General features: G+C 64.7%; 52 protein-coding genes and 8 pseudogenes (2 of these 60 cut by a window edge). 25 read left to right on the top strand and 35 right to left on the bottom strand.

Annotated elements, in window-relative coordinates; genetic code table 11:
• From D3879_RS24140 to prpR, 5 genes are all read left to right on the top strand, one after another.
• Positions 1–861: the 3' portion of an acetyl-CoA C-acyltransferase gene (locus tag D3879_RS24140; RefSeq protein WP_119956730.1), read on the top strand. Its footprint begins 324 nt before the window's first position; only the last 861 of its 1,185 coding nucleotides appear in the window; its start codon lies off the left edge, out of view; the stop codon is at positions 859–861.
• A gap of 17 nt (positions 862–878) precedes the next feature.
• Positions 879–1,652 (top strand): SDR family NAD(P)-dependent oxidoreductase, encoded by a 774-nt coding sequence (locus D3879_RS24135; RefSeq protein WP_119956729.1) that lies wholly within the window; start codon positions 879–881, stop codon positions 1,650–1,652.
• Positions 1,653–1,853: 201 nt separating this feature from the next.
• Entirely contained in the window at positions 1,854–3,509 is a 1,656-nt protein-coding gene (locus D3879_RS24130; protein ID WP_158592118.1) for a PHA/PHB synthase family protein, read from the top strand.
• A gap of 138 nt (positions 3,510–3,647) precedes the next feature.
• Complete coding sequence (locus D3879_RS26620) at positions 3,648–3,815, top strand: hypothetical protein (protein ID WP_158592117.1); 168 nt, start codon at positions 3,648–3,650, stop codon at positions 3,813–3,815.
• A gap of 93 nt (positions 3,816–3,908) precedes the next feature.
• The gene (gene prpR / locus D3879_RS24125) at positions 3,909–5,876 is read left to right on the top strand and encodes a propionate catabolism operon regulatory protein PrpR (protein ID WP_119956727.1); all 1,968 of its coding nucleotides are present in this window, start codon (positions 3,909–3,911) and stop codon (positions 5,874–5,876) included.
• Between the two features lie 349 nt (positions 5,877–6,225).
• Here the strand turns inward: prpR and D3879_RS24120 are convergent, their stop codons facing one another.
• A complete protein-coding gene (locus tag D3879_RS24120) occupies positions 6,226–7,239 on the bottom strand; it encodes a DNA-binding protein (protein ID WP_119956726.1) in 1,014 nt (337 codons plus the stop codon).
• A 181-nt stretch (positions 7,240–7,420) separates the two neighbouring features.
• Here D3879_RS24120 and D3879_RS24115 point away from each other — a divergent pair, with 181 nt between their 5' ends.
• From D3879_RS24115 to D3879_RS24100, 5 genes and pseudogenes are all read left to right on the top strand, one after another.
• The gene (locus D3879_RS24115; protein WP_119956725.1) at positions 7,421–8,398 is read left to right on the top strand and encodes a site-specific integrase; all 978 of its coding nucleotides are present in this window, start codon (positions 7,421–7,423) and stop codon (positions 8,396–8,398) included.
• 30 nt (positions 8,399–8,428) lie between these two features.
• Positions 8,429–8,566 (top strand): annotated as a pseudogene (locus D3879_RS27970) (DUF5131 family protein); the annotation flags it as partial.
• Between the two features lie 20 nt (positions 8,567–8,586).
• A pseudogene (locus D3879_RS24105) lies at positions 8,587–8,802 on the top strand (transposase); the annotation flags it as partial.
• Between the two features lie 20 nt (positions 8,803–8,822).
• Positions 8,823–8,945, top strand: a pseudogene (locus D3879_RS27325) (hypothetical protein); the annotation flags it as partial.
• Between the two features lie 65 nt (positions 8,946–9,010).
• Complete coding sequence (locus D3879_RS24100; RefSeq protein WP_119954164.1) at positions 9,011–9,289, top strand: DUF2790 domain-containing protein; 279 nt, start codon at positions 9,011–9,013, stop codon at positions 9,287–9,289.
• Here the strand turns inward: D3879_RS24100 and D3879_RS24095 are convergent.
• Positions 9,290–9,524: pseudogene (locus tag D3879_RS24095) on the bottom strand (peptidogalycan biosysnthesis protein); the annotation flags it as partial.
• Here D3879_RS24095 and D3879_RS26740 point away from each other — a divergent pair.
• Positions 9,435–9,653 (top strand): hypothetical protein, encoded by a 219-nt coding sequence (locus D3879_RS26740; RefSeq protein WP_177412478.1) that lies wholly within the window; start codon positions 9,435–9,437, stop codon positions 9,651–9,653. The pseudogene D3879_RS24095 and the gene D3879_RS26740 sit on opposite strands and share 90 nt — an antisense overlap.
• Here D3879_RS26740 and D3879_RS27320 read toward each other — a convergent pair.
• A complete protein-coding gene (locus D3879_RS27320) occupies positions 9,622–9,753 on the bottom strand; it encodes a hypothetical protein (RefSeq protein ID WP_420800951.1) in 132 nt (43 codons plus the stop codon). The genes D3879_RS26740 and D3879_RS27320 overlap by 32 nt on opposite strands.
• A gap of 127 nt (positions 9,754–9,880) precedes the next feature.
• Here D3879_RS27320 and D3879_RS24085 point away from each other — a divergent pair.
• Positions 9,881–10,027: pseudogene (locus D3879_RS24085) on the top strand (transposase); the annotation flags it as partial.
• 599 nt (positions 10,028–10,626) lie between these two features.
• Here the strand turns inward: D3879_RS24085 and hmpA are convergent.
• The 7 genes and pseudogenes from hmpA to D3879_RS24050 all read right to left on the bottom strand — a co-directional run bounded on the left by hmpA (position 10,627) and on the right by D3879_RS24050 (position 18,056).
• Positions 10,627–11,838 carry an NO-inducible flavohemoprotein gene (gene hmpA, locus D3879_RS24080; protein ID WP_119956724.1) on the bottom strand — a complete coding sequence of 404 codons (1,212 nt, stop codon included), beginning with the start codon at positions 11,836–11,838 and terminating at the stop codon, positions 10,627–10,629.
• Positions 11,839–12,114: 276 nt separating this feature from the next.
• Positions 12,115–12,915: pseudogene (gene istB, locus D3879_RS24075) on the bottom strand (IS21-like element helper ATPase IstB); the annotation flags it as partial.
• Positions 12,908–14,403 (bottom strand): annotated as a pseudogene (istA, locus tag D3879_RS24070) (IS21 family transposase). The pseudogenes istA and istB, both read right to left, overlap by 8 nt.
• An 84-nt stretch (positions 14,404–14,487) precedes the next feature.
• Positions 14,488–15,897, bottom strand: coding sequence for an oxygen-independent coproporphyrinogen III oxidase (gene hemN, locus D3879_RS24065; protein WP_119956722.1), 1,410 nt, complete (start codon positions 15,895–15,897; stop codon positions 14,488–14,490).
• Positions 15,898–15,974: 77 nt separating this feature from the next.
• Positions 15,975–16,100, bottom strand: a pseudogene (locus D3879_RS27705) (helix-turn-helix domain-containing protein); the annotation flags it as partial.
• 274 nt (positions 16,101–16,374) lie between these two features.
• Complete coding sequence (gene hemN, locus D3879_RS24055; RefSeq protein ID WP_119956721.1) at positions 16,375–17,763, bottom strand: oxygen-independent coproporphyrinogen III oxidase; 1,389 nt, start codon at positions 17,761–17,763, stop codon at positions 16,375–16,377.
• A gap of 68 nt (positions 17,764–17,831) precedes the next feature.
• Complete coding sequence (locus D3879_RS24050) at positions 17,832–18,056, bottom strand: hypothetical protein (RefSeq protein WP_119956720.1); 225 nt, start codon at positions 18,054–18,056, stop codon at positions 17,832–17,834.
• Positions 18,057–18,241: 185 nt separating this feature from the next.
• On the opposite strand from D3879_RS24050, the gene D3879_RS24045 reads away from it, so the two are divergent.
• Genes D3879_RS24045 through D3879_RS24030 form a run of 4 tightly spaced genes read left to right on the top strand, consistent with a single transcriptional unit; the run spans position 18,242 to position 21,383 of the window.
• Complete coding sequence (locus D3879_RS24045) at positions 18,242–18,775, top strand: iron transporter (RefSeq protein ID WP_119956719.1); 534 nt, start codon at positions 18,242–18,244, stop codon at positions 18,773–18,775.
• Positions 18,776–18,822: 47 nt separating this feature from the next.
• Positions 18,823–19,149 carry a cupredoxin domain-containing protein gene (locus D3879_RS24040; protein WP_119956718.1) on the top strand — a complete coding sequence of 109 codons (327 nt, stop codon included), beginning with the start codon at positions 18,823–18,825 and terminating at the stop codon, positions 19,147–19,149.
• A 24-nt stretch (positions 19,150–19,173) separates the two neighbouring features.
• A complete protein-coding gene (locus tag D3879_RS24035; RefSeq protein WP_119956717.1) occupies positions 19,174–20,019 on the top strand; it encodes an FTR1 family iron permease in 846 nt (281 codons plus the stop codon).
• Entirely contained in the window at positions 20,016–21,383 is a 1,368-nt protein-coding gene (locus tag D3879_RS24030; protein ID WP_119956716.1) for a 4Fe-4S binding protein, read from the top strand. Before D3879_RS24035 ends, D3879_RS24030 begins: the two co-directional genes overlap by 4 nt.
• Positions 21,384–21,439: 56 nt before the next feature.
• On the opposite strand, the gene D3879_RS24025 is transcribed toward D3879_RS24030, so the two are convergent.
• The 11 genes from D3879_RS24025 to D3879_RS23975 all read right to left on the bottom strand — a co-directional run bounded on the left by D3879_RS24025 (position 21,440) and on the right by D3879_RS23975 (position 36,552).
• Complete coding sequence (locus D3879_RS24025) at positions 21,440–22,138, bottom strand: anaerobic ribonucleoside-triphosphate reductase activating protein (protein WP_177412494.1); 699 nt, start codon at positions 22,136–22,138, stop codon at positions 21,440–21,442.
• A gap of 124 nt (positions 22,139–22,262) precedes the next feature.
• On the bottom strand, positions 22,263–22,412 hold the full coding sequence (gene nrdD / locus D3879_RS27570) for an anaerobic ribonucleoside-triphosphate reductase (protein WP_119956714.1): 150 nt from the start codon (positions 22,410–22,412) through the stop codon (positions 22,263–22,265).
• Positions 22,413–22,446: 34 nt separating this feature from the next.
• Positions 22,447–24,462 (bottom strand): ribonucleoside triphosphate reductase, encoded by a 2,016-nt coding sequence (locus tag D3879_RS24015; protein WP_119956713.1) that lies wholly within the window; start codon positions 24,460–24,462, stop codon positions 22,447–22,449.
• A 371-nt stretch (positions 24,463–24,833) separates the two neighbouring features.
• The gene (gene moaA, locus D3879_RS24010) at positions 24,834–25,826 is read right to left on the bottom strand and encodes a GTP 3',8-cyclase MoaA (RefSeq protein ID WP_119956712.1); all 993 of its coding nucleotides are present in this window, start codon (positions 25,824–25,826) and stop codon (positions 24,834–24,836) included.
• A 62-nt stretch (positions 25,827–25,888) separates the two neighbouring features.
• Complete coding sequence (locus D3879_RS24005; RefSeq protein ID WP_119956711.1) at positions 25,889–26,851, bottom strand: peptidylprolyl isomerase; 963 nt, start codon at positions 26,849–26,851, stop codon at positions 25,889–25,891.
• A gap of 59 nt (positions 26,852–26,910) precedes the next feature.
• Entirely contained in the window at positions 26,911–27,606 is a 696-nt protein-coding gene (gene narI, locus D3879_RS24000; protein WP_119956710.1) for a respiratory nitrate reductase subunit gamma, read from the bottom strand.
• A complete protein-coding gene (gene narJ / locus D3879_RS23995; RefSeq protein ID WP_119956709.1) occupies positions 27,599–28,354 on the bottom strand; it encodes a nitrate reductase molybdenum cofactor assembly chaperone in 756 nt (251 codons plus the stop codon). Before narJ ends, narI begins: the two co-directional genes overlap by 8 nt.
• Before the next feature lie 2 nt (positions 28,355–28,356).
• A complete protein-coding gene (narH, locus tag D3879_RS23990) occupies positions 28,357–29,895 on the bottom strand; it encodes a nitrate reductase subunit beta (protein ID WP_119956708.1) in 1,539 nt (512 codons plus the stop codon).
• 106 nt (positions 29,896–30,001) lie between these two features.
• Positions 30,002–33,787: a nitrate reductase subunit alpha gene (locus D3879_RS23985; RefSeq protein WP_119956707.1), complete on the bottom strand. Its 3,786-nt coding sequence runs from the start codon at positions 33,785–33,787 to the stop codon at positions 30,002–30,004.
• Positions 33,788–33,856: 69 nt separating this feature from the next.
• Positions 33,857–35,248 (bottom strand): NarK family nitrate/nitrite MFS transporter, encoded by a 1,392-nt coding sequence (locus D3879_RS23980; protein WP_238474336.1) that lies wholly within the window; start codon positions 35,246–35,248, stop codon positions 33,857–33,859.
• Between the two features lie 35 nt (positions 35,249–35,283).
• On the bottom strand, positions 35,284–36,552 hold the full coding sequence (locus D3879_RS23975; RefSeq protein WP_119956705.1) for an MFS transporter: 1,269 nt from the start codon (positions 36,550–36,552) through the stop codon (positions 35,284–35,286).
• A gap of 231 nt (positions 36,553–36,783) precedes the next feature.
• Between D3879_RS23975 and D3879_RS23970 the strand changes: the two genes are divergently transcribed.
• Both D3879_RS23970 and narL read left to right on the top strand, forming a co-directional pair.
• Positions 36,784–38,586: an ATP-binding protein gene (locus tag D3879_RS23970; RefSeq protein ID WP_119956704.1), complete on the top strand. Its 1,803-nt coding sequence runs from the start codon at positions 36,784–36,786 to the stop codon at positions 38,584–38,586.
• Positions 38,583–39,215 carry a two-component system response regulator NarL gene (gene narL, locus D3879_RS23965; protein ID WP_119956703.1) on the top strand — a complete coding sequence of 211 codons (633 nt, stop codon included), beginning with the start codon at positions 38,583–38,585 and terminating at the stop codon, positions 39,213–39,215. The genes D3879_RS23970 and narL overlap by 4 nt, the downstream gene beginning before the upstream one ends.
• Positions 39,216–39,275: 60 nt before the next feature.
• Here the strand turns inward: narL and can are convergent, their stop codons facing one another.
• Positions 39,276–39,902 (bottom strand): carbonate dehydratase, encoded by a 627-nt coding sequence (gene can, locus D3879_RS23960; protein ID WP_238474316.1) that lies wholly within the window; start codon positions 39,900–39,902, stop codon positions 39,276–39,278.
• A 302-nt stretch (positions 39,903–40,204) separates the two neighbouring features.
• Between can and D3879_RS23955 the strand changes: the two genes are divergently transcribed.
• A complete protein-coding gene (locus D3879_RS23955; RefSeq protein WP_119956701.1) occupies positions 40,205–40,885 on the top strand; it encodes a Crp/Fnr family transcriptional regulator in 681 nt (226 codons plus the stop codon).
• A 59-nt stretch (positions 40,886–40,944) separates the two neighbouring features.
• Complete coding sequence (locus D3879_RS23950) at positions 40,945–41,352, top strand: putative zinc-binding protein (protein ID WP_119956700.1); 408 nt, start codon at positions 40,945–40,947, stop codon at positions 41,350–41,352.
• 278 nt (positions 41,353–41,630) lie between these two features.
• Here D3879_RS23950 and ubiT read toward each other — a convergent pair whose 3' ends face one another.
• The 5 genes from ubiT to moaB form a co-directional block, all read right to left on the bottom strand.
• On the bottom strand, positions 41,631–42,140 hold the full coding sequence (gene ubiT, locus D3879_RS23945; protein WP_119956699.1) for a ubiquinone anaerobic biosynthesis accessory factor UbiT: 510 nt from the start codon (positions 42,138–42,140) through the stop codon (positions 41,631–41,633).
• Positions 42,134–43,024, bottom strand: coding sequence for a U32 family peptidase (locus D3879_RS23940; protein ID WP_119956698.1), 891 nt, complete (start codon positions 43,022–43,024; stop codon positions 42,134–42,136). Before D3879_RS23940 ends, ubiT begins: the two co-directional genes overlap by 7 nt.
• 7 nt (positions 43,025–43,031) lie before the next feature.
• Positions 43,032–44,027 carry a ubiquinone anaerobic biosynthesis protein UbiU gene (gene ubiU, locus D3879_RS23935; protein ID WP_119956697.1) on the bottom strand — a complete coding sequence of 332 codons (996 nt, stop codon included), beginning with the start codon at positions 44,025–44,027 and terminating at the stop codon, positions 43,032–43,034.
• A gap of 80 nt (positions 44,028–44,107) precedes the next feature.
• Complete coding sequence (locus D3879_RS23930; RefSeq protein WP_119956696.1) at positions 44,108–45,346, bottom strand: molybdopterin molybdotransferase MoeA; 1,239 nt, start codon at positions 45,344–45,346, stop codon at positions 44,108–44,110.
• Positions 45,343–45,897: a molybdenum cofactor biosynthesis protein B gene (gene moaB / locus D3879_RS23925; RefSeq protein WP_119956695.1), complete on the bottom strand. Its 555-nt coding sequence runs from the start codon at positions 45,895–45,897 to the stop codon at positions 45,343–45,345. The genes D3879_RS23930 and moaB overlap by 4 nt, the downstream gene beginning before the upstream one ends.
• Before the next feature lie 114 nt (positions 45,898–46,011).
• Between moaB and D3879_RS27565 the strand changes: the two genes are divergently transcribed.
• Positions 46,012–46,140 (top strand): hypothetical protein, encoded by a 129-nt coding sequence (locus D3879_RS27565; RefSeq protein ID WP_274381403.1) that lies wholly within the window; start codon positions 46,012–46,014, stop codon positions 46,138–46,140.
• A gap of 39 nt (positions 46,141–46,179) precedes the next feature.
• A complete protein-coding gene (locus D3879_RS23920; RefSeq protein WP_119956694.1) occupies positions 46,180–46,392 on the top strand; it encodes a DUF3079 domain-containing protein in 213 nt (70 codons plus the stop codon).
• Positions 46,393–46,409: 17 nt separating this feature from the next.
• Here the strand turns inward: D3879_RS23920 and moaE are convergent, their stop codons facing one another.
• The 5 genes from moaE to norR form a co-directional block, all read right to left on the bottom strand.
• The gene (moaE, locus tag D3879_RS23915; protein ID WP_119956693.1) at positions 46,410–46,862 is read right to left on the bottom strand and encodes a molybdopterin synthase catalytic subunit MoaE; all 453 of its coding nucleotides are present in this window, start codon (positions 46,860–46,862) and stop codon (positions 46,410–46,412) included.
• A 1-nt stretch (position 46,863) separates the two neighbouring features.
• The gene (moaD, locus tag D3879_RS23910; protein ID WP_119956692.1) at positions 46,864–47,112 is read right to left on the bottom strand and encodes a molybdopterin converting factor subunit 1; all 249 of its coding nucleotides are present in this window, start codon (positions 47,110–47,112) and stop codon (positions 46,864–46,866) included.
• Positions 47,113–47,130: 18 nt separating this feature from the next.
• The gene (pdxH, locus tag D3879_RS23905) at positions 47,131–47,778 is read right to left on the bottom strand and encodes a pyridoxamine 5'-phosphate oxidase (protein ID WP_119956691.1); all 648 of its coding nucleotides are present in this window, start codon (positions 47,776–47,778) and stop codon (positions 47,131–47,133) included.
• A gap of 67 nt (positions 47,779–47,845) precedes the next feature.
• Positions 47,846–48,313, bottom strand: a complete 468-nt coding sequence (gene moaC, locus D3879_RS23900) for a cyclic pyranopterin monophosphate synthase MoaC (protein WP_119956690.1) — start codon at positions 48,311–48,313, stop codon at positions 47,846–47,848.
• Between the two features lie 17 nt (positions 48,314–48,330).
• Entirely contained in the window at positions 48,331–49,860 is a 1,530-nt protein-coding gene (gene norR / locus D3879_RS23895) for a nitric oxide reductase transcriptional regulator NorR (protein WP_119956689.1), read from the bottom strand.
• Positions 49,861–49,997: 137 nt separating this feature from the next.
• Here norR and ytfE point away from each other — a divergent pair, with 137 nt between their 5' ends.
• The 3 genes from ytfE to D3879_RS23880 all read left to right on the top strand — a co-directional run bounded on the left by ytfE (position 49,998) and on the right by D3879_RS23880 (position 53,445).
• Positions 49,998–50,681, top strand: coding sequence for an iron-sulfur cluster repair protein YtfE (gene ytfE, locus D3879_RS23890; RefSeq protein ID WP_119956688.1), 684 nt, complete (start codon positions 49,998–50,000; stop codon positions 50,679–50,681).
• On the top strand, positions 50,674–52,953 hold the full coding sequence (locus tag D3879_RS23885) for a nitric-oxide reductase large subunit (RefSeq protein WP_119956687.1): 2,280 nt from the start codon (positions 50,674–50,676) through the stop codon (positions 52,951–52,953). The genes ytfE and D3879_RS23885 overlap by 8 nt, the downstream gene beginning before the upstream one ends.
• Positions 52,954–53,097: 144 nt before the next feature.
• Positions 53,098–53,445, top strand: a complete 348-nt coding sequence (locus D3879_RS23880) for a hypothetical protein (RefSeq protein ID WP_119956686.1) — start codon at positions 53,098–53,100, stop codon at positions 53,443–53,445.
• A 49-nt stretch (positions 53,446–53,494) separates the two neighbouring features.
• Here D3879_RS23880 and D3879_RS23875 read toward each other — a convergent pair whose 3' ends face one another.
• The 3 genes from D3879_RS23875 to D3879_RS23865 form a co-directional block, all read right to left on the bottom strand.
• Entirely contained in the window at positions 53,495–54,742 is a 1,248-nt protein-coding gene (locus D3879_RS23875) for an acyl-CoA dehydrogenase family protein (protein ID WP_119956685.1), read from the bottom strand.
• 173 nt (positions 54,743–54,915) lie between these two features.
• On the bottom strand, positions 54,916–55,356 hold the full coding sequence (locus D3879_RS23870; protein ID WP_119956684.1) for a CopD family copper resistance protein: 441 nt from the start codon (positions 55,354–55,356) through the stop codon (positions 54,916–54,918).
• 9 nt (positions 55,357–55,365) lie between these two features.
• Positions 55,366–56,148, bottom strand: the 3' portion of a protein-coding gene (locus D3879_RS23865) for an NnrS family protein (RefSeq protein ID WP_119956683.1). It continues 405 nt past the right edge of the window; only the last 783 of its 1,188 coding nucleotides appear in the window; its start codon lies off the right edge, out of view; its stop codon occupies positions 55,366–55,368.

Here is a 56,148-nt window from a genome sequence, read left to right as displayed (position 1 = left end):
ATGGCCGTCACCGTCGGCGCCGGCCAGGAGCAGATCAGCCTGGTGCAGAACAGCCACATGAAGTGGGCGGCCGCCGAGGCCGACCCGGCTGTGATCAAGATGGCCGAGCACGCCTACATGCCGATGCTGCACACCGCCGAGCTGGTGGCCAAGCGCTACGGCATCGCCCGCGAGGCCCAGGACGCCTACTCCCTGCAGTCGCAGCAGCGCACCGCCGCGGCCCAGGCCGCCGGCCTGTTCGCCAATGAAATCGTCCCGGTCACTGCACGCAAGAAGCTGGTGGATAAGGAAACCGGCGCGGTCAGCTACGAGGACGTGACCCTCAGCCTCGACGAGGGCAACCGCCCGCAGACCGTGCTGGCCGACCTGACCAGGCTCAACCCGGTGCTCGAAGGCGGCTGCATCACCGCCGGCAACGCCAGCCAGCTGTCCGACGGCGCCAGCGCCTGCGTGCTGATGAGCGCCAGCCTGGCCGCCCAGCGCGGCATCGCCCCGCTCGGCCTGTACCGCGGCATCGCCGTGGCCGGCCTGGCCCCGGAAGAGATGGGCATCGGCCCGGTGTTCGCCGTGCCCAAGCTGCTCAAGCAGCACGGTCTGAGCGTCGACGACATCGGCCTGTGGGAACTCAACGAAGCCTTCGCCTGCCAGGTGCTGTACAGCGCGCAGAAGCTCGGCATCGATCCGGCCAAACTCAACGTCAACGGCGGCGCCATTTCCATCGGCCACCCCTACGGCATGAGCGGCGCGCGCATGGTTGGTCACGCCCTGCTGGAAGGTAAGCGGCGCGGCGTTAAGTACGTGGTGATCACCATGTGCGTCGGCGGCGGCATGGGTGCCGCCGGTCTGTTCGAAGTGCTGTGAGAGCCAGGAGTCATACGATGCTTGAAACCAACTTCTCCCTGGCCGGCAAGACCGTGCTGGTCACCGGCGCCTCCAGCGGCCTGGGCGCCCACTTCGCCCGCCTGGCCCGCCGAGCCGGCGCCCGCGTGGTGCTGGCCGCTCGCCGCGTCGAGCGACTCGTGCAATTGGCCGCCGAACTGCAGGCGGACGGCGGCGAGGCATTGGCCGTCGCCCTCGACGTGACCTGCCGCGACAGCGTCGAGCAGGCCTTCGACGCCGCCGAGGCGCGCTTCGGCGCGGTCGACGTGGTGATCAACAATGCCGGCGTCGGCGATCCCGGGCGCTTCCTCGAGCTCGGCGAGGACGACTGGCGGCACATGCTGTCGACCAACCTGGACGGCGTGTTCCGCGTCGCCCAGTGCGCCAGCCAGCGCCTGGTCCGGGCCGGGCGCGGCGGCAGCATCGTCAACATCGCCTCGATCCTCGGCCTGCGCGTCGGCAGCGGCCTCAGCCACTACTGCACGGCCAAGGCCGGCGTGGTGCAGCTGACCAAGGCGATGGCGCTGGAGCTGGCCCGCCACCAGATCCGGGTCAACGCCATCGCCCCCGGCTACTTCAGGACCGAGATGAACGACACCTACTTCGACAGCGAGGCGGGACAGCAGTACATCCGCAGCCAGGTGCCGCTGCGCCGCCTGGGCCGGCTGGAGGAGCTCGACGGGCCGCTGCTGCTGCTGGCCAGCGAGGCCGGCGCGTTCATGACCGGCAGCGTGCTGGCGGTGGACGGCGGGCACCTGGTCAACGGTTTGTAGCGCGAAGCCCTCAGGCCCAGAAGGCTTTGCCATTGCGGCTGCCCCAGTACGGTATCGCCAAGGCCACATCGAGGTGGCCTGTGCCATGAGCTAGATAATCCTGAGGCGGTTGTTCATGCCCTCCCGTGCGCTGGCGAATACCGCGCATGGGAGGCGCGTCGTCGGTTAATGCCGACCTCTGTCGGCGCAATGGAATACAGGATGAGTATGGAAATCAATATCCCAACATGCAGCAACGCTGATCCGCAGAATACGCAGGCCAAAGCCGCCAGCGGGTCGCTTGCGGCACGCTTGGCCCGCTTGACAGCGAACGGCGCACGCGTCGCTTGCGCCAGCGCGGAACTCACGGCGCAACTGGCCGCGGTCGGCCTCGGCACTTCAAAGATCGAGGCCGACAAGGGCGACCGGCGTTTCACTGACCCGGCTTGGCGTGAGCATCCAGGCTATCGCCGCCTGGGGCAGGCCTACTTGGCCTGGTCGCGCAGCGTCAATGGCCTGGTCGACCAACTCGATATTCACGATTGGCGCAAGAAGGAACAGCTGCGCTTGGTGCTGGACGTGTTGACCAGTGCCGCCGCGCCGACGAACTGCCTGCTCGGCAATCCGGCGGCGCTGGCAAAGGCCTTCGATACCGGCGGTGCCAGCTTGCTGCGGGGGGCGAAGAACTGGCTCCATGACGTGCGGCATAATCGCGGCATGCCGTCTCAGGTGGACGCCAGTGGCTTCAAGGCTGGCGAGAATCTGGCGGTGACCCCAGGCTCGGTGGTGTACCGCTGTGAGGTGTTCGAACTGATCGAATATCGTCCGGTGACGGCGACGGTGCGCAAGCACCCTCTGCTGCTGGTGCCGCCGGTGATCGGCAAGTACTACTTCCTTGACCTGGCCAAGGGCCGCAGCTTTATCGAGTATGCCGTCAGCCGCGGTCTGCATTTCTTCACCATCAGTTGGCGTAACCCATGCGCCGAACATGCCGAATGGAATCTCGATACCTACGCCGCCGCGGTCATTGAAGCCCTGGAGGTGGTCCGGGAAATTGCTGATGGCGCCGAGCCCAATGTTCATGGTGTATGCGCTGGCGGCCTTATCCTCAGCTGCGCGCTCAACCACCTAGCCGCGCAAGGCAAATGCCTGGCACAGGCCGCTTCCTTCAGTGTGACGCTGCTGGATTTCGATACGCCAGCGCCCATCGGTGCCTACTCGCCCAAAGCCGTGGTCAATCTCGCTCGCCGACGCTCCGCCAAGGCTGGCGTGTCAAGCCCCAAGGACATGGCCGCTGCTTTCGCCTGGATGCGCCCCAATGACCTAGTATGGAATTACTGGCACAACAATTACTTGATGGGTGAGGCACCACCGTCAGTCGATATCATGGCCTGGAATGCCGATGGCACCCGCCTGCCGGCGGCCTTGCACAAGCAATTCCTCGATATCTTCCATGACAACTCCCTGGTCAGTGGAAGCCTGGCGGTCCTGGGCTCGCCACTGCGGGCCGGGGCCATCGACTGCGACGGCTACTTCATGGGCGCAGAGGGCGACCATCTGACGCCGTGGCAGGGCTGCTACCAAGCGGCGCAGTTGTTCGGCGACGAGTGCAGTTTTGTGCTCAGCAACGCGGGACATATCGCCAGCCTGGTCAATCCACCGAGCAACCCCAAGGCCCGTCACTTCATCGGCCCGGCACCGACCCTGGACGCAGAGGAGTGGTTGGCGCAGGCGAGCGAGCAGCCAGGAACCTGGTGGGTACACTGGGCCGACTGGGTACTGCAGCGTGCCGGGGCTGAACGCCCGGCCCCGGCGGTGGCTGGCAGTCAGTGCCACCCGGAACTGCAGCCCGCCCCGGGCCGCTACATCCACGAATGAAGTAAGGAGTGACCAGAGGGGCGCCCTCATTCGGGGTGCAAAGCCTGAATGAGAGCCCCTGGGCTCTGTACGGAAAGCGCCTAAGCTCGGTGATGGGTCGTTAAAAATGGCAGTGCTGTGAGCGCAAGGAGTCATCCAATGCATGAAACCAGCTTCCCCCTGGCCGGCATGACCGTGCAGGTCACCGGCGCGTCCAGCGGCCTGGGCGCCCACTTCGCCCCCGGCTACTTCAAGACCGAGATGAACGACGCCTACTTCGACAGCGTGCTGGCGGTGGACGGCGGACATCTGGTCAACCCGCTCTAGCGCCCGGTGCGCGGATCGTCGCCGGGCGATCCGCGCGCGCCGCCCCGGCCACCCCCAATTCTCCGCCGCCGCGCGCGGCCAGTGGAGCCGAACATGCCCACCATACCTGACCTGCCGCGGGTGATCGCCCTGATCACCCATCTGCGCCAGCCGCAAGGGCCGAGCCGCCTGGCGCGCATCGTCCAGCAAGTGATACCCGACTATCAGGAGCGCGCGCGGATCGAGATCGTCGAAACCACGCTCGCGCGCCTGCTGGAGCGGGCGCGCGAACTGGAGAACGGCCAGCGGGTGGACATCATCATCTGCTCCGGCGCCAGCGCCGACTACCTGCGCCGGCATATCGCGACCCCGGTGCTGTCCATCCACATGGGCGAGCTCGACCTGATCCGCGCCCTCGACCTGGCCCGCTCGCGGGCCACCAAGGTCGGCATTCTGAGCTTTGGCCAGGCGCATCCGGAACTGGCGGCGATGCAGGCGCTGTTCACGGTCGAGATCCGCGAGGCCACCTACGCCAGCTTCGAGGAGGCGCGCGAGCAGGTCGAGCGCCTCGCCAGCGATGGCTACCGGGTCATCATCGGCTCCTCGACGGTCGCCCAGCTCGCCGACGAGGCCGGCGCCCAGGGGATGCTGGCCCTCAACGCCGACAGCATCCGCCGCACCCTGGACAACGCGCTGGCCATCTGCCGCAGCCGGGCGCAGAGCCTGCTCCAGCAGCAGCGCCTCAACGCCGTGTTGCGCAACCTGAGCGATGGGGTGATCGCCCTCGACGCCGAGGGGCTGGTGCAGTCGATCAACCCGAGGATGGCCACGCTGCTGGAGATTCCCGCGGAGCGGGCCCGCGGCCGACCGATCGGCGAGGTCATCCCCGACCTCGATCCCGCCGGCATCCTGGGCAGTGGCGAGGGCGAGGAAAGCCAGCTGATCAGGGTCGGCACCAAGACCCTGGCCGCCAGCCTGACGCCCATCATCGAGGACGGCAAGGCGGACGGCGTGGTGATCACCTGCCAGGAGAGCAACGCCATCCAGCGCGCCGACCGGCGCATCCGCAGCCTGGCGCGGCCACGCCAGTTCACCGCGCGCTATCGCTTCGAGCAGATCATCGGCGAGGCGCCGGCCTTCCGGGCCACCGTGCGCCTGGCGCAGCGTTACGCGCAGACCGACTCCACCGTGCTGATCACCGGGGAAAGCGGTACCGGCAAGGAGCTGCTGGCGCAGAGCCTGCACAACGCCAGCACCCGCCAGCAGGCCCCCTTCGTGGCCATCAACTGCGCCGCCTTTCCCGAGTCGCTGCTGGAGAGCGAGCTGTTCGGCTACGAGGAAGGCGCCTTCACCGGCTCGCGCAAGGGCGGCAAGATCGGCCTGATCGAGACGGCGCACACCGGCACGCTGTTCCTCGACGAAATCGGCGACATGCCGGTGTCGCTGCAGACCCGCCTGCTGCGCGTGCTGCAGGAGCGCGAGGTGCTGCGCCTGGGCGCCTCCGAGCCGACCCCGGTGGACATCCGCGTGGTGGCCGCCACTCACTGCGACCTGCGCGCGCGCATCGCCGACGGCCGCTTCCGCGAGGACCTGTTCTACCGCCTGAACATCCTGCGCCTGGCCGCGCCGCCGCTGCGCGAACGGGTCCAGGACATCCCGATCCTGGTCGGCGCCATCCTCGAGCGGCTGCCGCGCGCGCCCGGCTCGCCGCAGCCCGAGGCCCAGGCCTTCGGCCCGCTCATGCCCTACCTGCTGCGCCACCGCTGGCCCGGCAACATCCGCGAGCTGGAGAACATCGTCGAGCGCATGGCGATCTCCGCCCAGGAACTGGAAGACGGCGACCCGGGCCGCAGCCTCGCCACCCTGTTCCCCGAACTCTTCGAGGGCGAGCAGGCCGGACTCCCCCTGGCGACGGCGGCGCCGGCCGCCGACGATCTGCGCAGCCTGGGCAAGGCCGCCGAGGCGGCCCATGCCCGGCAGATTCTGGATGCCTGCCGGGGCGACCAGGACGAGGCCGCCCGCCGTCTCGGGGTGAGCCGCACCACCCTGTGGCGCCGCCTGCGCGGCGGCAAGGGCAACTGAGCCCGACCTGCCAGTGCAACTCTGCAAGTAGGTGAACGACCCGCCTTGCATACCTGCAACGGCGGGATCCGCCAGCGGCGCCGGCGGAGGCGTTCACGAACCCCGCAAAAAAATCCAACTAGCTGATTCAAAAGGAATTTACCGAAGGCCCGCGCAGCGCCGGGGACGCCTGGCACAGCCCTTGCTCAAACCTCCTCGCTGGCCGGCCCCGCACTGCCATGCCCCAGCCTAGCCGTTGTTGGAGTTGTGCCGAGATAAGTGGAAAATTCACTCACTTCCCTTCTATCTATCTGACTTTACTCATGATTTTAAATTCTTCATTTCGCGCGCGAGAAGCAACTGGCTGGCATCAGGGGGCGGCGTCGGACGCCGTGCCTTCGAGGCCACTGGGGGACGTGGCTTGGCGCAGCAGTTTCAACGCTGTCGTAGCCTCGGCAAGGCTTACCTGTAAGCCTTGTGCGCGTTGGCTCTGCGTCGAAACGGTTTTTTGTAGCTCGGCGCTTTCCGCCTGTAAGGCGTCGAGGCGCTCCTGCAGGGTGTCCTTGGCTGTTTGTGATTGAGCCAGCTGGTCTTTTAGCACTGCGAGTTCGCTTGTCTGGCGCTCCAACCGACCCTGCTGAGCGGCCTGTTCCTTCAGCAGTAGTCGGGCTTCGGTGAGGAGGCGCTCGTTATCCCGGTTGAGCTGGGTGATGTCATCTTGTTTGACGATCAACGTCTGCTGCAGCTGGCGGGTATCCATTTGCAGCTGCTGGACCTGCGCTTCGTGCCGGCGCTGCTCCTGCTCGCGCTGCTCCTTGCTTGTACGTCGGTAGTGCTCAAGTGAATCGCGGGCATGCTGGTGTTTTTCCTCCAGCGAGCGGATCTGCCCGTCTCGATCCGCCAGGCGAGTGTCCAGATCCTGCTTGGCCTGCAGCAGTCGAGCATTTTCAATTTGAGCCTGCTGCAGCTGTTGCTGGGCCTGCTGATGCGCCTGGCGCTCTCCTTTCAGTTGGCCCTCAAGGGTTCCAGCATGCTGTTCCAGTTGCTGGATACGTGCCTCGGCGTGCCGCAGTCGTTCGACGTGCTCGGTGCGCTCTTGAGCCCAGCGCTCATGCGCCTGCTCCACGGTCTCATTCGCCTCGTCCTGCAGGCGCTCGGCGAGCTGCGACACCAGGCTGGTGAGTTGATCGCTAAGCGGCATGGCAGTGCTCAAGCGCCCGGCCTCCGCTGCTTCCAACTCCTTTAGATAGCGGTGAATGGTGGTTTTCGAGCCGGTATTCCCGAGCTCGATCCGCAGTGCATCGAGGCTGGGATTCTCACCGCGGGCCAGCAGGGCCTGCCGGGCTTGCTTAACCAGGGCCTTGTTGATGCCGCCACGCGCCATGGGGTGTGCTCCTACGATTTGATACTATTTTACATACTATGTATTTACATACTAATTTCAGTCGATGTAAAGCCAGTCTAAACGCTAGAAATCAGATAAAATAATGGCAGATTATCGAATGAGATAGTTGAAAACGGCGGTCATACCGCCGCTTTTCAGTACGCTTGGCGGAGGTCAGGGAATGAGTGACGTAGATCGCTATCTACAGGCCGGCACGCGTGAGAACACCCGGCGCAGCTACCAGTCGGCCGTCGAACACTTCGAGGTGACCTGGGGCGGCTTCTTACCAGCGACCAGCGACAGCATCGTCCGCTACCTGGTGGATCACGCGGGCAAGTTGTCGATCAATACCCTCAAGCAACGCCTGGCGGCGCTTGCTCAATGGCACATCAGTCAGGGCTTTCCCGATCCGACCAAAACCCCGGTGGTCCGCCAGGTGCTCAAGGGCATCCGCACCCTGCATCCCGCCCAAGAAAAACAGGCGGCGCCGCTGCAGCTTCAGCACTTGGAACAAGCCATTCACTGGCTCGAACAAGAAGCTCGGCGTGCAATTGAGCAACAAGAACTGGGCAAGCTACTGCGCTGCCGGCGCGATGCCGCCTTGATTCTGATTGGCTTCTGGCGTGGCTTCCGTAGCGACGAACTGTGTCGTCTGCAGGTCGAGCAGATCCAGGCCGAGGCCGGATCGGGCATGCAGCTGTACCTGTCGCACAGCAAGGGCGATCGCCAGCACCTCGGGACTACCTATCAAACGCCGGCCTTGAAGCGACTCTGTCCGGTACAGGCCTACCTGGACTGGATCAGCGTGGCCGGCATTGCCCGCGGACCGGTGTTTCGTCGGATCGATCGCTGGGGGCATCTGGGTGAGGATGGCTTCAATCCCAACAGCATCATTGCGCTCCTGCGGCAAATCTTACGGCGGGCTGGCGTAGCGGCTGATCTCTATACCAGTCACTCGCTGCGCCGCGGTTTTGCCACCTGGGCTTCGGCAAATGGCTGGGACATCAAGTCGTTGATGACGTATGTCGGCTGGAAGGACATCAAATCGGCGATGCGCTACATCGATCCTTCGGTTTCATTTGGCGGTTTGGCGGCAAAGCCCATAATCCCTTTAAAACTGGATGCTGGCACTTTGACTCGGCTGCCACATTCTCTCTAGTATCGACGAACTATCAGGAGCGACGGCGTTATGGGTGCTCAGACAAGTATCGAATGGACTGAAATGACGTGGAACCCGGTGGTGGGCTGCACCAAGGTGTCGCCTGGCTGCAAGCACTGCTACGCAGAGAACATGGCGCACCGTCTGCAGGCCATGGGCACACCGGGGTAAGCGAGCGCACTGCCCAGATCGAGGTCTTCTACCTGCCGAGCTACAGCCCGGAACTCAACCCCGAGGAGCGCCTCAATGCTGACCTCAAGCAGGCCATGGGCAAGCGGGCGCCCATCCGCACCAAAGCCAAGCTACGCGAGGCCGCTAGCGAGCACATGGCGCTGTTGGAGACCTCCCCCGAGCGTGTCAAAAATTACTTCCAGGACCGCTATGTCAAATATGCGGCCTGTTAAGACTTCTTGAGGCCGGATCAATAGTGGTGCTGGATAAAGGACGAGTGGTCGAGAGCGGCAACCACGGGGGATTGCTGGGACTTGGCGGCCTTTACGCGCGGCTCTGGCAACACCAGACAGGAGGGATCGTCGGGATGGAGTGAACTTCCCCATCATCGACGGTCACATGAAGCCCTTGTTAAGCGAACTCCAGCAGAGGAACAGCCTTATGAAATTGGCCTCAGTTGTCAGCGCCGTGATTTCCAGTCTCGCGCCCAGTGTATTCGCCCAGGATGGCCTGCAAGAACCCGGCGCGAGTATCTCCGCCGTGGACTACCACTACGGAATGGAAATCGATGTGCAGAAGGTGCTGCAACGCACCGACACGTCCCAGAAGACGGGCGTGGTACCGGTGACCCTGGTCTACGAGGACAGCGAGGGCGAGGTGCACAAGATCCGTTTCCTCGAGTGGGGCGGGAGCACAGCCAGCACCACCAGCATTGCCTGATCAGCCCTGTCGATAGGGTTGCAGGCCACGCGCCTCCTCGGCGTAGGCCTGTACCCCGACTCGCTCCTGTCGCAGGAACTCGTCCACCTCCGCGCGCAGGCTAGGGTGGGCCAGCCAATGCCCGGATGAAGCCACGGATCAGCTTGTGCTCGCCCTGGGCACCGGCGTCGAAGCGCTGCAGGCCATCGCCTATCGCATGTTCAATCCCCTGGTAGAAGCAGGTCGCGAAATGCAAGCCGTACTTGGTGGTGCCCTTATCGGTATCCTCGGAATGACGGGTACGCCGATCAGCTCTGATGACCGCGATACCGAATCTGCCCCCAGCGATAACTTTATCGCCCCACCACCTGATCGCGGATTTTGAGCACGATGATGGTCCAGCAGTTCGCGTGCCGTGCGGCGGTTCGAATGCCCATGTTGGCGCCCAGCAGTTCCCGAACGTGCTTATGCAGATCCTCGTCCATCGGCCTGCCCTTGTAATCCCGCTGAGATGAGGTGCATTTCGGCAAAAGGACTGAGCCAGAAAACCCATACAAACAATCTTTAAAATCAAATAATTACAGAACGAATGTCCTAATTTTCCCTTATCTCGGCATAACCCCGTATCGGCACTTGGTGGAAAACGCCTTCGCCCGACTGAAGCATTATCGGGCGGTGGCCTCACGACTCGACAAGCTGAAACGAAATTACGAAAGCGTGATAGCCATGGGATGCGTTGTTCTGTGGCTACCCATGTGAAACGTCAACAGGCCCTAGTGAGAGGTCTGCCGCCGCGATAGTGTCCTGCCAATCTGTGCATTCGTCGCGGTTTTGCAAAGGCGGCCATGCTGTCCGTGGCTCGTTGTTGTTCTTCATACTGCCCCCCCGTGAACGGTGGGTTTCCCTGGCCGCCAGCGATGCTTTGCCGCCGACTTGACCAAGAACCCGTTACTACCGCATGACCCCATGTCTGGCGGTGCCCCGCGTGTGAGACCGGAATCATCAGCGATGCGGAACGGCAACTGGCAATCTCCGCCGTTTCCGAGTAGCCCCGGAAGCGTGGCACCGCCTAGTCCTTGGCCTGACCAGAACAAGAAGGAAGCAGTTCACAACGCTGGACTGACAGGTGCATAGGCGGTCGCCGTTCCGGTCAGCCGATCTTCCGCCCCAAGCGGGCAGCAAACGAGGGGAGTACCGCTTCAGCGTCGTCGCTTGCGATGCCCGGACATTGGCGTCAGTTCGATGGTGTTCGGCAGCTTCCCCGCCAGTCACGTGATTGCCGGATGGTGCAGATCGTGCCAGAGGGAAGCATTGCTGGCCGCTTGTTCGCACCCAGAATGCTTCCCACCGGGTTCCTGCTATTCAGCAAACAGGTCCGGGCCAAACACTTCGTAATGAATGCGTGCCTCATGAATGCCGAGATTCTTCAGTGCATCATGCTGCATCCGCATGAACGGAATCGGACCGCAGATGTAGTAGTCGGCGTCAGGTAGCAAGATCGACTTCTCGATCTGCTTCACGTCGACCAAGCCCGGATAGTCATAGTCCCGTCCCTGGACATCTTCCGGCAGCGGCTGATCATAGAACACAAAGAGGTCAAAGTTTTCATAGCTCTTCGCCGCTTCACGGAGTCGGTCGCGCATGGCGTGTACGGCACTATTACGGGCGCCATGCACGAATACCACGTGCCTCGGTGGGGCCTGCAATGCCGCTTTGAGCATGCTGACCATCGGGGTCAGCCCGACGCCGCCGCTGATCAGGACAAGGGGTGTCTTGGCGTTGACATCGATATGGAAGCTGCCATATGGCGCGGCCAGCTTCACCTCGTCTCCGACATTGACGTGATCGTGCAGCAGGTTCGAAACATAGCCCGGTGGCTGCGTCCCGCCACCTTCACGTTTGACGGAGATGCGATAGCTTCGTCCATTGGGCATATCCGACAGGCTGTACTGGCGAATCTGCTGCAACCCGAGTGTCGGCACATCGATTGCGACGCTGGTGTATTGTCCGGGTTCGAAGTTTACCACCGGACCACCATCGACAGGCGCAAGGATGAATGATGTGATCACGTCGCTCTCAGGGCGCTTCTCACGAACGACAAAGCTGCGCCACCCCTTCCAGCCACCGGGTTGTTCGGCAGAACGCTCGTACAACTCACTTTCCATGCCTATCAGGACATCGGCCAGATTCCCATAGGCTTGCGCCCAGGCGGAAATGATGTCGTCGGTTGCGGCGTCGCCCAAGACTTCCTTGATGGCGGCCAGCAGGTGTTCTCCGACGATGGGGTACTGTTCCGGTTTGACGCCCAGACTCGCATGCTTGTTGGCAATGTTCTTCAGCACGGCCATCAGGCTGCTTGGGTCCTCGATATTCTCCGCATACGCATAGACCGCACGTGCCAGCGCCTGCTGCTGCTGGCCCTGTTCCTGATGGGCCATGTTGAACACATTCTTCAGTTCGGGATGGGCTTCGAACATGCGCTTATAGAAGCACTTGATGATGCCGTAGCCGTGTTCGGCCAGAACCGGTGCCGTGGCCTTCACGATGTCCTTCGTCTTCTGGGTCAGCATTGCCTCTCTCCTTACGCGGGCGTGGGGGTCGCCAAATCGGCGAGGGTGACGGTCGCGTACCTCGTCGGTTTGATGAATTGTTGGCGCTGATGGAAAACTGACCCACCCTGCCGATTGAAATTTGACCCAGGGCGGGTTGCTGATTTTTTGCATCAGCAACGGTGGATAAGCTTAGCAGCCGTGCTGCTTGTGAAGGTTTCCTGGCGATAGCCCAATGCTGCGGCTGAAGACCTGCCACACGCCGCCATGTAGCAGACCCTCTTTTCCGTAAAGCCAAAACGGTTCGTCGTCCACCGTTTCGGTGTCTCCCTGGCGTTTTCGTGCGCGTGATTTGATCTTTGTCTGAGCCGCCAAGCTGCAGTGTTGCAGGCGGTAGGACTCATTCCCCGTTTCGATGATGTGGCAGTGGTGCGTCAGCCGATCCAGCAGGGCTGTGGTCATCTTGGCGTCGCCGAACACGCTCGACCAGTCCGCGAAGTTCAGGTTGGTCGTGATCACTACGCTGGTGTGCTCGTAAAGCTTGGACAGCAGATGAAACAACAGGGCACCACCCTCCTGGCTGAACGGCAGATAACCCAGCTCATCAAGGATGACCAGATCCAGGCGCAGCAGTGCCTGGGCGATCCGCCCGGCTTTGCCGTCGTGCTTCTCGCGCTCCAGCAGATTGACCAGGTCAACCGTGGAGTAGAAGCGCACACGCTTGCTGTACAGGGTAATGCCGGACACGGCCAGCGCGGCGGCCAGGTGCGTCTTGCCCGTGGCCGGCCCGCCGATGAGCACCACGTTCTGCGCCGTGTCGGTAAAGGCCAGGCTGGCCAGTTCCCTGATCAGGTGTGCGTCGGCGCTGGACGTGCTGAAGTAGAAGCCAGCCAGGTCACGATGCATGGGCAGCTTGGCCATGCTCATTTGATGGTTTACCGAGCGGATGGCCCGATCCGCATGTTCCTGCTGGAGCAAGTGTTCGAGCAGCCATTTCGAGGAGGCCGTGGACGACTCACCCTGCGCGATCAAGTCCGCCCAGGCATTGGCCATGCCGTGCAGGCGCAGTTCCTTGAGTTCCGCCATGAGGTCACGCATGACGGATCTCCTCAACGCTGCCACGTAGGCGGTCGCAGCGCGCCGTGTTCGCTTCGGGCGCTTCCTTGAGCTGCAAGTGGGTCTCGATTGACGGCGGTGGCCTGCCGATGTCAGCCGCGCCACGACATTCAGGATGTGTTCCGCGCTCAGGGTTCCGGATTCAAGCACCAACTCAACGGCCACTAACACGGCATCGAGTCCGGCGCCGGGGACGGCAACCAGGACTTGCGCCATGATCCGGTCCCCGCCCGCATGACGCCTCAGACCGTGTTCGAGCTGGCGTAGCGGCTTGGGCAGGTCAGCAAATGACGCACCGTTACGCAGCGCACCTGGCTTGCGCTCAATCAGTGGAATGTAGTGTTGCCAGTCATAGCTGACCTGGTCTCGATCCAGCAAACGCTCATGACTGGCAATCAGTAGCTCATCGGCAATCACCTCAACCCGTATCGGATACAGGCGGCTGCTGACCCACTGACCGGCGCGCTCACAGGGCACCGAATAGCGGTTGCGACCCACACTGACCAGGCGGGTGCTGGAAACCCGCACAGCACGTTCGACGTAACCGTCGAATGCCGTGGGCATGGGCATCATTGCGGCCCGCTCCAACTCCAGCACCCCGGCCACACTGAGCCCACTGTATTGCGGATGGGGCAGCTCACGCCAGAGCGCGCGGCAGCGCTGTCCCAGCCAGGCATTGAGCGCCTCGAAGGAGCGGAATTGGCAACCTTGAGCGTCTAGCCAGATGCGCCATCGACTGTCCTGCACATTCTTCTCAACGATGCCTTTCTCCCAACCAGAGGCAACATTGCAGAAGTCCGGATCGAACAGGTCGTGCGCGCACATCACCGCGAAGCGCGTATTCACCGTCCGACCTTTGCCTTTGTTGACCTTGTCGACAGCCGTCTTCATGTAGTCGTAAATGCCTCGGCGCGGCACGCCGCTCAAGGCGCGGAACGAGCGCGTATGCGCGTCGAATAACATCTCATGGCCTTGGCTCGGATAAGCCGCCAGCCAGAATGCACGACTGGCACACAGCTTCAGGTGCGACACCTGCATGCGCCGGTAAATGCCGCCGATCAGCAAACCTTCTTCGCTCCAGTCAAACTGAAACGCCGCGCCAAGCGCAAAGGTCAACGGCACAAAGGCGTGCAGCGCCCCCTGTTCCCCGCGCCACGCACGGATAAACGCGGTGAGCTGACTGTAGCCACCGTCGTAACCCTTGGCCTTGATCTGTTCAAACAACGCCTTGGCACTTCGGCGATGGTGCTTGGCCCGCAGCGAATCGGCTTTAAGCGCCTGCGCCAGCGTTGCGTGAAATGCACTGAGCTTGTTGAAGACCGCGCGGCGTTGATACACCGGCTGCTTGGCTTCCGGTGCTCTGACCCACTTACGTATCGTGTTGCGTGCTAAACCGGTGCGCTTGGTTATCTCAGGCAGCGACAGCTTGTCGCGAAAATACATCCGCCGAATTCTGCCCATCATTTCCATACTGATCACCCTGTGTTCTCCTGCTCAAAAGTTGAGCAGGGGTAGTTGAACACCTGGGTCAGTTTTCGATCGGCAGAACAGCCTCTACTGGGTCAGTTTTCGGTCAGCGGCAACACGCTGGTCTGCCGATGACCGGCGAAGGGCCTTGGGGCTGTGTGCGTCCGTGTCGTGTTCGAACGCCTTACACACAGCACCCACCAGCAGCCGCCCCGCAGGAGGAATACTTATGAAGTCGTCGCCCAGCACAATGAGGCCATCGCGATCCATCTGCTTTAGCAATGGCCAAGACGCCGAGAAATAATCGCGAAAGACCAGACCATAACGGTCGTCGATGCTGCGTAAGTCCAACTCGAAATCGCATACCAGCCGTTCGATTACCTCTCGGCGAACCAGATCGACTGCCTCACACCGCAAGCCTCGGTCAGTCGCCAACTGCCCCATGTTGAGCTGCTCCTGGTAACGCTCTAGATCACTTGTGTTCTGCACATACAGGTCGCCGATTTGACTGATAGCGGACACTCCGAGCCCGACATGGTCGCAGCGCCCGTGACGGGTATAGCCCTGGCAACTGCGCTGCAACCTACCGCTCTCCTGAGCTATGGCCAGGTCATCATCCGGCAGTACGAACTGACCCATGCCGATAAAGCGGTAACCTGCAGCCGTCAGCTCTTTAATGCAGTGCTGACGCATGACCAATTTATCCTCGCGGCAGGACAAGCCCCCTGCCGCGACCCACCGCCGTAACTTGTAACGTTGCGGCGGATAGGCATAGTCAAAGACCGTCAACCTATCCGGCTGAAGCTCGATGATGGCCGCAACCTTTCGCGCGAAACTAGCCGGAGTTTGCCATAACCGACCAAAGCCGAGATCGACATTTACTGATCGATAGTGAAGCGTGCGGGCTGCGTCGATAAGCGAACGGATTTGCGCCGAACTCTGGAAATAGGCAACCGCCCCCATATCAGTCATGTCGGAATCCGGAACACCGATGCTGACGTGGTTGAATCCTTGTTCACTGAGAAACCCCATCGTCGACCAGTCCGCATGGGGAGGGTCGATCTCGATGTTGTAGTCACCCGAATCAAAATTCGGCCAATTAAACCGCTTGCGCAGATGGCTCATCAGCCAACGCAGTTCAGCGGCGCCCGGTACTCCACCGCCAAGATGAAACTGCTGGACCCATTGCCGCGGGCCAAGGTGACTGCTGATCAGATTGATCTCGCACTCCAGCCGATGCAGGTACGAAGAGATATTGCTTCTCTCGCCGGTCGGGTCCTGGTCATCGCCGAAGGAGCGTCTATTGCCACAGAACGGCAACTGCACGTATAGGGATAAGGGGAGCTGCGCCTGACGACTGCTGCGCAAGGCACGCAGCAAATCCAGCGAGCCAATGCCGCGATGAAAGTGGATGGCTTCGGGATAGCCGCTGTAGTTGGGGTCGGCTTGATCATAGCGATCGATCAACTTGCTGTCCCAGCGGATGAAGTCAAGCATGGGGAACTCCCGGGATGGCTGCAAGCTCCAGTGTCCGGGCAGACGCACCCAACCTCCTTGACCTGTATCAACTGCCATTACTTCAAGCGCAATCGGCGCGCCAATTTATGAAGATTGCTCGGGTCGATTCCGAGCAGACGCGCCGCGCTGGCCCAGTTCTTACCGGTCACCTCGAGCGCTGCCAGAATGCACTGCCGCTGACAGGCCTGGTCAATCGGCCCCGCATGCAGTTTAAGGCCCAGCCCCTTGTCGTTAACGGAAGAGCGTGGGTCTGCTACGGTAGCCCAGTGCACCATCCGTGTCTCTGCTCAGTAATCGCCTTCACGAAAGTGAAGCCAGACCACCTCCGACTCCATTCGATAATCGAAGCTTGGGTTTTCTCATCGCTGCCCCATCCTAGCTCCAGGACAATAAGTCCGAGGTTCGGTATGCGGCATTCGTTGGTCAAGGGTAATTCAGCAACCAAGCAGCATGGCGTCAAACAGTGCGCGAAAAGCGCCCTCTCTGGTCGCCGCCCAGGTATGCATCAAAGGCCATCGCTACGGTGCGCATCATCAGTTGTCCTTGCGGCAGCAGTACAAGCGCCTCGTCACATATCGCCACCAGCCCGTCGGCAATATGCTCATCGAGTTTCATGAGGGCATCGGCGAAGTACTGGCCAAAAACAATGCCGTGGCTGGCTTCGATCCTGGCGAAGTCAACTCGACCGTGGCACATCAGATCGCTGATCACCTCGCGGCGCAGGCGGTCGTCGGCGCTCAGCCGATAGCCGCGTTGCACCGGCAGCAGCCCCTCATCGAGACGGGCGTAATACTGTGAGAGCTCCTTGACGTTCTGGCTGTAGCTGTCGCCGACCTTGCCGATCGACGACACACCCAGGCCGATCAGGTCGCAGTCTGCGTGGGTGGAATAACCCTGGAAGTTGCGTTGCAGGGTGCCCTGCTCGCGGGCCAGGCTCAGTTCGTCGTCCGGCAGGGCAAAGTGGTCCATGCCGATGTAGACATAGCCTGCCGCCGTCAGGCGCTCGATGGTCAGTTCCAGCAGCTCCAGTTTGCGTTTCGGCGGCGGCATGTCCTCGCGGCGGATCAGGCGCTGCGCGCGGACCAGCTCGGGCAGGTGGGCATAACTGTAGGCGGCGATGCGGTCCGGGCGCAGGTCGATGATCTTGTCGAGGGTGACCGCGAAGCTGGCCCCCGTCTGCAACGGCAGACCGTAGATCAGGTCGACGCTGACCGACTTGAACCCGGCGCGACGGGCCGCGGCGACCAGTTCGCGGGTCTGCTCCTCGCTCTGCAGGCGGTTCACCGCGGCCTGCACCGCCGCGTCGAAATCCTGCACGCCAAAGCTCAGACGATTGAAGCCGAGATCGCGCAGCTGGTGGATTTGCCCGGTGCTGACGGTGCGCGGGTCGACCTCGATGGAAAACTCGTGGGCGTCGCTGTCGTCCAGGTTGAATGCCGCGTGCAACGCGGCCATCAGTTCCGCCAGTTGTTCGCCGGTCAGGTAGGTGGGCGTGCCGCCGCCGAGGTGCAGCTGGGTCAGTTTGCGCGTGCCGTCGAACAGCGCGGCCTGCAGGGCGATTTCCCGCTTGAGGTAAGCCAGGTATTCGACCGCCCGGTGGGTCTTCTGGGTGATGATCTTGTTGCAGGCGCAGTAGTAGCAGAGGCTCTTGCAGAACGGGATGTGGATGTACACGGACAGCGGCTTGGGCGTGGCAGCCTGGTTACTCTGCTTGGTCGCAGCGCGGTAGTCGTCCATGGCGAAGGCCTGGTGGAACTGCGGTGCCGTGGGATAGGAGGTATAGCGCGGCCCGGGACGGTCGTACTTCTCGACCAGGGTGCGGTTGAAACTCACCGGCTGAATCATGCTCGCTCACCTGAAGACTGGATGCTGCCAAGCCGGCAGCCGGGGGCTTGATTGACGCCCCCTGAAGGCTATCGATCTGCCGCAGCAGGAAGCTCCAACAGGTTGACCAGCTGGCTGTTGATCTGCCTGGAGTTGTTCACCAGCAGCTCCATGTGCGCCTGCAGGCTGCCGGTGACCTCACTCACGGCGTGTTGCTTGAACCAGGTGGAAATCAGCTGAATGGATTTCCCCAGGGCGACCTGATTCTGGTGAATCAGCGCCAGCGCGGTGGTGACCCGTTGTCGATCCTGCATACGCCAAGCTCCTGTGCAGCACTTTAGTCTGACAAGGGTCGGGTATCCCGGCCGGCAAGGCCATACCTCCTGATAGGTACCTCTTCGGCGGTCCCTAATCCGCGAAAAATTGACGAGAATCATTATTGATTACATCCGGTCTTCCTATGCTGGCGCCATCGACTACAGCCAAAGGAAGCTTCCAGATGAATCCTCGCCTCTTGCTCGCCCTGACCGGCCTGATCGCAGCCACCACCAGCCAGGCCAAGGAATACCCGATCGGCGAACCGCAGCAATGCGCCGGCATGGAAGTGGGTGCCGTGTACCTGCAACCGATCGAGATGGATCCGCCGGGCATGATGCGCCCGGCGGTGGACTCCGATGTGCATATGGAGGCCGATATCAGTGCCCTGGAGAACAACGCCCACGGTTTCCAGGAGGGCAGTTTCGTGCCTTACCTGAGCGTCAGCTACCGCCTGACCAAGGTCGGCAGCGAGCAGACCCTGCAAGGCGATTTTCACGCCATGGTGGCCAACGACGGTCCGCACTACGGCGACAACCTCAAGCTGATGGGCCCCGGCCAGTATCAACTGACCTACTGGGTCAGCGCCCCCGGCGCGCAGCACCACGCCTTCGGCCGGCATACCGACAAGGAAACCGGCGTGGCCCCCTGGTTCGCCCCTTGCGAGCTGAACTATAGCTTCACCTTCGCCGGTATCGGCAAGAAAGGCGGCTACTGACCCCCGCGGCGCGACTCGCGCGCGCCGTTCTTTCCCGGAGAGCGCCCATGCACTACCCAGCCCTCTGTCTGCTGCTCGCCGCCCTGCCCGGCGGCCTCCTGGCCGCACCGCTGCCGAGTTACGAGCTGAGCATCCGTGACGGTCACTTCTCCCCGGCCAGCCTGCAGGTGGCCGCCGGGCAACGCTTCAAGATCATCGTGCGCAACGTCGGCCAGGGGCCCATCGAGTTCGAGAGCACGCCGCTGCGCGTGGAGAAGGTGCTCAGCCCAGGCGTCAGTTCATTCGTCGTGATCCACCCGCTCAAACCCGGACGCTACCTGTTCTTCGACGAGTTCCACCCCGAGCTGCCGCAAGGCGTGATCGAGGCTCGTTGACCCGCATTCTTCGAGGTACCCGCAATGGAACAAGCCCTGTTGATCGTCTGGCGCGAGAGCGTCGAGGCCCTGCTGGTGATCGGCATCCTGTATGCCTGGCTGCGCCGCCAGCCCGGCCAGCAACGCGCCCTGCTCCACCTATGGGCCGGCGTCGGTGCAGGGCTGCTGCTGGCCGCGCTACTGGCCGCGCTGATGGCCCTGGCCGGCAACTGGATGAGCGGCCCCGGCGGGGAGTGGTTCCAGACCGGCCTCAGCCTGCTCGCCTGCGTGCTGATCCTGCAGATGGTGCACTGGATGTCCCGCAATGGCGGGCAATTGCGCCGGCAACTGGAGCAGCGGGCCGACAGCGCGCTGCAACACGGCCGCCTGGCCAGCCTGGCGCTGCTGGCGGCCCTGGCGGTGGCGCGCGAAGGCAGCGAGACAGTGATCTTCCTCTATGGCGTCAGCGCCTCGGCCAGCCCCGCCAACCTGGTGCTGGGCGCGGGCCTCGGCCTGCTGCTCGGCCTGCTGTGCTTCGGCCTGCTGCAGGCCGGCAGCCGTTTCATTGCCTGGCGTCAGTTCTTTCTGGTCAGCAAGGTTCTGCTGTTACTGCTCGGCAACGCCCTGCTAATGAGCGCGGTCGACCGCGCCAGCAGCCAGTGGATGGCCCTGGAGCTGCCCGAACTTATCTACACCGTGCTCAGCGAGCCGATGTGGGACAGCTCGGCGCTGCTCGACGACGGCGGCAAGCTGGGCGCGCTGCTGGCCAGCCTGAGCGGCTACCGGGCCATGCCCTCGGCCCTGCACGTAATCCTGCTGGCCTATTACTGGCTGCTCGCCTGGAGTCTGTTGCGGCGACCGCGGAGGATCCTGCTGAGCAGCGCCGCATGAGCGCCGCTTTCAACCGCCAGCTCACGCGCCTGGGCCACGCCATGCGTCGCCACGGCGCGCTGATCCGCCGGGTGCAGTGGCTGGTGGTGCTGGTCTACGCAGGGCTGCTGGTGATCCCTGCCTTGCTGCCCCTGCCGCCCGGTTCGGCACGCATGCTCGACAACCTGACGCTGCTGGCGCAGTTCGTCTTCTGGGGTCTGTGGTGGCCGTTCGTGCTGCTGTCGATCGTCCTGTTCGGCCGTCTGTGGTGCGGTGTGCTCTGCCCGGAAGGCGCGCTCAGCGAATGGGCCAGTCGGCACGGCCAGGGTCGCGGCACCCCGCGCTGGATGCGCTGGGCCGGCTGGCCGACCCTGGGTTTCCTGCTGACCACCCTGTACGGCCAACTGATCAGCGTGTACGACTACGCCCAGGCCGCCCTGCTGATCCTCGGTGGCTCGACCCTGGCGGCCATGCTGGTCGGCTATCTGTACGGCCGCGGCAAGCGCGTCTGGTGCCGCTATCTGTGCCCGGTCAGCGGGGTGTTCGCCCTGCTGGCTAAGCTCGCGCCGCTGCACTTCCACGTCGACGAGCAGCGCTGGTGCGACAATCCCCTGCCGCACCTGCCACCGCCCAACTGCGCACCGCTGCTGGATATCCGCCGCCTGCGCGGTGCCTCGGCCTGCCACGCCTGTGGCCGCTGCAGCGGCCAGCGCGATGCGGTGCGCCTGATCGCCCGCTCCGGCAACGAGGAAATCGTCCGCTACGGCGCCGCCGACGATACCACCTGGGACGTGCGCCTGCTGCTCTACGGGGTGATCGGCCTGGCCATCGGCGCCTTCCAGTGGACCGTCAGCCCCTGGTTCATCGACCTCAAGCAGGCTCTGGCCGAATGGCTGGTGCAGCGCGGCATTCTCTGGCCGCTTGCAGACGACGCGCCCTGGTGGCTGCTGACCCACTACCCGGCGCTCAACGATGCCTTCACCTGGCTCGATGGCCTGAGCATCTGCCTGTACCTGGGCGCCAGCAGCCTGCTGCTCGGCGGCGGCCTGCACGCGCTGCTCGGCGGGGCCGCGCGGCTGGCCGGGCAAGGCGCGGCGTTCGCCCGCCAGCTTAGTTTGTGCCTGCTGCCGCTGGGCGCGGCCGGGCTGTTTCTCGGCCTCTCCGCCACCACGGTCAAGCTGCTGCGCTACGAGGGCCTGGCCCTGCTCTGGGTGCCGGCGTGTCGCGCCGCGCTGCTGGCCGCCGCCATGCTCTGGAGCCTGAGCCTGGGCTGGCAGGTCTGCCGCGCCCTGAGGCCAGCACAACGCCTGCCGACCCTGGGCGCCCTGCTGCTGGGCAACCTGCTGATCGCTACGGCCTGGTGGCTGCAGTTCTGGGGCTGGTAAGGCGCGTACTCTGCGTAAAGTGCGCCCATGCGGCGCACTGAATCGCCGCAACTCGCTCAGGCCTCGCGCAGCTCGAAGCGGGGGAACAGCTGCTGCAGGTAGGGCCACAGCTCGGCTGCTTCGGCCGGCATCGGCGCGGCGCCCAGTTCGGGGTCGAGCATCTGCTGCGGGCGAGCCAGCTGCACCACGAAGCGCCGCACGCCGAGTGCCGCCAGGCGCTCGCCGAGGCGTTGCAGGCGCTGGCAGTCGAACAGCTGCCAGTGCACGGTGGTGCGGCATTCGTAGTCCACCCCGCTGTCCAGCAGCAGCTCCAGGCTGTGCCAGTTGGCCTGGCCGCTGCCGCTGACGCCGGTGATCAGCTCGGCCTCTTCCTCCAGCGCCTTGACGTCGAAGCCGACCCAGTCGCACAGCGGCAGCACGCGGCGGAACGAGGCCGGCTTGATCCCGGCACTGTGCAGGCCGACCTTGAAGCCCAGCTCGCGGACCTTGCGCATGGCCCCGGGCAGGGCCTTCTGCAGGGTCGCCTCGCCGCCGCTGAAGACCACCGCATCGAGCAGGCCGCGGCGCTTGCGCAGGAAACTCAGCACCTCGTTCCAGCTGATCGGGGTGGGCACATTGGCGCGGATCAGTTCCGGATTGTGGCAGTAGCGGCAGCGCCAGGCGCAGCCCTGGCAGAACAGTACGCAGGCCAGATGATCGGGGTAGTCGAGGGTGGTCATCGGCAGCAGTCCGCCGATACGCAGCGGAGCGTCCAGCGGGCCCGAGGGGCCGAGATGTTGGCAGGGGCTATTCATGCGTCCTCCTCGCTTGGCGGGCAACGACGCCAGGCCACCGGCGCATGCGCGCGCGGTGGCCTGGCGTGGCGGCAACGGTTGACGCCTACTTCGCTTCGCAGAAATGCTGTCGTTCGCGGTGCTCGGACTGCTTGCCCGGATTGAAGGCCGCCACCGGACGGTGATAGCCCATCACGCGGGTCCAGACTTCGCAGCGCTGGCGCTGAGCTTCGGGCAGTTGCTTGGCATGGTTCATGGTGTTGCTCCTTGCTGTGGGTGAAGGGGATGGATCAACCGCAGGTGCCGCAGCACGACTGCTTCTGGAGCAGCGCTTCGTCGCACTTCGGGCAAAACTCGTGCTCGCCGGCCAGGTAGCCGTGCACCGGGCAGATCGAGAAGGTCGGGGTAATGGTCAGGTACGGCAGGCGGTAACGACTGAGGGCGGTGCGCACCAGCTTCTTGCAGGCCTCGGCCGAGGACACGCGCTCAGCCATGTACAGGTGCAGCACGGTGCCGCCGGTGTACTTGCATTGCAGCGCGTCCTGCAGTTCGAGGGCCTCGAACGGATCACTGGTGAAATCCACCGGCAACTGCGAGGAGTTGGTGTAGTACGGCGCGTCAGGGCTGCCGGCCTGGAAGATACCGGGGAAGCGTTTCTTGTCCTCCTTGGCGAAGCGGTAGGTGGTGCCTTCCGCCGGCGTAGCCTCGAGGTTGTACAGGTGGCCACTGTCTTCCTGGAACTCGACCAGGCGGGCGCGCACATGATCGAGCAGGCGGATGGCCAGTCCACGTCCGGCCTCGCTGTGCATACCGTCGCGGTCGCTGGTGAAGTTGCGCAGCATTTCGTGCAGTCCATTCAGACCGATGGTGGAGAAGTGATTGCGCAGGGTGCCCAGGTAGCGCCTGGTGTAGGGGTAAAGGCCGGCATCCATGTGATGCTGGATCACCTTGCGCTTGACCTCCAGGCTCTCGTAGGCCATCTGCAACAGCTGGTCCAGGCGCAGCAACAGGCCCTCCCAGTCATGGCGGTGGACATAGCCCAGGCGCGCGCAATTGATGGTCACCACCCCCAGCGAGCCGGTCTGCTCGGCCGAGCCGAACAGGCCGTTGCCGCGCTTGAGCAGCTCGCGCACGTCCAGCTGCAGGCGGCAGCACATCGAGCGCACCTGATTGGGCTGCATGTCCGAGTTGAGGAAGTTCTGGAAGTACGGCAGGCCGTAGCGCGCGGTCATGTCGAACAGACGCGTGGCGTTGTCGCTGTCCCAGGGGAAATCGTGGGTGATGTTGTAGGTCGGGATCGGGAAGGTGAACACCCGACCCTTGGCGTCGCCGGCCATCATCACCTCGATGTAGGCGCGGTTGATCAGCTCCATCTCGGCCTGCAGCTCGCCATAGCAGAACGGCATTTCCGCGCCACCTATCACCGGCACCTGCTCGCGCAGATCGTCCGGACAGACCCAGTCGAAGGTCAGGTTGGTGAACGGCGTCTGGGTGCCCCAGCGCGACGGCACATTGAGGTTGTAGATGAACTCCTGCAGCGACTGGCGCACCTGCTCGTAGCTCAGGCCATCCTTGCGCACATAGGGTGCCAGGTAGGTGTCGAAGGAGCTGAAGGCCTGGGCACCGGCCCACTCGTTCTGCAGGGTGCCGAGGAAGTTGACCATCTGCCCCAGGGCGCTGGACAGATGCTTGGGCGGCCCCGCCTCGACCCGCCCGGGGATGCCGTTGAGGCCCTCGTGCAGCAGGGTGCGCAGCGACCAGCCGGCGCAGTAGCCGGCGAGCATGTCGAGGTCGTGGATGTGCAGATCGGCCTCGCGGTGAGCCCAGCCGATCTCGGCGCTGTACACCTCGTCCAGCCAGTAGTTGGCGGTGACCTTGCCGGACACGTTGAGGATCAGCCCGCCGAGGGAATAACCCTGGTTGGCGTTGGCCTGCACCCGCCAGTCCTCGCGGGACAGGTACTCGTTCATCGACGCGGCCACGTCGACCAGGCTGCGCCGGTCGCGGCGCAGCCGGCCGTGCCGTTCGCGGTAGACGATATAGACGCGCGCCGTGGCGTAGTAACCGGCCTCCATCAGCACCAGCTCGACCTTGTCCTGCACCTGCTCGACGCCCAGGCTGTCGAACTCCAGCAGGCGGGCCAGCACCGCCTCCATCAGGGCCAGGGCGTCGGCGGCGTGGAACTCACCGCTGGCCTCGCCGGCCGCGGCGATGGCGCGCTGGATCTTGCTGCTGTCGAATGCCGCTTCACTGCCGTCACGCTTATATAGAAGGCTCGGGCGAAAGGGTTGTTTACGCGGAAGCACTTACCACCTCCAAACACATCATGTAGTTATTGTTCAGCACATTTAACACAACATGCTGTGCAATCTACGGCTTGGCGGCGATGGCGAATTGACCATGATCAAGAATGCGCAAAAGCCGATCGCGATCGGCTTTTGCGTCTGCAAGAGGAAGGAGGCAGGAGGCAGGAGGCAATGCAGCGGGCAAATGGCGCTGAGCAGGCGCTGCCGAGGGGCTGATTTCGCGAACGGCCCCGCGCCGCCTCTCCTTGGTGCGCACAACACACCCAATGCCTCAGCCCTGTGCACAATCGCACTGTGCAGCCGGGCTCGACAACGTCAAGCCGCGCCGCAAAAAAGGCCGCACTGGGCGGCCAAAGGGAGAGTTGCTGGGTTCAACCGCCGCTGGCGTTCATAAAGCGCAGCACCTGCACTTCGCCATCGACGCTGAATTCGTGACGCAACGGCTTGCGGGCCAGGCCGGCGTGGATCGCCTGCAGCAAGGGCGCGTCGCTTTCCGGATGGCGGCGTAGCAGCGCACGCAGGTCGATGGAGTTCTCGTGTCCCAGGCACAGCAGCAGGCGCCCTTCCACGGTCAGGCGCACGCGGTTGCAGGTGCTGCAGAAGTTGTGGCTGTGCGGCGAGATGAAGCCGATGCGGCTCTCGGGGAAATCCTTGAGGCGCACGTAGCGCGCCGGCCCGCCGCTCTGCTCGGCGCTGTCGAGCAGGCTGTAGCGCTCGCCGATGCGCTCGCGCACCCAGTCGCTGGAGCAGTAGCTTTCGCCGCGCGAACGGCCCACCTCGCCCAGCGGCATTTCCTCGATAAAGCTGATGTCCAGGCCGCGGTTGACCGCATAGTCGACCAGGTCGAGCACCTCGTCGGCATTGCGCCCCTGCATCACCACGGCATTGAGTTTGATCCGGGCAAAGCCGGCGGCACTCGCCGCGTCGATGCCGGCCAGCACCTGGGCCAGCTCGCCGGTGCGGGTAATCGCGCGGAAGCGCTGCGCATCGAGGCTGTCCAGGCTGATGTTGAGGCGCTTGACCCCGGCGTCGGCCAGCGGCTGCGCCAGCTTCACCAGCTGCGAACCGTTGCTGGTCATCACCAGCTCGCGCAGCCCCGGCAAGGCGGCGATCTGCGCGCACAGGCCGACTATGCCCTGGCGCACCAGCGGCTCGCCGCCGGTGAGACGAATTTTCTTCACCCCGTTGCGCACGAACAGCGCCGCCAGGCGGTACAGTTCCTCCAGGCCGAGCACCTGCTGGCGCGGCAGAAAAGTCATGTCCTCGGCCATGCAGTAGACGCAGCGGAAATCGCAGCGATCGGTCACCGACATGCGCAGGTAATCGATACTGCGGCCGAAGCCATCCTGCAGAATGCTATCCATCACGCGCTCCCCGCTTGGCCGGGCAACAGCTGCCGCCCGGCTCTGTGATTACTGCAACCCGATCACTGCAGCAACGGCGAATCGGCACCTTCCAGGACGATGCCCTGGATGTCCGCCGCACCGATCAGGCTCTTGATGTACTGCACCACCGCCACCTGCCAGACGCGCTGGTCCAGCTCGGCGCGAATCGAACCCTCGACCACCTCGAACGGCAACTGCTGGCCCTCGATGCGCTGATCGACCCACACCAGGTGGAAACCATAACGGCTTTCCAGCGGCTGCGCGGCCAGGCCCAGCGGCAGGCGCAGCAGCTGGCGCTCGAATTCGGGCACCGTCTGCCCCTGGCTGATCTGCCCGAGCGCCCCACCCTGCTCTTTCGAGGGGCAGTCCGAATGGCTCAGCGCCAGTTCGGCAAAGCGTTCGGCATTCTCGCGCAGCTGGGCGATCAGCGTCTCGGCGCGCTCGCGGGTGCGGCTGCGCTCTTCGACGTCGTCGGCCGGGCAACCCAGCAGGATGTGCCGTGCCGCCAGCAAGGGCGCGCTGGCAAAGCGCGCACGATTGCGCTCGTAGTAGCGCCGGCAGGTGTCCTCGTCGGCGCGCGGTAGCGGCACCTCCAGTTCGATCAGGGTACGGGTGAGCGCCTCTTCCTCGCTCTCGCCACTGGCGGCGCGCACCTGCAGGCCCAGCTCCACCGCCCGCTGTTGCAGCAGCTCGCGGATCACCAGCGCCTGGCTGGCCAGAAACACCGCCTCGTGGCGGGTGCCTGCCGGATGGTATTGCAGTTCCTGAGCGATCGCCTCTTGCGCGATGGGCATGCCGTTGACCTTGATCCGCGGCCATTCCTGCTCGCTGCTGGCGATCAGCTCGGGGCCTGAGTCGTCCTCCTCGGTTTCCGGCTCGTCGGCGCTGGGCCGCGACTCGGGCACCACTTCCTGCACCGCCGGCGCATTGGCCGGCACTTCTACCACCGGCTGGCTGCCTGCGCAGCCGCCACCCGTTCCGTTACCACCGCATCCACAACCCATGATGATTTCCTCGATTGATTTGGCGAAGCGAGGGACGGGCTGCCCCTCGCGGTCGAGCCTCAGGCCTTCTGACGGACGATCTGATAGCGCCGTCCCAGGTACCACACCGGCGCACTGACGATGTGCACCAGGCGGGTGAAGGGGAACAACACGAACAGGGTCATGCCGAGGAACACGTGCAGCTTGTACACCAGGCCCACCGAGGCAATCGCTTGCGCGGCTTGCACCGGCTGCAGGGTGACCACGCTCTGCGCCCAGGTGCCTAGCAGTACCATCACCGAGCCGTCGAGATGGTCGGCGGAAGCGACGATGGTCAGCAGGCCGAGCACCAGCTGTGCCAGCAGCACCAGCAGGATCAGGATGTCCGAGGCGCTGGACGAGGCCCGCACGCGGTCATCACCGAGGCGACGCTTGACCAGCATCAGCAGGCCGATCAGGCACAGGGTGCCGAAGAAGCCACCGGAGACCATCGCCAGCAGTTGCTTCTTCTGCGTGCTGATCACCTGGTGGTAGATCGACTCAGGCGTCAGCAGGCCGACAAAGTGACCGGCCAGCACGAACAGCACGCCAACGTGGAACAGGTTGCTGGCGATGCGCATGTAGCGCTGCTCCCCCGCCGTGCGGTTGAAAATCTGGCTGGAGCCAGCTTTCCAGCTGTACTGCGAGAGGTCGAAACGCGCCCAGCTGCCGACGATGCAGATGGCCAGTGCGATATAGGGATAAACCCCGAACATCAACAAGTTCAACTTAGACATGACGTGTCTCCAGGGTCGGTTCAGCGGCCAACCCATCCTGTTTGAAATCCACCCAATGCAGCGGAATCGCCGACTCTTCGCGGGCCTTGCCCGGCCCGCTGGCCATGCTCGGACAGCGGTCCTGCTGCTCGGCCTGCATAAAGTCCACGGCCTCCTCCTCCCAGATCTTGTCCAGCGCTTCCAGCGAGTCGTCGCGCACCTCCAAGGCGACCTGCTCGCGCACCTCGTCCATGGCCTGCTGCGGCTGCACCCCGGCGATCTGCAACAAGGCGCGGAAGCAGCCGGCATAGGCGCTTTCGCGCTCATCCAGGCGCGTGGCCAGCAACGCCAGCAAATGCGCGACATCGGCCAGGCCCTCGCGGGCCTCTAGGTCGTCACGGGTGGAGAGGTACTCCAGGTACAGCGGGATGTAGTCGGGCAGCTCCTTGACGCCGATGGCAAAACCGGCCTCCTCGTACTGCGCCAGCATGTCGACCATGGCCTGGCCGCGGTCACGCGACTCGCCGTGCACGTGTTCGAACAGCAACAGCGACAGCGAGCGGCCGCGACCGAACAGCGCACCGTAGTGCTCCTGGCCGTCCATCAGGTCGTTTTCGCAGATCAGTTCGAGCAGCTCGTGCAGCGCATGGCGCTGCTCCGGGCTGATTTCACGGCTGGCCGCGATGGCCTGGTCCAGCTCCTCGCGCCCGCCGAGCAATTGCTCGGTCGGGTAATCCAGCAGCAGGGAAATCACCTTGAGGATTTGCATGCTCAGTCCTCCCACAACTGTACGGTTTTCAGGATGTCGCGCTGGTTGGCCTTCTTCGCCCCGAACATATTGGTGTCGGAGCTGCCGCCGCAGCCGCTGCCGAAGCTGAAGCCGCAACCGGAACGCTCGGCGAAGGCGTCGCTCATGGCCTCTTCGCGGTGCGCGCTGGGGATCACGAAGCGATCCTCGTAGTTGGCGATGGCCAGGTAGCGGTACATGTCCTCGACCTGGGCCACCGACAGCCCGACGTCCTGCAGCACCTGGAGGTCCTGCACGCCATCGACCTGCTCGGCGCGCTTGTAGGCGCGCATCGCCAGCAGGCGTTTAAGCGCCAGCTTGACCGGCTTCTCGTCGCCAGCGGTGAGCAGGTTGGCCAGGTAGCGCAGCGGAATGCGCAGGCTGTCGACATCCGGGATCACCCCGTTCATGCCCACGGTACCGGCGGTTGCGGCATTCTGGATCGGCGACAGCGGCGGCACGTACCAGACCATCGGCAGCGTGCGGTATTCCGGGTGCAACGGCAGCGCCAGCTTCCAGTCCACGGTCAGCTTGTACACCGGCGACTTCTGCGCAGACTCGATCACCGACATCGGCACGCCGTCCTTGAGCGCCTGCTTGATGACTTCGGGATCGTTGGGATCGAGGAAGATGTCCAGTTGCTTCTGGTACAGGTCCTGCTCGTTCGGCGTACTGGCCACCTCGGCGATGCGGTCGGCGTCATACAGCAACACGCCGAGGTAACGGATACGCCCCACGCAGGTTTCCGAGCAGACGGTGGGCAGGCCGGCCTCGATACGCGGGTAACAGAAGATGCACTTCTCGGATTTGCCACTCTTCCAGTTGAAGTAGATCTTCTTGTACGGGCAGCCGCTGATGCACATGCGCCAGCCCCGGCATTTTTCCTGGTCGATAAGGACGATGCCGTCCTCTTCGCGCTTGTAGATCGCCCCGCTCGGGCAGGCGGCCGCGCACGCCGGGTTCAGGCAGTGCTCGCACAGGCGCGGCAGGTACATCATGAAGGTGTTTTCGAACTCGCCATAAATGTCGGCTTGCACCTGGTCGAAGTTCTTGTCCTTGCGCCGCTTGGCAAACTCGGTGCCGAGGATTTCCTCCCAGTTCGGGCCCCACTCGATCTTCTGCATGCGCTTGCCGGTGATCGCCGAGCGCGGCCGCGCGGTCGGCTGGTGCTCACCCAGCGGCGCGGTGTGCAGGTGTTGGTAGTCGAAGTCGAACGGCTCGTAGTAGTCGTCGATGCTCGGCAGGTCAGGGTTGGCGAAGATGTTCGCCAGCACCCGGAACTTACCGCCAATGCGCGGGTTGATCGAACCATCTTTGTTGCGCACCCAGCCGCCTTTCCACTTGTCCTGGTTTTCCCACTCCTTCGGGTAGCCGATGCCGGGCTTGGTTTCGACGTTGTTGAACCAGGCGTATTCCATGCCTTCGCGGCTGGTCCAGACGTTTTTGCAGGTGATCGAACAGGTGTGGCAACCGATGCACTTGTCCAGGTTCAACACCATGCCCACTTGTGAACGAATTTTCATTGTGTCGACTCCTCAACCTGAACCCCAACCTGAACCGTGTGAGATGGCAGGGTGCAGGCACCCTGCGTTATCGCCATTGGTGAACGAATCTTCATGGCAGCAATCCTCAAAGGTCTTGTGGCAGGGGTTGTGGCAGGGCGTCGCCGCCCAGGCCGCCGACATCGGTGCCATCGAGCCAATCCACCTTGTCCATCTTGCGCACCACGACGAACTCGTCGCGGTTGCAACCCACGGTGCCGTAGTAGTTGAAGCCGTAAGCCAGCTGCGCGTAGCCGCCGATCATGTGGGTAGGCTTGAGCACCACGCGGGTCACCGAGTTGTGGTGGCCGCCGCGGGTCTTGGTGGTCTCGCTACCCGGCGTGTTCACGATGCGTTCCTGGGCGTGGTACATCATCACCATGCCCTCCTTGACGCGCTGACTGACCACCGCACGGGCGACCAGCGCACCGTTGGCGTTGAAGCACTCGATCCAGTCGTTGTCCTCGATGCCGGCCTTCTTCGCGTCGACCTCGGACATCCACACGATCGGCCCGCCACGGCTCAGGGTGAGCATGATCAGGTTGTCGGTGTAGGTGCTGTGGATGCCCCATTTCTGGTGCGGGGTGATCCAGTTGAGGACGATCTCCGGGTTGCCGTTGGGGCGCTTGCCCTTCACGTAATCGATGGTGCGGGTGTTGATCGGCGGCCGGTAGCTCATCAACTGCTCGCCGAAGGCCTGCATCCACGGGTGATCCTGGTAGAACTGCTGGCGCCCGGTGAGGGTGCGCCACGGGATGTACTCGTGAACGTTGGTGTAGCCGGCGTTGTAGCTGACGTGCTCGTCTTCCAGGCCCGACCAGGTCGGGCTGGAGATGATCTTGCGCGGCTGCGCCTGGATGTCGCGAAAGCGGATCGCCTCGTGTTCCTTGGGCAGCGCCAGGTGGCTGTGATCCAGGCCGGTGAATTCCGACAGCGCGGCCCAGGCCTTGACCGCCACATGGCCGTTGGTTTCCGGGGCCAGGGACAGAATCACCTCGGCCGCGTCGATGGCGCTGTCGATCTTCGGTCGGCCCTGGCTGACGCCTTCCTCGCGCACCTTGTAGTTCAGCTCGCCAAGGAAATCGACCTCATGCTGGGTGTCCCAGTTGATGCCCTTGCCGCCGTTGCCGTTCTTGTCCAGCAGTGGGCCGAGGGAGCTGAACTTCTTGTATATATTCGGGTAGTCGCGCTCGACCACCCGCATGTTCGGGCAGTTATTGCCCGGGATCGGTACCTCGCCGGCGGTTTTCCAATCACTGCCGCCGAACGGCTGGGCCAGCTCGCCGGGGGTGTCGTGCAGCAGCGGGGTGGTGACCAGATCCTGTTCGACGCCTAGGTGTCCCTTGGCCATTTCCGAGAACCGCTTGGCGATGCCCTTGTAGATTTCCCAGTCCGAACGCGATTCCCACGCCGGGTCGATGGCCGCCGACAGCGGGTGAATGAACGGGTGCATGTCCGAGGTGTTCATGTCGTCCTTCTCGTACCAGGTGGCGGTCGGCAGGACGATGTCGGAGTAGACGCAGGTGGAGGACATGCGGAAGTCGAGGGTGGTGACCAGGTCAAGCTTGCCGATGGCGGCGTTTTCCTCCCAGTCCACCTCGCTCGGCTTGAAGTCGTGGGACTTGCCAGTGTCCTCGTTCATCACCCCGTTCTTGGTGCCCAGCAGGTACTTAAGCATGTACTCGTGGCCCTTGCCCGAGCTGCCCAACAGGTTGGAACGCCAGATAAACATGTTGCGCGGGAAGTTCTCCGGGCTGTCCGGCTGCTCGCAGGCAAAACGCAGGCTGCCGTCCTGCAGGGACTTGGTCACGTAGTCCACCGGCGACATGCCGGCAGCGGCGGCGTCACGAGTGATCTGCAACGGGTTACGGTTCAGCTGTGGCGCACTTGGCAACCAGCCGCCACGTTCGGCGCGGATGTTGTAGTCCAGCGCGTGTTCCGGGAACTGCGCCTTGTCGGCCAAAGGCGAGAGCACTTCGTGCATGCTCATTTTTTCGTGGCGCCACTGTGAACTGTGGGCGTAGAAGAAGCTGGTGCCGTTCATCTGCCGCGGGGCCGGGCTCCAGTCCAGGCCGAAGGCCAGTGGCAGCCAGCCGCACTGCGGGCGCAGTTTTTCCTGCCCGACATAATGCGCCCAGCCACCACCGGTCTGCCCCACGCAGCCACACAACATCAGCATGTTGATCAGGCCACGGTAGTTCATGTCCATGTGGTACCAGTGGTTCATCGCCGCACCGACGATGATCATCGAGCGACCCTTGGTCTTGTCGGCGTTGTCGGCGAACTCGCGGGCGATCTGGATGGCTTTCTCGCGCGAAACCCCGGTGATCTGCTCCTGCCAGGCCGGGGTGCCCGGTACGTTGGCGTCGTTGTAGTCCTTGGCGACGTTGCTGCCACCCAGGCCGCGGTCGATGGCCAGGTTCGCCGCCGACAGGTCGAACACCGTGGCGACCTTGGCCTGCGTGCCGTCGGCCAGCTCGATGGTGCGCACCGGTACGCGGCGCAGTTGCACGGCTTCGCCGGCCACATGCTGGAAGTGCTCGTGGGTCTGACCGCCGAAGTACGGGAACGCCACTTCGGCGACTTCGCCGCCGATCAGGCTCAGCTGCAGGTTGACTTCACGGCCTTCGCTGCCCTCGCGTGCCTCGATGTTCCACTTGCCCTTCTCGCCCCAGCGATAGCCGATCGACCCCAGGGGCGACACCAGCTGATTGCTGTCGCTGTCCAGGGCGATGCTTTTCCATTCCGGGTTGTTGTCCTGGCCGAGGTTGTCCTGCAGATCCCAGGCGCGCAGGAAGCGATCCGGTTGATAGCCGTTCAGCTCGGGAGTAGCGCCCTGGTGTTCCTTGAGCAGCACCAGCATCGGGAAGTCGGTGTAGCGACGCACGTAATCGGTGAAGTAGGCGCTCGGCTGGTCGAGGTGGAACTCCTTGAAAATCACATGATTGAACGCCTGCGCCAGGGCCGCATCGGTGCCCTGCTTGGGGTTCAGCCAGAGGTCGGTGAGCTTGGCCACCTCGGAATAGTCCGGGGTGATGGAGACGGTCTTGGTGCCCTTGTAACGCACCTCGGTGAAGAAGTGCGCATCCGGGGTACGGGTCTGCGGAACGTTGGAACCCCAGGCGATGATGTAGTTGGAGTTGTACCAGTCGGCCGATTCCGGCACGTCGGTCTGCTCGCCCCACACCTGGGGCGAGGACGGCGGCAAATCGCAGTACCAGTCATAGAAGCTCAAGCAGGCACCGCCGATCAGCGACAGGTAACGCGCACCGGCGGCGTAGCTGACCATGGACATGGCCGGGATCGGCGAGAAGCCGACCACCCGATCCGGGCCGAATTGCTTGACGGTGTAGACGTTGGCCGCGGCGATCATTTCATTGGCTTCGTCCCAGCTGGAACGAACGAAGCCACCCATGCCGCGCTTGCTCTTGTACGACTCGGCCTTGACCGGGTCGGAAACGATACTGGCCCAGGCGTCCACCGGCGACAGGGTCAGACGCGCTTCACGCCACAGCTTGAGCAGCGGCTTGCGGATTTTCGGGTACTTCAGGCGGTTGGCGCTGTAGATGTACCAGCTGTAGCTGGCACCGCGCGGGCAGCCACGCGGCTCGTGGTTGGGCAGGTCGTTGCGGGTGCGCGGGTAGTCGGTCTGCTGGGTTTCCCAGGTGATCAGGCCGTTCTTCACGTAGATCTTCCAGGAGCACGACCCGGTGCAGTTCACCCCGTGGGTGGAACGCACGATCTTGTCGTACTGCCAGCGCGAGCGGTAGACGCTCTCCCAGTCGCGCGACTCCTTGCGGGTCTCGCCATGACCGTCGGCGAACTCACCTTGCTTGCGATTGAAGAAACGCAGCTGGTCGAGTAGGTGGCTCATTTTTTTCTTCCTCTCAGGCTGAGCGCAGGCGGCCCTGCGCTCGTCATTTCTTGGGTTCGGGGGTTCGGCTTAGCAGGGCGTCTCTGCGCCCTTGCGCGAGTACCACCACCAGGTCGCCAGAATGCAGCTGACGTAGTAGCCGACAAATACGTACAGGGCGACTTCCGGGCCGCCGGTCAGGGCGATGGAGCTGCCAAACGACTTGGGTATGAAGAAGGCACCGAAGGCACCGATCGCCGAGCTGAAGCCCAGTACCGCGGCCGACTCCTTGCCGGCGGCCTTGGTCGCCTGTTCCTGAGCGGCCACGCCCTGGCCGGCGCAGAGGCGCTCGTGCAGGGTGCGGAAGATCACCGGGATCATGCGGAAGGTGGAGCCGTTGCCGATGCCGGTGGTGACGAACAGCAGCATGAACATGGCCAGGAAGCCGTAGAAATTGCCGCTGTCACCCTCGCTCGGCAGGAAAGCAACCACCCCGAATACTGCGGCGATCATCAACACGAAGTTCCACAGGGAGACCCGCGCACCACCGAGCTTGTCGGCCACCCAACCACCCAACGGGCGCATCAGGGCCCCGACCAGCGGGCCGAGGAAGGCGAACTGCAGGGCGTTGACCTCGGGAAAGGAATGCTTGATCAGCAGCGGGAAGGCCGCGGCGAAGCCGATGAAGGAACCGAAGGTGGCCAGGTACAGCCAGCACATCAGCCAATTGTGCTTGCGCGTGAAGATCACCGCCTGCTCGGCGAAGGAGGCCTTGGCGCTGGCCAGGTCATTCATGCCGAACCAGGCTGCCAGGGTCACCGCGACAATCAGTGGCACCCAGACGAAACCGGAATTCTGCAGCCACAGCTGGCTGCCATCGGCCAGTTCCTGCGGTTTGCCGCCGACCGCGCCGAACAGGCCCAGGCCGATCACCAGCGGCACCAGGAACTGCATGGCCGACACCCCCAGGTTACCCAGACCGGCATTCAGCCCCAGGGCGGTACCTTGCTGGGCTTTCGGGTAGAAGAAGCTGATGTTGGACATGCTCGATGCAAAGTTGCCACCGCCAAAGCCGCACAGCAGGGCAATGATCACGAACACGCTGTAGGGTGTCTGCGGATTCTGCACGGCGAAGCCCATCCACAGCGCCGGGATCAACAAGGTGGCGGTACTCAGTGCGGTCCAGCGCCGGCCACCGAAGATCGGCACCATGAACGAATAGAAGATGCGCAAGGTAGCGCCGGACAGCCCCGGCAGCGCCGCCAGCCAGAACAGCTCATCGGTGCTGAAGGTGAAGCCGATGGCATTCAGGCGCACGATCACCGTACTCCAGACCATCCACACGGCGAAGGCCAGGAACAGCGCGGGGATGGAAATCCACAGATTGTGGGTGGCGATGGCCTTGCCGGCACTGCCCCAGAAATGCGGATCCTCAGGCCGCCAATCCTGAATGACCGCCCCTTGCCGTGGCGGCCGGCCCATGGCCGGGTTCTTGGTTGCGGACATGCTCTGTCTCCTTAAGCGTCGGAAGCGGAAGTCATGGGGCCGGAAGAGCCCTGGCCCATGACTGGGGTTTTGCGAACTTCACTGAGATACATCCAGATCAGGGAGACCCAGACCACGCCGTACATCAGCATGAAACAGGAGCTGCGCACGCCCGTCAGATCCACCAGCGCGCCGAACATGATCGGCAGCACGAAGCCACCCAGGCCGCCGGCCAGGCCGACGATGCCGGACACCGCCCCCATGCGCTCGGGGAACTCGTTGGAGATGTACTTGAACACCGAGGCCTTGCCGAAGGCGAAGGCGATGCCCATGACGAACATCAGCGCGGTGAACACCCAGACGTTGAGTCCGATGTGGAAGGTGCGCGGGCCGTCGACGGTGTGCACAGTGAAGTCAGTCTGCGGATAGGACAGGACGAACAGGCAGATCCAGCTGACCCACATCACCCACCAGGTCACGCTGTGCGCGCCCCACTTGTCCGACATCCAGCCGCCGATGGCGCGCAGCACGCCGCCCGGCAGAGAGAAGCAGGCGGCCAGCAGCGCCGCGCTCTGCAGGCTGAAGCCATATTCCTGCACGTAGTACTTGGTCATCCACAGGGCCAGGGCCACATAGCCGCCGAAGACGATCGAGTAGTACTGGCAGTAGCGCCATACGCGAGGGTCTTTCAGGGCCTTCAGTTGCTCGGCCAGCGACACGCTGCTCGGCACCCGGTATGATTGGTTGTCGTAGGTGAGGAACCAGAACAGCAGCGCGGTGACGAACATGATCGCCGAGTAGACCTTGGGCACCATCTGCCAGCTGGCCGCGGCGATGAGCGCCGGGGCGAGGAACTTGGTCAGCGCCGAGCCGGCATTGCCCGCACCGAAGATGCCCATGGCCAACCCCTGGTTCGCCTTGTCGAACCATTTGGCGACATAGGCGATGCCCACCGAAAAGGAGCCGCCGGCCAGGCCGACGAACAGGCCGAGCAGCAGGAACTGCCAGTACCGGGTCGCCTCGCCGATCAGGTAGATCGGCAGCACGCAGACCAGCATCAGAATGAAGAAGACGATACGACCGCCGAAACGGTCGGTGAGCATGCCCAGCGGCAGGCGCACCAGCGAACCGGTGAGCACCGGCGTGGCGGCCAGCAGGCCGAACTGGGTTTCGTTGAGCTGCAGCAGTTCCTTGATCGGCACCCCGAGCACCGCGAACATCATCCACACCATAAAGCAGATGGTGAACGCGGCAGTGCTCATGCCCAGCACCAATCCTTGTTGCACATTACGACTCGTCATGACTGCCTGCCCTTGAACGTTTTGTTCAGAGGCAGGCTAACCGCCGGCGGCAGGCCTTTATTGACGCAGATCAAGGAGAGCCCTGTGCACAAGCTCCTAAGATATACCCGTCTACCCCCAAAGAGGTAGAATCGTTTATTAAGATAAATTACATACTAATCATACACTTACGCATACAGCGACGTGCCGGGCGAAGGACTGTTCACCCGCCGGAACTCTTTGGAGGTAGTCATGCTGGACTGGTTGAAAAGCTCCCTGCCGGCCCGCGCCGGCCTCGCGGTAGTGCTGATCGCCACCCTGGCTTTCTCCAGCGCCTTCAGTGCCGTGCTGATCGCCTGGGTCAGCGAGGACGATGCCGCGGCGATCAATACCGCCGGGTCGCTACGCATGGCCACCTATCGCCTCAACTGGCAACTGGAAGCCAACGCCTCGACCGAACAGATCCAGCGCCTGCGCGACGATATGCAGCGCCGCCTGGACAGCACCGCCCTGCACCACCTGCTCGGCGACCAGCCCGAGTCGCCCCAGCAGCAGGCCTTCCAGAGCATCCTGCGGCAGTGGCAGGGGCAACTGAAGCCGGCCCTTGAGCGCGGCGACAAGGCCACCTTCCAGCAGCAGTCGCAAGCCTTCGTCGGCCAGTTGGAGCACCTCGTCCTGCGCCTGCAGAGGCTCAGCGAAAAGCGCCAGAGCTGGCAGCAGAGCATTCAGGGTGCCGCCCTGCTGCTTACCGTAATCATCCTGCTGATTGGTATGTTCGAGCTGCAGAGCAGCGTGATCAACCCGCTGCAGGAGCTGGTGGGTGCCACCGAGCGCTTTCGCGCCGGTGACCTGAATGCCCGTATCGAATACCGCTCCGCCGACGAACTGGGGCATATGGCCATGAGCTTCAACAGCATGGCCGACGCCATCGAGGAGTCGCACCGAACCCTGGAATCACGGGTCACGGAGAAGACCCAAGACCTGGCGCAGAGCAACGCCGCGCTGGAACTGCTCTACCAGACCAGTCGCAACATCGCCAGCCAACCGACCAACGCCGAACGGCTGGACGAGCTACTCGACAGCTTCCAGCAGCGCCTGCCCGGCCTGCGCCTGAGCCTGTGCCTGAAGGGCGACGCCAACGAACCGGTCGAACACCTGATCGCGCTGCACGGCAATGAGTCGCGGGAAATCTGCGCGCGCAACGACTGCGCCACCTGCGACCGACACCACCTGCCGCACAACCTCACCCTCGCCATCAGCTCCCAGGGCAACACCCTGGGCGAACTGCGCGCCCACTACCTCGACGGCCACGCGCCGCACCCCTGGGAAAGCAAACTGATCCAGGCGGTGGCCAACCTGATCGGCACCGCACTGTCACTGGAGCGCCAGCGCGAGCAGGACAACCGCCTGCTGCTGCTCGACGAGCGCACCACCATCGCCCGCGAACTGCACGATTCGCTGGCCCAGGCGCTGTCCTACATGAAACTGCAGGTCAGCCGCCTGCAGACCCTGATCCGTCGCGGCGAGAGTGGCGAACGGCTGATCCTGGTCAGCGACGAACTGCGCGACGGCCTGAACAATGCCTATCGCCAGCTGCGCGAATTGCTCACCACCTTCCGCCTGCAGATCCAGGAAGGCGGCCTCGACAAAGCGCTGGACGACACCGCCCGTGAGTTCGCCGAGCGCGGCGGCATGTGCGTGTTGCTGGACTGCGAGCCGCTGGCCTTCGTCCTGTCCGCTACCGAACAGATTCACATCCTGCAGATCGTCCGCGAGGCCTTGTCCAACTGCGCCCGCCATGCCCAGGCCAGCCAGAGCTGGGTATACCTGCGGCAGAGCGGCGAAGAGGTCGAACTGCTGATCGACGACGACGGCCGTGGCATAGAACAGGGGTTCGATACGCGCCAGCACCACGGTCTGAACATCATGCAGGAGCGCGCGCGCAGCCTCGGCGGCCAGCTGGCCATCGGCCCCAGACCGCCGCACGGCACGCGCGTGCACCTGCACTTCTGTCCAGATTTCCTCCGTCAACCGCATCACGAGGCCCATTCATGACCCCTCCCAATACCCTGCTGCTGGTCGACGACCATCCGATGATGCGCCGCGGCATCCGCCAGTTGATCGAGCTGGAAGCCGACCTGCTGGTGGTCGGCGAGGCCAATAACGGCGAGGAAGCCTGCGCCCAGGTGAAGCGGCTGGCACCGGATCTGATCCTGCTGGACAACAACATGCCGCAGCTCAATGGCGTGGAGACCCTCAAACGCCTGCGTGAGCAGGGCTATCAGGGCAAGGTGCTGCTGTTTACCGTATCCGATGCCGAAAGCGACGTGCGCGACGCCATGCGTTTCGGGGCCGACGGTTACCTGCTCAAGGACATGGAGCCGGAGCACCTGATCGAACGCCTGCGCGAAGCCCTGCGCGGCGGGCTGGTGGTCAGCCCGGAACTCACCACCGTACTGGCCCAGGCCCTGCGCTCGCCACAGGGTGCCAGCTCGCTTGACCTCACCGAGCGCGAACGCCAGGTGCTGAAGATGATCGCCGGCGGCCTGAGCAACAAGATGGTCGGCAACAAACTGGGCATCACCGAAGGCACGGTGAAGGTGCATGTGAAGAACCTGCTGCACAAACTGGGCTTGCGCTCGCGGGTCGAGGCCGCCGTCTGGGCCATGGAAAACCTGCGCTAAGCATCTGTCCTGCGCCTGCTGCGTGCCGGCAAACAACCCGGCACGGGTAAACCGCGCCACTCACTGGTCATAGAGAAAGCTCGCATCGAGCTGCTCGGCACTGTCGACCGTGACCTGCAAATCCTTGACCAGGCCATCGTGCAGACCGTAGATCCAGCCATGTACGACCAGGGGCTGGCCGCGACGCCAGGCGTTCTGCACGATGGTGGTGTGGCACACGTTGCGCACCTGGCGCTGCACGTTCAGCTCGCAGAGCAGATTGACCTGCTGCTCCGCCTCCAGGCCGGCGAAGCGCTCCAGATTCTGGTGATAGAGCGCCTTCAGCGCGCGCAGCCAGTTGTCGATCAGGCCCAGTTCCTCATGGCCCAGGGCCGCACGCACCCCGCCGCAGCCGTAGTGGCCGCAGACGATCACCTGCCTGACCTGCAGCACATCCACGGCGTACTGCAGCACCGAGAGGAAGTTCATGTCGGTGGCCACCACCATGTTGGCCACGTTGCGGTGCACGAACAACTCGCCCGGCATCAGGCCGACCACCTCGTTGGCCGGCACCCGGCTGTCCGAACAGCCGATCCAGAGAAACTCCGGGCGCTGCTGGCGCGCCAGGCAGACGAAGAACTCGGGGTCCCTGGCGCGCAGGGACTCGGCCCAGTAACGGTTATTGGCCAATAGCTGTTTGACATCCACAGGGGATTCCTCGACGAACACAATTGGCTTGCGAGATAGCATGGAGCCGGCAGCGCCGGCTTGTCGAAAATCAAGGCCATATACCCGTCAACCGCAGCAGGCCACCCGGGGCAGAAGACTACCCGGCACACGGTCATGGCCCTGAAATCCGGCCGGCGATACCGGAATGCCGACAGGGCCTGGAGGCGACAATGCAGCTACTGGGCCAGCCGCAACCTGGTACTGCCTCTTTGGAGGTAGTGCCATGGGGGAATGGGAGAGCCGCCCCTCGCCGCCTAGGATGACAGCCCAGGAGGTGACCCATGCTGACCGACTCAGAAAACCTCAAGGCTTTGCGCCAGCACCACTTGTTCAACCGGCTGCCCGAGGCCCTGTTCACTGAAGTCAGTTGCCTGGCCATCCAGCGCAAACTGGACAGTGGCGATGCACTGTTTCACCAGGGCGATGCCGCCGAGCGCTTCTATCTGCTGCTCAGCGGCCAGATGAAACTGACCCGCGTGCTGTTCGAGGGCCAGGAAAAGCTGGTGGAAGTCATCCAGCCCGGGCAGAGCTTTGCTGAGGCCCTGCTGTTCACCGGTGCCAGCCACTACCCCGTGACCTGCAGCGCGCTGAAAGCCAGCAATCTGATCAGCATCGACGGCACCCATTACCGACGCCTGCTGGAAGAACAGCCGAAGATCTGCCTCGATTTGCTGGCCAGCTTCAGCATGCGCCTGCACCAGCGCCTGGACGAGATCGACACCCTCACCGTCGGCAATGCCAGCCGCCGCGTGGTGCGTTTCCTCTGCCAGGAGCAGCGCGAAGCCGGCAACGGCCAGATCCAGCTCAGCGTATCCAAGCGCCTGATCGCCTCGCAGCTGGGCATCCAGCCGGAAACTTTCTCGCGCATCCTGCATCGCCTGATCGATGCCGGCCTGATCGCCATGGAACGTCGCAGCATTCGCGTACTGGACCGTCCCAGCCTGGCCAACTACTACGAGTGAGCCGGCCCCCGCACAAGTGCCGGCGGCGGCGCGCGCCCAACCGCATGAGGAGAATCCCGATGTCCGATCCCAAGCTTCCCCTGGTGTACTCCTGTTCCGGCTGCTCGAACGTGGCGCAACTGGCCAACACCCTGGCCTTGCGCCTGGACCGCGCTGGCCTGGCGGAAATGTCCTGCATCGCCGGTGTCGGCGGGCGTGTCGCCTCGCTGGTCAACAAGGCCAACAGCGGCAGGCCGATCCTGGCTCTGGATGGCTGCCCGCTGCAATGTGTGCGCGGCTGCCTGGACCAGCACGGGGTCAGCGCCGACGTACACCTGGTTCTCAGCGGCCTGGGACTGAAGAAGCGCTACGGCGAGGACTTCAGCAGCGACACGGTCGAGCAGGTCTATGCCGAGGTGGTGGAGCTGATCGCCAGCGATCGCCTGCAGGCCCGCAAGGCAGCGGGGCTGCAGAGTGCCGATAGCTGAGGGGCAGCCCCTCACAACATCTCACCCACCTTAGGGTCTGTACGGTTAATTGATTGATTGAACTAACCACACAGGCCACTAACCCTTGCCTGGTACGCATTCAGCGATCAATGCGTTGCGCGAACCCACAGCTGCGCAGAGACCGGGACAGGTTCATAGCCACTGCCGACAAGCCAACCACACTATCTGCATTTACAGGCTGCCCAGGCCACATTGATTCGCTGGCTGGCCTGTTCGATGGGCTGCGCCAAGCAGCCCGGCTGCCCGGCTGCCCGGTATCAGCCGGCGCTGCCGGCCGCTGTCGAGCGGCGTTGCGCCAGGTCCTCACGCAGCACTTCACCCACCCGGCACAACGAGCGCCACAGGCGTGGCGGCAAGTGATCCGGGTCCAGGCTGTCGATCAGGTTCTTCATCGCCAGCCCCAGTTCGGTATCGCCCTCGATGACCAGGCGGCGGCGGAAAAACAGTGTGTCCGGATCCTCCTGACGGCTGGCGAGCAGCACAAACTCGCGCCAGTTGCCGCGAATGCACACATCCACCGGCGCTCGCGTCGCCATGCGCAGGCCTTGCCGGTCGCGGGTGATGCACCAGGCCAGGCGCAGGTCACTGACTTCCAGACGCAGCCAGCGGCCTTGCAACAGATCAAAAGCACCGCCCTGCAACGGCTCGGCAAACAGCCGCGCCACGGCAGCTTCCAGCACCCAGCGTTGCAGAATGAACGGCACATGGCGGCTCAGGCTGAGCAGCGGATCGGCACTGCGTAGCGCCAGTTGGCTCAGGGTCAGCACAGCCCCACCTCCTCTGCCGCGAGCATGCCGGGACGGCCATGCCAGTAACCGTTGCAGCCCTGGGCCAGCAGCGGCGGCAAAGCGCCCTGACGTACCGCGTGGTAATCCGCCACCACCTGCGCCATACCCTCGGCACGCGGGCTCAGACGCAAACAGTCAACGCCGCTGCGCTGCACCTCGCTGTAGTCGGCCAACAGGTTGTTGACCCGCGCCGAGAGGGTCTGGATGCCGTTGAGGGTGAACAGCGCCTCGCCCTCCTGGCTGAGCAGGGGAATGCCTTCGGGGTAGTTGATGCAGCAGAACTGGCAATCGTCCTTGGGCCGGTTTTCCGCGCGGGCGGTGAAGCAGCGCGCCGAATAGGCCAGCGGCAGGTGGCCGTAGGCGAACAGCTCGACCTCCGGACGCGGCCGGCCGAGGGCATCGAGCTGGCCCAGGCAATCACGCAGCAGCGCCGCGGAACATTCCACCGGCAGCACCCAGCGGCGCAGCCCGCAATCCTGCAGCTCGGCCAAAGCCTGGGCGTTGTACAGGTTGAGCGAGGGCCCGGCGACGAAGTCCAGGCCCTGCTCGCGCAGCAGCTGCACGGCGCCCATGTCGTTGGCCTCGACCAGCAGCTCGCCATTGCCGCACAGGCGCTTGAGGCTGGACAGCTCGGAGGCCGCCTCGATCAACGCCAGGCCGGACAGCACCAGCTCGGCGCGCGTGCATTCGCGCAGCTCGCGGGCCAGCCCCAGCCAGTCGTCGAGCGACAGGGCGCGGCGTTTGGAACAAACGGTCTCGCCCAGGTAGATGATGTCGAGCGGCTGGCTGGCCATCTCGGCATAGAAATCCAGCAGTTTGCCGCGATTCCAGTAAAACAGGACCGGACCCAGACTCAATTTCATAACGGCCTCACTGCCAGGATCGATGGTAGGCGCCCAGGGTGCTCTGGCTGCCTTCGGAGAGCCCGTCCAGAGCGCTGCGCCACTGCGGCAGCACGTTGAACTGGGCCGGCGCGCGGGCATGCGCATCGAGCGCGGCACGCCAGACGCGGGTGACCTGCTCGACATAGGCCGGGCTGCGCTGGCGGCCTTCGATCTTCACCGCGGCAATGCCGATCTCGGCCAGCTGCGGGATCAGGTCCAGGGTATTCAGGCTGGTCGGCTCCTCGAGGGCATGGAAGCGCTGGCCGCCCACCAGGAAGCGGCCCTTGCACAGGGTCGGGTAGCCGGCCGACTCCCCGGGGCCATAGCGGTCGATCAGCACCCCGCCCAGGCGTGAACTGAGCCCCTCGGCCTCCTCCTGCCAGCGCACCGCCTTGGCCGGCGAGCAGACCCCGCACAGGTTCGGCGACTCGCCGGTGACATAGGACGACAGGTGGCAGCGGCCCTCGGCCATGATGCACAGGCTGCCGAAGGCGAACACCTCCAGCGGCACCGTGCTGCGCTCCGCCACCTGGCGCACCTGGGCCAGCGACAGCACCCGCGGCAACACCGCACGGCGGATGTTGTAGCGCTGCTGGTAGAAGGCCAGCGCCGCCGCATTGGTCGCCGAGCCCTGCACCGACAGGTGCAGGTTGAGGTCGGGATAGCGCCGGCTGGCGTAGGCCAGCACGCCGGGGTCGGCGGCGATCAGCGCATCCACGCCGAGGTCGGCGGCCTGGTCGACCGCCCGCTGCCAGCGGGCCCAGCCCTGCGGCTGGGCGTAAGTATTGACCGCCACATAGAGCTGCTTGCCGCGCTGGCGGATCAGCTGCAGGCCGCTGTCCAGTTGCTTCTCGTCGAGGTTGAGCCCGGCGAAATGGCGGGCGTTGGTGTCATCGCGAAAGCCCACGTAGATGGCGTCCGCGCCTTGCTGCAGCGCAGCCTTGAGGGCGGGCAGACTGCCCGCCGGACACACCAGATGCATGCTGAACCACCTTGCTCGGAATGCGTTGCGCCACTCTAGTGGCGGTTCCCGGCGCACGCCTTGACCATGGTCAAGCCGTGTCAGTCGAGCAGTGCGCTGAACGGCAGGAAGTCGATCAGCTCGCCGGCCACCAGGGTCCGTTCGCAGTCGACGAGGGCCAGGCCGTCGGCCCAGCAGGCGGCCGTGAGCATCGCCGAGCCCTGCTTGGGATGGAGCACCGCACGCAACTGGCCATCGACCGGCTGCAGGCGCGCGCGCAGGTACTGGCGGCGCGCGTTGCGCTGGTTCCAGTCGAAACCGGCGGCAATCTGCAGCGGCTGCGGCATGACCTCGCGGCAGCCCTGGGCACGCAGGAGGTACGGCCGCGCCACCACCAGGGCGGTGATCAGCGCCGCCGCCGGATTGCCCGGCAGGCCGATCCACGGCGTGCCGCAGACGTGGCCGAAAGCCAGCGGCTTGCCCGGCTGGATCGCCAGGCGCCACAGGTGCAGCTCGCCCAACTCGCGCACGGCCTGCTTGAGGTGGTCTTCCTCGCCGACCGAAACGCCGCCGGAGGTGATCAGCACATCCCATTCCGAAGCGGCCAGGCTCAGGGCATCGCGACTGGCGGCCAGCTCGTCGACCAGGATGCCGCAGTCGTCCACCTCGCAGCCCAGGCTGCGCAGCACGCCGCCGATGCTGTAGCGGTTGGCGTTGTAGATCTGCCCGGGCAGCAGCGGCTCGCCGGGTTCGCGCAACTCGTTGCCGCTGCTCAGCAGGCCGACGCGCAGGCGCCGGTGTACGGCCACCTCGGCAATGCCCAGGCTGGCCAGCAGGCCCAGCTCCTGCGGGCGCAGGCGCTGGCCGGCGTCGAGCACGCAGCTGCCGGCACCGAACTCCTCACCGCGCCGACGCACATGGGCGCCGGCCAGCACGGGCACCAGGTGCACCGCAGCGCCCTCCTCGCGCGCCTGCTCCTGCGCCACCACGCTGTCGGCGCCCGGCGGCAGCGGCGCACCGGTGAAGATGCGCACCGCATGCCCGCCCGGCAGGCGCTCCAGGGCCATGTCGCCGGCGGCGATGCGCCCGGCCAGCGGCAGCCAGCCGCCCTCGGCCGGCAGGTCCGCGGCGCACAGGGCGTAGCCGTCCATGGCGCTGTTGTCCCAGGCCGGCATCGGCCACAGCGCATGCACCGGCTCGGCCAGCACGCGGCCGCCGGCCTCGCTCAGCGGCGCCCACTCGGCCAGCGGGGCCGGCGGCACGCGCTGCAGCAGTTCGGCGATCGCCTGGTCGATCGGGCGCAGCTCATGGCCGTGGCCAGCGCAGCCACAGGCGCTCACGAGCGTGCTCCGCACGCCGCCACCGCCTGCTCCGGCAGCTGCTTGAGGTGCGGCACGAAATTGCACGGGCGGGTGCGGCTATCCAGCTGTTCGACCAGGATCTTGCTCCAGGCGGTGCGGCAGGCGCCCGGCGAGCCGGGCATGCAGCACACCAGGGTGCCGTTGCTGATGCCGGCCAGGGCGCGCGACTGCACGGTGGAGGTGCCGATCTCGGCCAGGGACACCTGGCGGAACAGCTCGCCGAAACCGTCGACCTGCTTGTCCAGCAGCGGCGCCACCGCCTGCGGCGTGTTGTCCCGCGCGGTGAAGCCGGTGCCGCCGGTGATCAGCACCGCCTGCACCAGCGGGTCGGCGACCCAGGCGCACAGGCGCGCGCGGATCTGCCAGATGTCGTCGGGGACTATGGCGCGCTCGTACAGCGCATGCCCGGCCGCTTCCAGGCCATCGATCAGGGTCTGCCCGGAGCTGTCGGTGAGCACGCTGCGCGTGTCGCTGACGGTGAGCACTGCGATGCGCAGTGACTGGAATTCGACGCTGGACAAGTGGGCCATGCTGCAAACCTCCGCAAGATATCTGCGCGCAGCCTGCGCTCTCGCCCCGCCTGCGCCCATTCCCCGTTGGAGGTATCACCCTGGGGTACAACGCCGCACCCTTGAGCGGGATCAATGCCCACCGTTCACGTAGGGTGCGCCGTGCGCACCAGCAAGCCCGCCGCCGGCCCCGGTGCGCATGGCGCACCCTACGGGCCGCGGCACTTGACCACGATCAAGGCCGGCGCGGCACAGCGCGACTAGCCTGGCGACAACGGCTTAGAGCCCGATCAAGGTGGCACCATGAGCAAGAAATTCCCCTTGCAGCCCAAGCATCCCGAGCGCATCTGCTGGGGCTGCGATCGCTATTGCCCGGCCGGCTCGCTGGCCTGCGGCAATGGCTCCGAGCGCACCATGCACCCGCTGGAGATGCTCGGCGAGGACTGGTACCTGTTCGGCGACTGGGGCATCGAGCCGCCGCCGGACAAGACCAGCGCCACCGACGAGGCGGACTGAGTCGCCCGGTTAGAAAACTAGCGGGCCCAGCGCTGCGCAGCCTGCTGGTCGCTGTCGCGGGCGGCGACCCACTGGCTGCCCTGGCCGCCGAGCTCCTTCTTCCAGAACGGCGCGCGGGTCTTCAGGTAATCCATGATGAAGGCGCAGGCGTCGAAGGCCGCCTGACGATAGGCGCTGGCCACGCCGACGAAGACGACCGGCGCACTCGGCGCCAGCTGCCCGACCCGATGCACGATGCTCACCGCCAGCAATGGCCAGCGCTGACGGGCCTCCGCCTCGATGGCGGCCAGGGACTTCTCGGTCATGCCCGGGTAGTGCTCGAGAAACAGCTCGTGCACCGCGTGCGCCACATTGAAGTCGCGCACATAGCCGACGAAGCTGACCACCGCGCCGACGCCCGGATTCTGCCCGTGCAGGACGTCGAGCAGACGGCCGGCGTCAAAACCATCGGTTTGCACTACAACCGTCATCTCAGCCTCCGGTCACGGGCGGGAAGAACGCCACTTCGTCGCCGTCGACCAGCGGCTCGGTGGGGCTGCACAGTTCCTGGTTGCGTGCGCACATCAGGTTGCGCGCGGCCAGGTGCGCCCAGTTGCCGCCGCGTTCCACCAGCAGCTGACGCAGCGCACCGATGGTCGCCAGCGCGGGCTGCCAGGCCAGCTGCTCGCGGTCCAGGCCGAGCTGCTCGCGGTAGCCGGCGAAATAATGAATGGTCAGCATGGGACAGTCTCCGCGCGCTCAGGGGGCCAGGCGTTCGCGCCGCCAGCCCGATTCTTTTTTCAGGTAATTGATGCGGTCATGCAGGCGCCCCGGGCGGCCCTGCCAGAACTCCACGCGCAGCGCCAGCAGGCGGTAGCCGCCCCAGTCCTCTGGGCGCTCGGGCGGGTTGTCGGCGTATTGCTGCTGGATCTGCTGCAGGCGCGCCTCGAGTTCGGCGCGGCTGCCGAGTGGCTGGCTCTGCTCGCTGGCCCAGCAGGCCAGGCGGCTGAGCAGCGGCCGGCTCTGGTAGTAACGGTCGGACTCCGCGGCCGTAACCCGCTCGACTACGCCCTCCACCCGCACCTGGCGCTCCAGGCCCGGCCAGTGGAAGGTTGCCGCGGCCTGCGGGTTGGCGGCGAAGTCACAGCCCTTGGCGCTGCGATAGTGGCTGTAGAACACCAGCCCGTCGGCAGCGAGGTCCTTGAGCAGAACCACCCGGCAATGCGGCAGGCCCTGGGCGTCGACGCTGGCGAGGTACATGGCATTGGCCTCGACCGGCGCCTGCTCGCATTCGATCGCCTGTTGCAGCCAGGCATGCAGCAGGGCGAAGGGCTCGTCCGGCACATGGGCTTCAAGCAAGCCGTCGCGCTGGTAGTGACGGCGCATGTTCTGCAGGTGTTCGCTCATGCTCGTATCCTCGGTCGGCGGCGATGGGCCATCTCAGCAGGTTTCATCGGCGCCGCCTTGACCAGGCTCAAGATGCACGGAAATCGCCGGACGCCCCGCCACTCTTTTCCAGCAGGCGCAGCGATTCGATGCACATGCCGCGATCCACCGCCTTGCACATGTCGTAGATGGTCAGCGCGGCGACGCTGGCGGCGGTCAGCGCCTCCATTTCCACCCCGGTCTGCCCGGCCAGCTTGCAGCGCGCCCGGATGCGCACGCCGTCGTCGCCGCAGGCCTCTAGCTCGACCTTGACGCTGGTCAGCAGCAGCGGATGGCACAGCGGAATCAGCTCGGAAGTCTTCTTCGCCGCCTGGATGCCGGCGATGCGCGCCACGGCGAACACATCGCCCTTGGGGTGGCCGCCGGCGACTATCAGCTGCAGGGTGGCGGGCAACATGCGCACCCGCGCTTCGGCCACGGCCTCGCGGGCCGTCGGCAGCTTGTCGGTGACGTCGACCATAGTGGCGCGCCCTTGGGCATCGAGATGGGTCAGCATTGCGGTTTCCTCATGGTTCAGATCAGGTTCAGTCGGCGCGCCAGTTTGCGCAGGTTGCTCGGGTCCATCTGCAGGTCGCGGGCGGTGGCCGCCCACTTGCCTTGGCGACGGGCCAGGGCGGCTTCGATCAGCTCGCGCTGGCAGCGCTCCAGCGCCGTCTGCATCGCCTCGACCACCGGCGCCGCCAGCACGGGCTGGGCCTTCTGCAGCGCCGCCGGGGCGGCGTCCAGGCCCAGCCAGGGTGCCTCGATGCTCAGCAGCGCCGTGCGCGATTGCGCCTGGCTGAGCACCTTGAGCGCCGCCCGGCTGATGACGTGTTCCAGCTCGCGCACATTGCCCGGCCAGTCATAGGCCAGCAGCGCCCGCTCGGCATCGCCGGACAGGCGCAGGCAGCGCAGGCCGAGGCGCGCGCGGTTGAGTTCGAGGAAGTGCCCGGCCAGCACCAGCACATCGCGACCACGCTCGCGCAGCGGCGGGATATGCACCGGGTAGACCGACAAGCGGTGATACAGGTCGGCACGGAAACGCCCTTCGCGCACTTCTTCGCCCAGACGCCGGTTGGTCGCAGTGATCACCCGCACATCGACATGCCGCGGCTGGTCGGCGCCCAGGCGCTGGATCTCGCCGTTCTGCAGGGTGCGCAGCAATTTGGCCTGGATCGACAGCGGCAACTCGCCGATCTCGTCGAGAAACAGGGTGCCGCCATTGGCTGCCTCGAAGCGCCCGGGGCGATCCTGCCCGGCGCCGGAGAAGGCGCCCTTGGTGTGGCCGAACAGCTCGCTCTCGGCCAGGGTCTCGGGCAGCGCCGCGCAGTTGACATAGACCAGCGGCTTGCGCGCCCGCGGCGAATGGGCGTGCAGCCAGCGGGCGAACAGCTCCTTGCCCACCCCGGTTTCGCCCTGCAGCAGCACCGGCAGGTCGGAGTCGGCCACCACGCCGAGCTCGTCGAGCAGCTCGCGCAGTACCGGGCTGCTGCCGAGGATCATCGACTCGCGCTCGTCGCCGTTCTCGACCGACTCGCGCCGCGCCAGGCGCAGGCTGCGCACTTCGCCTTCCAGGCGGCTGACCCGCAGCCCTGCCTCGATCAGCAGGGCGTAGCGCTGCAGGCGCTGGCGGGCGTGGCGGTCGAAGTGGCCGGGGCTGAGCGCGTCGAAGGTCACCGCGCCCCACAGGGTACCGTCCAGGTAGAGGCTCATGCCCATGCAGTCATGCACCGGCAGCGGCTCGTCCGGGCTGTCGTCCAGCAGGCCGTCGTAAGGGTCGGGCAGTTCGCTGTCGGCGGCGAACTGCAGCGGCTCGCGCTGCGCCAGGATCTGCGCCAGGCGCGGGTGGCGGGCCAGGGCAAAACTGCGCCCGAGCACCTCGTGGGCCAGGCCGACGGCGGCCTGCGGGCGCAGGCTGTCGCCATCCAGGCGCAGCAGCACCACGGCACTGCAGGCAAAGGCTTCACGCAGGCTGACCACCAGGCGCTGCAGGCGCACGGCGGGCGGCAACTCGCCGACTAGGTCGGCCAGCAGGACATTCTGCAACGGGGTCAAATCTACCATTTCGGGTACCTGGCACCTTGAAATTCCCGGGTAGATTAGACCTCATCGCGGCGCAAGCCCTTGATTTACGTCAAGTCCAGACACGGCACGGAGTTTGCGATAGAGCACCCGAGACTTAGTCTGACAAGGAGCCATCCATGGCCACTCAACTGCTCGATCAAACCCTCGGCAATCTGGCATGCAACATCCCCGGCGCCACCCGGGTATTCCACGCCTTCCACCTGGACTTCTGCTGCGGCGGGCAGAAATCCCTGCGCCAGGCCGCGCTGGAACGCGGTATCGATGCCCTGGCGGTGCAGGAACGCCTGCTGGCCCTCAACCCGGACGACGCCCTGGAGGCCGACTGGCGCAAGGCCCCGGCCGAGCACCTGATCGAACACCTGCTGCTGCGCTACCATGAAGTCCATCGTCAGCAACTGCCCGAGCTGATCCGCCTGGCGGCGCGGGTCGAGCAGGTCCACGGCGGCCGCGAGGAATGCCCGCGCGGCCTCACCGAGCTGCTGATCACCATGCAGCAGGAGCTGGAAAGCCACATGCAGAAGGAGGAGCAGATCCTCTTCCCGTTGATCAACCGCGGCGGCGGGCCGATGGCCGGCGGCCCCATCTCGGTGATGCGCTACGAGCATGAGCAGCACGGCGATGCGCTCGAACAACTGATCGAACTGACCAATGACATGACGCCGCCACAGGGCGCCTGCAACACCTGGCGCGCGCTGTACCGCGGGCTCGACGAACTGCGCGTCGACCTGATGCAGCACATCCACCTGGAGAACAACCTGCTGTTCCCACGGGCACTCGGCGAGGAGACTCATAATGGGTGAGTACCGCAAACTCTGGTGGACGCTGATCGCCGTGCTGGCCGTGACCTTCTGCCTGCTCGGCTGGTTCGGCCGCGAGGTCTACCGTCAGGCGCCACCGATTCCCACGCTAGTGCAAGGCGCCGACGGAGCTCGGTTGTTCGGCGCCGACGACATCCTCGATGGGCAGACCGCCTGGCAGAGCGTCGGCGGCATGCAGCTGGGCTCGATCTGGGGCCATGGTGCCTACCAGGCACCGGACTGGACCGCCGACTGGCTGCACCGCGAGCTGGTGAACTGGCTCGACCTGGCTGCCCAGGACAGCTTCCAGCGGCCCTACGCCGAAGTGGACGAGGATCATCAGGCCCTGCTGCGCCAGCAGCTCAAGCGCGAGTACCGCGGCAACCAGGTTGCCGACGGGGTGCTGGTGCTCAGCGAGCGCCGCCTGGCCGCCATGCAGCAGACTGCCGCCTACTACAACGCGTTGTTCGGTAGCGACCCGGCCCTGCAGGGCAGCCGCAAGAGTTTCGCCATGAAGGAGGGCACCCTGCCCGATGCGGCGCGGCGCGAGCAGCTGACCCGCTTCTTCTTCTGGACCGCCTGGGTGGCCGCCACCGAACGGCCCGGACAGGAAGCCACCTACACCAACAACTGGCCGCACGAACCGCTGATCGACAATAAACCCACGACGGAAAACCTGATGTGGTCGATCGCCAGCGTGATCCTGCTGATCGCCGGCATCGGTTTCCTGGTCTGGGCCTGGGCCTTCCTGCGCGACCACGAGGAGGACGAGCCGCTCGCCCCCGCCCACGACCCGCTGAGCCTGGTGGCGTTGACGCCGTCGCAGGAGGCTCTGGGCAAGTACCTGTTGCTGGTGGTTGCGCTGTTCGGCTTCCAGGTGATGGTCGGTGGCGTCACCGCGCACTACACCGTCGAGGGCCAGGACTTCTACGGCATCCCGCTGTCGCAGTGGTTCCCCTACTCGCTGCTGCGCACCTGGCATATCCAGAGCGCGCTGTTCTGGATCGCCACCGGCTTCCTCGCCGCAGGGCTGTTCCTCGCGCCGATCATCAACGGCGGCAAGGACCCGAAATTCCAGAAGCTCGGCGTCGATGTGCTGTTCTGGGCGCTGGTTCTGGTGGTGGTCGGCTCCTTCGTCGGCAACTACCTGGCCATCGCCCAGCTGATGCCGGCCGAGTGGAACTTCTGGCTCGGCCACCAGGGCTACGAATACGTCGACCTCGGCCGCCTGTGGCAGATCGGCAAATTCGCCGGCATTGCCTTCTGGCTGCTGTTGATGCTGCGCGGCATCCTGCCAGCGCTGCGCACGCCGGGCGGGGACAAGAACCTGCTGGCATTGTTGAGCGCCTCGGTAATCGCCATCGGCCTGTTCTACGGTGCCGGCTTCTTCTACGGCGAGCGCACCCACCTGTCGGTGATGGAGTACTGGCGCTGGTGGGTGGTGCACCTGTGGGTGGAAGGCTTCTTCGAAGTGTTCGCCACCACCGCGCTGGCCTTCATCTTCTCCAGCATGGGCCTGGTGTCCAAGCGCATGGCCACCACCGCCAGCCTGGCTTCGGCCTCGCTGTTCATGCTCGGCGGCGTGCCCGGCACCTTCCACCACCTGTACTTCGCCGGCACCACCACGCCGGTGATGGCGGTCGGCGCCACCTTCAGCGCCCTGGAAGTAGTCCCGCTGATCGTGCTCGGCTACGAAGCATGGGAGAACTGGCGGCTGAAGAGCCGTGCGGCGTGGATGGCACGGGTCAAGTGGCCATTGATGTGCTTCGTCGCCGTGGCGTTCTGGAACATGCTCGGCGCCGGGGTGTTCGGCTTCATGATCAACCCGCCGATCTCGCTGTACTACGTGCAGGGCCTCAACACCACACCGGTGCATGCCCACGCGGCACTGTTCGGCGTCTACGGCTTCCTCGCCCTGGGCTTCACCCTGCTGGTGCTGCGCTACATCCGGCCGCAACTGCAGTTCAACGAGCGCCTGATGAAGACCGCCTTCTGGTGGCTCAATGGCGGCCTGGTGCTGATGATCGCCACCAGCCTGCTGCCGATCGCCATCATGCAGTTCCACGCCAGCGCCAGCCAGGGACTGTGGTATGCCCGCAGCGAGGCCTTCATGCAGCAGGATCTGCTGCAGACGCTGCGCTGGGCACGCACCTTAGGCGACGTGGTATTCATCATCGGGGCCCTGGCGATGGCCTGGCAGGTGATCTCCGGCGTGCTGTTCGGCACCAGGGAGCCGGCACAGCTGGCCGAGGTGCAGGCGCAACGCAGCCGTTGAGGCGCGCAGGAGCAAATCCGCAAAGCGCGCTAAGCTCTAGTCATGCAGCACGCTCCCCGGCGTGCGTGCATGACCCTCGATCCGCTGCCGCCTGCGTCAGCGACCCCAAGGACAAACGGGCAGCCATTGGCCCCGGGAGGCGATATGAGCAAGCTTCAGCAGGTCTTGAATGAACCGGGCAACACGCCATTGTGGGTGGTGTTCTGGCTCTACGGTGTGGTGGTCAGCCATGTGCTGTTCGGCCTGATCATGGTCGCCTTCAACACGGTCAATAGCGCGCTGTTCGCGTTGATGTTACTGAGCTTCGTCGCCTATACCGCCTGCACGCTCAACGCCGTCTGGCGCAATGCGGAGAATGTTGGCGAGCCGATGTACGGGCAGATCGCCCGCTATCTGACGGTGGCCTGGTCGATCAATGCGGTGCTGGTGTCCGGTTTCCTGTTCCTCAGCCACCTGAATGCCGTCGTCTCGCCGCTGCCGTCGATCTTCTAGCGGTGCCCTCCCTTCAAACTACAAGGCCCGCAATGCGGGCCTTGTGCTTTCAGCCGAGGAAAGGCGTCAGGTAGGCCGCCGTATGGCCACGCCGCTCGGCGCTTGCGGCCAGCTCCCAGTGCGCCAGGCTGCGCAGGTGCACCTCATCCGGCCCGTCGGCGAAGCGCAGCGCCCGGCCCAGGGTGTAGAAATCCGCCAGCGGGCTATCCGGGCTCAGGCCCATGGCACCGAACACCTGCATGGCGCGGTCGACCACCCGGCAGAGCATGCGCGGTATCGCCGCCTTGATCATGGCGATCTCCTTGCGCGCCGTCTTGGCCCCCACCGCATCGAGCATCCAGGCGGTCTTCAGCACCAGCAGGCGCGCCTGTTCGATGTCGATGCGCGACTCGCCGATCCAGTCGCCGATATTGGCGTACTGCGCCAGGTGGCGACCGAACAGCTTGCGCTCCTGGCAGCGCTCCAGCAGCAGCTGCAAGGCCAATTCGGCCATGCCGATGGCGCGCATGCAATGGTGCACGCGACCCGGCCCCAGGCGCGCCTGGGCCATCATGAAGCCCTCGCCTTCCTGGCCGAGCAGATGATCGAGCGGCACCCGCACATCGCGCAGGAGGATTTCCGCATGGCCTTCCGGCGCAACGTGGTTGAGCACCGGAATGTTACGCAGCACCTGCACGCCGGGCGTGCCGAGCGGCACCAGGATCATGCTCTGCTGACGGTGCGCCTCGCCATCCGGATCGGTCTTGCCCATCACGATCAGCAACCGACAATGCGGATGCGTGGCATTGGTGATGAACCACTTGCGACCGTTGAGCACGTAATGCTCGCCCTCGCGGCGAATCAGCGTCTGGATGTTGCTGGCATCCGAGGACGGCACGTCCGGCTCGCTCATGGCGAACGCCGAACGCATCTCGCCGGCCAGCAGGGGATCGAGCCAGCACCGGCGCTGCGCCGGGCTGGCGAACAGGTGCAGCAACTCGATGTTGCCGGTATCCGGCGCGTTGCAGTTGAACACCTCGGACGCCCAGGGAATGCGCCCCATGACCTCCGCCAGCGGCGCATATTCCAGGTTGCTCAGGCGGGTGCCCGGTTCATCGTCGCTCAACGCCGGCAAGAACAGGTTCCACAGCCCCTCGCTGCGCGCCAGCGCCTGCAGGTCGGCCATGAACGACACCGGAAACTGTCCGGCGCGCGCCTCGGCCTGCCACTGGGCATGCCGCGGCACGACGTGCTGGTCCATGAAATCGCGCAGTTGCCGGCGCAGCGTTTCTACTCGTGGGCTGAAGGCGAAGTCCATGCAACGTTCCTCGGAAGCGGATTCGGAGTTCCAGCCTAGAGCGCGGGGCCGCAGCCGAAGAAGCATGTTGTCCGGCGCCGATGGCCGGGCATCACGCGCCCGAACATTCCATCTTTCTTGACCGAGATCATGGCAACGGCTGACTGACGCGCTGGCGCAGCGTCCCCGTCTGCCTACCAGGACAGCAGGAACATGCCCTTGGCGAGGAACAGGATCGCCAGCATCTGCACCAGCACGCTGAGATGGATCAACCGCGAACGCTCCAGCGTCATGCGCCCGCTGCGCATCAGGTAGACCACGCCGAGGAAGTGGCCGAGGATGCTCAGCGCCAGGCCGATCTTCAGCGTCAGCAGGATCCCGAAGCTGCTGGCAAAGGGCGCCTGCAACGCCGCGCGATACTGCCAGGCCAACCCCACGCCGGCGCCATACAGTGCCAGCACCACCCAGTGCATGACGCTACGTGCGCGTTGCCCCAGCGCCTTCGACAACTGCTCGCGCGGCGCCTGATCCAGCTGCCGCGCCGCGCGGCTAAGGATCATCACCTCGAAGAACACACCGCCGATGAAGAATGCGGCGGCCGCCAGGTGAGTGAACTTCAACAGCAGATATCCCATACCCCGTCCTCAACCCGGATGCCCGTCGGCGCGCGCACGACAGAGCATGGGTGCATAGCAATAGAGATACTGAGCGAAGGCACAGGTCCAGAAGATGGCCGCCAGCCACAGCGACGGCTGATACCAGAAGCTGACGCCCACCACCCGGAACAGAGCACCCAGGTTGAGCAGCACGAATGCCAGGGTAAAGCCACGCGGCAGCTCCAGCGGACGCCCGGTATGCCCCAGCGAGACGCGCGCCAGCATGGCCAGAATCAGGCCACCCACACCGCCTATGGTGAGCGCATGCAGCGCTTGGCTGGCACTGCTCAGTATGCCGAAATGCCAGAGCGCCATGCCGGCACAGGCCAGCACCAGCCAGGCGTAAGCCAGGTGCAGCGACCACAGTAGCGACACGCGCGGCAAACCGGCATCGAACCAGCGCACCAGGCGCATGCCATGGCCCAGCGTCAAGGCGGCAAAAGCCAGCCCTAACCAGCTATGCGCCTGCAGTGCGATTCCGGTGGCATGCAGCAGCGCCAGCAAGGCGGTCGCGATCAGCAGCGCCCAGTCCAGCCAGACCCAGGGTTGCACCATCGCCACCCGCCCCAGGCCACGCTGGGTAAAGAAGGGAATCACCCGCCCGCCAATCAAGCCCATCATTGCCGCCACCAGCCAGACTGCGGCCCACGTCCCCTGACGCTGCCAGCCATCATCCGCCTGCTGCACACCGAGCAGGGTTAGTAGATCCGCGCCCAGCAACAGCGCAAGCACCGCCACGATCGGGTAGTTGCGGCTTTGCCGCACGACCCA

It is taken from the genome of Pseudomonas cavernicola (genome assembly GCF_003596405.1).
Taxonomy (GTDB): Bacteria; Pseudomonadota; Gammaproteobacteria; order Pseudomonadales; family Pseudomonadaceae; genus Aquipseudomonas; species Aquipseudomonas cavernicola.
The sequence above is the reverse complement of the archived record's forward strand: the minus strand, read 5'-3'. Positions and strand labels throughout refer to the sequence as shown.

Excerpts from the sequence above, each read along its gene's own strand:
- narI (WP_119956710.1), bottom strand. The coding sequence starts at position 27,606 with ATGTCTAAGTTGAACTTGTTGATGTTCGGGGTTTATCCCTATATCGCA.
- nrdD (WP_119956714.1), bottom strand. The coding sequence starts at position 22,412 with ATGAACCATGCCAAGCAACTGCCCGAAGCTCAGCGCCAGCGCTGCGAA.
- D3879_RS23880 (WP_119956686.1), top strand. The coding sequence starts at position 53,098 with ATGAGCAAGCTTCAGCAGGTCTTGAATGAACCGGGCAACACGCCATTG.
- narH (WP_119956708.1), bottom strand. The coding sequence starts at position 29,895 with ATGAAAATTCGTTCACAAGTGGGCATGGTGTTGAACCTGGACAAGTGC.
- D3879_RS23885 (WP_119956687.1), top strand. The coding sequence starts at position 50,674 with ATGGGTGAGTACCGCAAACTCTGGTGGACGCTGATCGCCGTGCTGGCC.
- D3879_RS24035 (WP_119956717.1), top strand. The coding sequence starts at position 19,174 with ATGGAACAAGCCCTGTTGATCGTCTGGCGCGAGAGCGTCGAGGCCCTG.
- D3879_RS23940 (WP_119956698.1), bottom strand. The coding sequence starts at position 43,024 with ATGAAATTGAGTCTGGGTCCGGTCCTGTTTTACTGGAATCGCGGCAAA.
- D3879_RS24050 (WP_119956720.1), bottom strand. The coding sequence starts at position 18,056 with ATGCAGGATCGACAACGGGTCACCACCGCGCTGGCGCTGATTCACCAG.
- hemN (WP_119956722.1), bottom strand. The coding sequence starts at position 15,897 with ATGCTTGACTTCATCCGCTGGGACAGCAAGTTGATCGATCGCTATGAT.
- prpR (WP_119956727.1), top strand. The coding sequence starts at position 3,909 with ATGCCCACCATACCTGACCTGCCGCGGGTGATCGCCCTGATCACCCAT.
- D3879_RS24030 (WP_119956716.1), top strand. The coding sequence starts at position 20,016 with ATGAGCGCCGCTTTCAACCGCCAGCTCACGCGCCTGGGCCACGCCATG.
- D3879_RS27565 (WP_274381403.1), top strand. The coding sequence starts at position 46,012 with ATGCCCACCGTTCACGTAGGGTGCGCCGTGCGCACCAGCAAGCCCGCC.
- D3879_RS24100 (WP_119954164.1), top strand. The coding sequence starts at position 9,011 with ATGAAATTGGCCTCAGTTGTCAGCGCCGTGATTTCCAGTCTCGCGCCC.
- D3879_RS23950 (WP_119956700.1), top strand. The coding sequence starts at position 40,945 with ATGTCCGATCCCAAGCTTCCCCTGGTGTACTCCTGTTCCGGCTGCTCG.
- hemN (WP_119956721.1), bottom strand. The coding sequence starts at position 17,763 with ATGATTCAGCCGGTGAGTTTCAACCGCACCCTGGTCGAGAAGTACGAC.
- D3879_RS24040 (WP_119956718.1), top strand. The coding sequence starts at position 18,823 with ATGCACTACCCAGCCCTCTGTCTGCTGCTCGCCGCCCTGCCCGGCGGC.
- narL (WP_119956703.1), top strand. The coding sequence starts at position 38,583 with ATGACCCCTCCCAATACCCTGCTGCTGGTCGACGACCATCCGATGATG.
- pdxH (WP_119956691.1), bottom strand. The coding sequence starts at position 47,778 with ATGAGCGAACACCTGCAGAACATGCGCCGTCACTACCAGCGCGACGGC.
- D3879_RS24130 (WP_158592118.1), top strand. The coding sequence starts at position 1,854 with ATGAGTATGGAAATCAATATCCCAACATGCAGCAACGCTGATCCGCAG.
- narJ (WP_119956709.1), bottom strand. The coding sequence starts at position 28,354 with ATGCAAATCCTCAAGGTGATTTCCCTGCTGCTGGATTACCCGACCGAG.
- D3879_RS24135 (WP_119956729.1), top strand. The coding sequence starts at position 879 with ATGCTTGAAACCAACTTCTCCCTGGCCGGCAAGACCGTGCTGGTCACC.
- D3879_RS24120 (WP_119956726.1), bottom strand. The coding sequence starts at position 7,239 with ATGGCGCGTGGCGGCATCAACAAGGCCCTGGTTAAGCAAGCCCGGCAG.
- moaB (WP_119956695.1), bottom strand. The coding sequence starts at position 45,897 with ATGGCCCACTTGTCCAGCGTCGAATTCCAGTCACTGCGCATCGCAGTG.
- D3879_RS24045 (WP_119956719.1), top strand. The coding sequence starts at position 18,242 with ATGAATCCTCGCCTCTTGCTCGCCCTGACCGGCCTGATCGCAGCCACC.
- ubiU (WP_119956697.1), bottom strand. The coding sequence starts at position 44,027 with ATGCATCTGGTGTGTCCGGCGGGCAGTCTGCCCGCCCTCAAGGCTGCG.
- D3879_RS23870 (WP_119956684.1), bottom strand. The coding sequence starts at position 55,356 with ATGGGATATCTGCTGTTGAAGTTCACTCACCTGGCGGCCGCCGCATTC.
- D3879_RS24005 (WP_119956711.1), bottom strand. The coding sequence starts at position 26,851 with ATGGGTTGTGGATGCGGTGGTAACGGAACGGGTGGCGGCTGCGCAGGC.
- D3879_RS23920 (WP_119956694.1), top strand. The coding sequence starts at position 46,180 with ATGAGCAAGAAATTCCCCTTGCAGCCCAAGCATCCCGAGCGCATCTGC.
- D3879_RS23980 (WP_238474336.1), bottom strand. The coding sequence starts at position 35,248 with ATGGGCCGGCCGCCACGGCAAGGGGCGGTCATTCAGGATTGGCGGCCT.
- moaE (WP_119956693.1), bottom strand. The coding sequence starts at position 46,862 with ATGACGGTTGTAGTGCAAACCGATGGTTTTGACGCCGGCCGTCTGCTC.
- moaD (WP_119956692.1), bottom strand. The coding sequence starts at position 47,112 with ATGCTGACCATTCATTATTTCGCCGGCTACCGCGAGCAGCTCGGCCTG.
- norR (WP_119956689.1), bottom strand. The coding sequence starts at position 49,860 with ATGGTAGATTTGACCCCGTTGCAGAATGTCCTGCTGGCCGACCTAGTC.
- D3879_RS23985 (WP_119956707.1), bottom strand. The coding sequence starts at position 33,787 with ATGAGCCACCTACTCGACCAGCTGCGTTTCTTCAATCGCAAGCAAGGT.
- D3879_RS23975 (WP_119956705.1), bottom strand. The coding sequence starts at position 36,552 with ATGACGAGTCGTAATGTGCAACAAGGATTGGTGCTGGGCATGAGCACT.
- ytfE (WP_119956688.1), top strand. The coding sequence starts at position 49,998 with ATGGCCACTCAACTGCTCGATCAAACCCTCGGCAATCTGGCATGCAAC.
- hmpA (WP_119956724.1), bottom strand. The coding sequence starts at position 11,838 with ATGCTGACCCAGAAGACGAAGGACATCGTGAAGGCCACGGCACCGGTT.
- D3879_RS24115 (WP_119956725.1), top strand. The coding sequence starts at position 7,421 with ATGAGTGACGTAGATCGCTATCTACAGGCCGGCACGCGTGAGAACACC.
- D3879_RS23955 (WP_119956701.1), top strand. The coding sequence starts at position 40,205 with ATGCTGACCGACTCAGAAAACCTCAAGGCTTTGCGCCAGCACCACTTG.
- moaA (WP_119956712.1), bottom strand. The coding sequence starts at position 25,826 with ATGGATAGCATTCTGCAGGATGGCTTCGGCCGCAGTATCGATTACCTG.
- D3879_RS27320 (WP_420800951.1), bottom strand. The coding sequence starts at position 9,753 with ATGGACGAGGATCTGCATAAGCACGTTCGGGAACTGCTGGGCGCCAAC.
- moaC (WP_119956690.1), bottom strand. The coding sequence starts at position 48,313 with ATGCTGACCCATCTCGATGCCCAAGGGCGCGCCACTATGGTCGACGTC.
- D3879_RS23875 (WP_119956685.1), bottom strand. The coding sequence starts at position 54,742 with ATGGACTTCGCCTTCAGCCCACGAGTAGAAACGCTGCGCCGGCAACTG.
- D3879_RS23970 (WP_119956704.1), top strand. The coding sequence starts at position 36,784 with ATGCTGGACTGGTTGAAAAGCTCCCTGCCGGCCCGCGCCGGCCTCGCG.
- D3879_RS26620 (WP_158592117.1), top strand. The coding sequence starts at position 3,648 with ATGCATGAAACCAGCTTCCCCCTGGCCGGCATGACCGTGCAGGTCACC.